The organism is Streptomyces sp. NPDC047971 (assembly GCF_040653355.1).
Classification (GTDB): Bacteria; Actinomycetota; Actinomycetes; order Streptomycetales; family Streptomycetaceae; genus Streptomyces.
In genome coordinates this window covers 56,405-114,075 of the sequence record NZ_JBEZNW010000012.1, presented here as the reverse complement: position 1 = coordinate 114,075, position 57,671 = coordinate 56,405, and the positions used below count along the sequence as shown (strand labels likewise).

The following is a 57,671-nucleotide window of genomic DNA, read 5'->3' as shown; positions in this document are numbered from 1 at the left end:
CAGGAGTCCCAGCGGGAGGTGCGGGACGTCGTCCGCGGCTACCGCGAGGCGGACCTGCGGGTCGAACTGGAGGGCGCGCGCGGAGTGCTCGGCGCCGCCGGCATCGACTGCGCGATCGACCCGGTCACGGTCGACCTGCCCGGCACCGTCCAGTCGGTGCTCGGCTGGGTCGTCCGGGAGACCACCACGAACGTCCTGCGGCACGGCGACGCCAAGCGGTGCGCCATCTCGCTGCGGGAGAAGGACGGCACGGTGCTGCTGACGGTACGGAACGACGGCGTGAGGGAGGGAGCGGCGATGGGACACGGTTCCGGCCTGGCCGGACTGCGGGAGCGGCTCGCGACGGTGGACGGGACTCTGGAGGCGGGACCCGGCGACGACGGGACCTTCCGCGTGACGGCCCACGTCCCCGTCCCGCGCACGGGGGTGGTCGCGTGAGCGCCGGAACCGTACGCGTCCTGCTCGCCGACGACGAGCACCTCATCCGGGGCGCCCTCGCCGCGCTCCTCGCCCTGGAGGAGGACCTCGTCGTCGTCGCCCAGGCCGCGACCGGACCCGAGGCGCTCGCCATGGCCCGCGCCCACCGCCCCGACGTCGCGGTCCTCGATCTGCAGATGCCGGGCCTGGACGGTGTGAGGGTCGCCACATCGCTGCGGGACGAACTCCCCGACTGCCGGACGATGATCGTGACCAGCCACGGCCGCCCCGGACATCTCAAGCGGGCGCTCGCGGCCGGCGTGCGCGGCTTCGTGCCCAAGACCGTCAGCGCCCAGCGGCTGGCCGAGCTGATCCGCACCGTGCATGCCGGAAACCGTTACGTGGACCCGGAGTTGGCGGCGGACGCCATCGCCGCCGGCGACTCCCCGCTGACCGCGCGGGAGGCCGAGGTCCTGGAGTTCGCGGCCGACGGGGCGCCCGTCGCGGAGATCGCCGAGCGGGCTTCGCTGTCGCCGGGAACGGTCCGGAACTACCTCTCCTCCGCCGCCGCGAAGCTCGGCGCCGAGAACCGTCATACGGCGGTGCGTCTCGCACGGGAGAAAGGTTGGGTATAGTTGGCTCCGCGCTACGGCGCAGGCGGACGTGGCTCAGTTGGTAGAGCATCACCTTGCCAAGGTGAGGGTCGCGAGTTCGAATCTCGTCGTCCGCTCCACGAAGAAGCCCCCGGTCCTCTCGGACCGGGGGCTTCTTCGTGTTCCGGAGCGGCTACTCCCAGGCGTTGCCGGTCAGCAGCTCGTACGCCTCGATGTACTTGGCGCGGGTCGCGTCCACGATCTCCTGCGGGAGGGCCGGCGGCGGCTGCTCGCTCTTGCGGTCCCAGCCGGACGCCGGGGAGGTCAGCCAGTCGCGGACGAACTGCTTGTCGTACGAGGGCTGCGCGCGGCCCGGCTCCCAGCTCGCGGCCGGCCAGAAGCGGGAGGAGTCCGGGGTCAGGACCTCGTCGGCGATGATCAGGGTGTCGCCGTCGAAGCCGAACTCGAACTTGGTGTCGGCGAGGATGATCCCGCGCTCGCGGGCGATGTCCCGGGCCCTGCTGTAGACCGCGAGGGTCGTCTGGCGCAGCTGTGCGGCCGTCTCGGCGCCGACCTGGCGCGCGACCTCCTCGTAGCTCACGTTCTCGTCGTGGTCGCCGACCGCCGCCTTCGTCGCGGGCGTGAAGATCGGCGCGGGCAGCTCGGAGCCGTCGGTGAGGCCCTCGGGGAGCGCCAGACCGCAGACCGTGCGGGACTCGGTGTACTCGACGAGACCGGAGCCGGTCAGATAGCCGCGGGCCACGCACTCGACCGGGACCATGTTCAGCGACGTGCAGACGAGCGTGCGCCCGGCCCAGTCGGCGGGGGCGCCGGCCGGCAGGTCGGTGGAGAGGACGTGGTTGGGGACCAGGTCGGCGAGGCGGTCGAACCACCAGAGGGAGAGCTTGGTGAGAACACGCCCCTTGTCGGGGATCTCGGTCGGCAGCACCCAGTCGTACGCGGACATGCGGTCGCTGGCCACCATCACGAGGTCGCCCGCCTCGTTCCGGTAGAGCTCGCGCACCTTGCCCGTGTGGAGGTGGGTCAGGCCCGGGACCTGAACAGGCTCGGGCTTTTCTACGAATCCGGACACGGTTCCTCCGCGTAGGTTGATCCAGGAACGGTTCGATTCTCTCGCACTCTCCGGGCCGCCCGCCGAGCGGCCCCTCGAACGAACCCGGTCGGTCCCGCGCGCGGATCGGTCCGTGGGGTCAGTCCCGCTTGCAGATGCGGTCGAGGAGGTTCGCCGTGGCACGCTGGATCCGCTGGTCGACATGGCCCGGCCGGTCCAGGGCGGGCGACCAGGCGAAGGTGCCGGAGGCGAAGACCCAGGCTCCGGACGGCGCCCGGTAGAGCGAGGTCTCCTGGTGACGCAGGACGCCTTCGCCGTCCTGGTAGGGCGAGTGGGCGAGCAGGATGCGGCCCTGGTGCTCGGGGAGCGCGGTGCGCGGGAAGTAGCGGTCGGCCTCGCCCGCGACCAGACCGGGGATCTCGTCCCCGTCGCCGGCTCCGGTCGCGTCCCAGAGCCAGTGCTCCGCGTTCCGTACGACCATGGGGTGCGGTTCCGGGACCCGCCCCGCGTACTGGATCCCCAGCAGCTGCTGCTCGGCGCGGTCGATCTCGCGCCAGAGGGCGGGGCGGCCGGGGCCCCGGCGCTTGCGGCAGGTGAGGAGCCGGTCCGGGACCCCGGACGGCGAGGGGCCGAGTTCGACCTGCCAGTACATGGTGTTGGCGGAGAGGAAGACGAGCGAGGTCCCCTGCTCGCGGGCGAGCTCGACGGTCCGCCGCATGGGGATCGACCAGTACTCGTCATGGCCGGGGAAGACCAGGCCGCGGTAGCGGGTCGGGTCGACGCGGCCGGCGTGCAGGTCGCGGGTCTCGGCGTAGGCGAGGTCGTAGCCGTACCGCTCGGCCCAGCGGATGAAGTCGTAGGCGTGGCCGACATGGAGGGGCAGTCCCGCGCCCGCGTAGGGCCGGTCGAAGGAGACCGTGCACGCCGCGTCCTTCTCGCCGAGGAGCCGGCCCTGCTCGTCCCACGCGTGGTAGAGACTCGCGCCGGTGCGGCCGTCCTCCGGGTAGAGGTTGTACGCCTGCCAGGTCACGTCCGGGAGGACGAGGAGCAGGTCGGCGGGGTGGTCGTCGCGGACCGTGAAGGGGATGTGGGAGCGGTAGCCGTCGGCGGTCGTGAGCACGGCGACGTAGGCGCCGATGGACCAGAACGACGGGATCTGCAGCCGCCAGGACTGCCACCAGTGGTGGCAGGAGACGGTCCGGTCGGCGGTGAGCGGGGCCGGCTGCACGATGCCGGAGAGCCGTGGACTGGTGGTGATCTTGGCGGCGCCGTCGCCCGCGTAGTGACCGATCCGGTAGATGTCGACCGAGAACTGCTGCGGTGGGTCCACCGTGATGTGGAAATCGATCGCCTCACCGGGAGTGACGGCTCCGTTCGACGCGAAGCCCTTGATCTGGCTGCGGACGTCGTCGGCCGTGCGGGGGCCGCCGCCACCGCCCCGGGCCAGCGTCTCGTCGGCGTACCAGGGGACGACCTGCCCGGTGTCGTCGAAGTAGTTCTCCGAACCGCGCAGCCAGGGCAGGGGTCCCTGCCCGAAGGGGTCCGAGACGGCGTGGGCGAGCGCGCCCGATTCCCACCGCCTGATCTGCTCCGCCCCCATGTCGCACCCCTCCCTCGACTCCCCCGCGCCGAATCCCGTCGTGTGCTGTCGTGTGCCGTCGTGTGTGCCCTCGCGCGGTGTCCGCGGCGCGGGCTGTCATGTGCTGCTGTCAGTGCCGGTCCCCAGCACATCACATAACGCACGCACTCCGTCACCGTTCGTCGCGAATTGACGTGAACGGAAGGCGCGCTTCCGGTGTCCTCTACACGAGCCGGACGGGCTTCTCGGGTCGGACGCCGGTCGCGGCGAGCCAACTCCGCAGGGGTTCGGGGTCGCCGTCCTCGACGAGGGCGAGGACGCGGGCGGCCAGGTCGGTGTTCCGCTCGCCGCCGACGAGGAGCGCGGGCCCGTCGAGCCAGTCGAGCCCGGGGGCGGCACCGGCGGTGTCGACGGCGGCACAGCAGACCATGGCCGTCACATGGTCGGCCAGCAGGTCCCGGCCGGTCCTGGGCGGCTGGAGCGGGAAGAGCGGCAGGGCGTCGGCGCCCGGCCCACCGGCGGCGTGGGGAGCGGGGGCGGCGGGCCTGGCCGCCTCCTCGCGGGCGACGTGCGCGGTGAGCGCGGCGGCGAGGACATCGGCGGCGGGGTTGCCGATCGCGGTGGGGTCGACGGGGTCGTGCGGGGCGCGGTCGTCGGGGGTGACGAGGTCGTCGGGGCCGGCGAGGTCGACGGGATCGGCGGGGTCGTGCGGGGCGCGGTCGTCGGGGGTGACGAGGTCGGCGGGGTCCGCATCGGAGTCGGGGCCGGCGGGGTCGGCATCGGCGGGGTCGTGCGGGGCGCGCTCGTCGGGGGTGACGAGGTCGTCGGGGTCCGCATCGGAGTCGGGGCCGGCGAGGTCGGCATCGGCGGTGGGGCCGGCGAGGTCAGCGGTTCCGGGGGTCCGATCGGGCGGGGACTCGTGCCGGTCGGTGGGCTTCTTCTCCACGGCTGCCGTGAGGTGGGACATCACCCGGGTCAGGGTCGGCCCTTCGTCGCCCGCGGCGCGGGTTCCCGGAGCCGTACCGTCGCCCCTGCCCGTACCCCTGGCGGTGTCGGCGGGGAGCACGCCCAGCTCGTCGAGGACGAGGTGCAGCCGGGCCGCGTCGGCCCGCCACTTACGGTCGACCACCTCTTCCGGGTACTGCTCCCAGTCCACCGGGGACCAGTCCGGGCCGGTCTCCGCCGGGCCGCCGTGGAAGAGGCGGGCGGCGAGCAGCGAGGCGGCCTCGTCGACGGCGCCCGGCTCTTCGAGCAGGTCACAGGCGGGGCGCTCGCCCAGTCGGGAGGTGAAGCCCTCGGCGAGGCGATCGCGCCGGGACAGCTCGGTGAGGGCGGCGACCACGCCCACGTCCAGGCGGGCGGGCCAGCGGCCCATCCGCCAGGCGGGCAGCGCGACCCGGGTGAGCAGCCGGTCCCAGCCCGCGTACGCGAGGCCGACCTGCTCCTGGGCGACGATCCGGACTCCGTAGTCCACAGCCTGTGCACGCTCGGAGCCGGCCATCGCGACACCGCGCTCCATCTCGGCGGCATGCCCGCGGGAGAGGCGCAGCAGCACCCGGGCGACCCGCCCGATGCCATGGGCGCCCAGCCTGCCCACCGGGCCGAGCCCCTCGCGGCGGGGAGCGGCGACGGCGGCGTCCAGGCCCTGCACGAAGCGGCGGGCCGCGGCTATGTCGGCGTGGGCGGCCGGTGCCGTACCGGCGACGACGGGGGCCAGGACCGCCCGCAGCTCGCCGACCCGCATCCACCACAGGAAGGGTGAGCCGATGACGAGGACGGGCGCATCCGCGGAGCGCCGGATTCCCGCCGTACGGCCCGAGCCCGAGCCGGAGCCCGATTCGGAGCCGTGTGCCGGGTGCGTGCGGTCCTCGAGCCAGCTGTCGCAGTCCGGCGTCAGGGCTATCGCGGAGGGCGCCGGGACACCGAGCCGGTCGGCCAGGTCCCGGACCATGCGGTAGAGATCGGGGGCCGAGCGCTCGGAGAGCTCGACGGTCGGCGTGACGGCCGGACGGGACCGCGCGATCACCAGAGCGACGGCCATGGCGGCGAGCAGCACGACCAGCGCGAGCACGGTGGTCACCCAGCGGGCGGCGTCCCAGCCGGCGCCCGTGAAATGGCCGGTGGCACCGCCCGCGTAGAGGATCACGGCCGCGGCGGCCGGGAGCACGGCGACGCCCAGCGCCCTGCCGCGCACCCGGAGCACGGCGAGGGCATGGGCGCGCGCGGCGCGTGCGCCCATCTCCTCGCCGACAACCGAACCGGTACCGGACACGCCGTACATCACCCCCTCCTGCCCTCGTCGGGACTGCCTGTGGCGGTGTTGCTCACTCCCCCACTGTGGCACCCGCCACTGACATCGCAATGCCGGTGGGCCAAGTGCCGGAACGCCTGCGCCGCACCCTAGTTGGGGCGTCGGCGGGCGTCATCCGGATGGCTCAGCCGTCACTCGATGGAATGGCTTTGGGCAAAGGTGATGACGGTTCGGGCAGGTTAGGGGTTCACTCCCCCGCGGCCTTGCGCGCGATGTCCGTACGGTGCTGCGAGCCGTCCAGACGGATCCGGCCGACCGCCGCGTACGCCCGCTCGCGGGCCTGCGTCAGGTCCTTCCCGGTCGCGGTGACCGACAGGACGCGCCCACCGGCGCTCACGATCGCGTCGCCGTCGCGCTTCGTGCCGGCGTGCAGGACGTACGCGTCCGGTGCATCCTGCGCCGCGACCTCGTCCAGGCCCTCGATCGGGTCGCCGGTGCGCGGGGTCCCCGGGTAATTGTGCGAGGCGACGACCACGGTCACGGCCGCGTCCTCGTGCCAGTGCAGCGGCGGCTGGTTGTCCAGGGTGCCGTTGGCGGCGTTCAGCAGGACGCCCGCCAGCGGGGTCCGCAGCCGGGCCAGCACGACCTGGGTCTCCGGGTCGCCGAAACGGGCGTTGAACTCGATGACCCGGACGCCGCGGCCGGTGATCGCCAGACCCGCGTACAGCAGCCCCTGGAACGGGGTGCCGCGGCGACGCAGCTCGTCGACCGTCGGCTGGAGGACGGTGTCCATGACCTCGTCGACCAGCTTGGGATCGGCCCAGGGCAGCGGGGAGTACGCACCCATGCCGCCGGTGTTCGGGCCCTCGTCGCCGTCGAGCGCGCGCTTGAAGTCCTGCGCGGGGGTGAGCGGGAGGACGGTGACGCCGTCGGTGATCGCGAAGAGGGAGACCTCGGGGCCGTCCAGGAACTCCTCGATGACGACCCGGCCGCAGGCGAGCGCGTGCGCCCGCGCCTCCGCCAGGTCGTCGGTGACGACGACGCCCTTGCCGGCCGCGAGGCCGTCGTCCTTCACGACGTACGGAGCACCGAAGGCGTCGAGCGCCTCGTCGATCTCCTCGGGGGTGGTGCAGACGTAGCTGCGGGCGGTCGGGACGTTGGCCCCGGCCATGACGTCCTTGGCGAACGCCTTGGAGCCCTCCAGCTGCGCCGCCTGCTCGGACGGGCCGAAGCAGGGGATGCCCGCCGCGCGGACGGCGTCGGCGACACCCGCGACGAGCGGGGCCTCCGGGCCGACGACGACCAGGTCGGCCTGGAGGTCGGCGGCCAGCCGCGCGACGGCTGCGCCGTCCAGTTGGTCGACGGGGTGCAGCTCGGCGACCTCCGCGATTCCGGCGTTGCCGGGCGCGCAGTGCAGAGCGGTGACGTCGGGATCGAGGGAGAGAGAGCGGCACAGGGCGTGTTCGCGGGCGCCGCCGCCGATGACGAGGACCTTCACGCCAGCCAGGGTAGCCCGCGCGGCGGGATGTCCCTTGTGCGGGCCACCGAGCGAGACGCCCCTACTCGTTCGTGTATTCCTCCAGCACCGTCGCGCCGAGCTCACGGACGATCAGGTCGTGGCCGGAGAGAGCGGAGTCGACGAGGTCGGGATCGTCCTCCTCGGGCACGTCGTCCTCGGGCGCGACGGGCGGCGGCGCGTGGTGGACGGGCGGCGTGGACTGGGGCCGACTCTGGGGCGCGGTGGCGGGTGCGGCCGCCTGCTGGACCGGCGGGGCGGACGGCGTCTGCGGGGGCTGCTGGGTGTACGGACCCTGCGAGGACTGCTGCGGCTGCTGTGGGGAAGACCACTGCGACTGCGGGGCCTGGGCCGGACGTCCGCCGCCGAAGCCGGTCGCGGCGGGGGGCGGGGTGGCGCCGCCCGAGGGGTCGATGATCGCCTCGATCTTCCACTGCACGTTGAACTGCTCGGCCAGCACCTGCCGCAGCACCTCCTCGCTGCCGCTGCTCGCGAAGTTGTCGCGGGCGCCGGCGTTGAGGAAGCCGAGCTGGAGGGTGGTGCCGTCGAACCCGGCGACCTGCGCGTTCTGGCTGAGCAGGATCCAGGTGAAGCGGCGCCGGTTCTTCACGGCGTCGAGGATCGGCTGCCACATGTTCCGCACCTGGGCGGCGCCTTGGGCCATGTCACCGGTGGGAACCGGGCCCGGGGCCGGTGCGGCGGGCTGCTGCACGGGCGCGGGGGCCTGCGGTACCGCGGGCGCGGAGGCTCCGGGCCAGGCACCGGGGGCCGGGGTCGCGGGGGCGCCCGGGGTCGCCGCTCCGGGCCAGGCGCCGGGCCGGGGCCCTTCGGCGGCGGGCTGCTGAGCGGGGGCGGGCGCCTGCGCCACGGGGGCGGGCTGCGGCTGCGCGGGGGCAGGCGGCTGCTGGACCGGGGCCGGCGGAGGCGGGGCCGGCGGAGGCGGGGCCACCGGGGTGTGGGCCTCGGGCCCGGGGACGTACCCCATCGCGGGCGCGGGCGAGCCGGCCGTGAAGGCGGCGGCGGGCGCCGGGGCGGCCGCGGCGCCGCGCTCCAGCCGGTCGATCCGGGCCTGCAGCGACCGCTCGTCGTCGAAGGCGGCGGGCAGCAGCACGCGCGCGCAGATCAGCTCCAGCTGCAGCCGGGGCGAGGTCGCCCCGCGCATCTCGGTCAGCCCGGTGTTGACGAGGTCGGCCGCCCGGCTGAGCTCGGCGGCGCCGAACACGGACGCCTGCGCCTGCATGCGCTCCACGACGTCCACCGGAGCGTCGATGAGCCCCTTCTCGGCGGCGTCCGGCACGGCGGCGAGGATCACCAGGTCCCGCAGCCGCTCCAGGAGGTCGGCGACGAAACGCCGGGGGTCGTTCCCGCCCTCGATGACCCGGTCCACGACCTCGAACGCGGCTGCCCCGTCCCCGGCGGCGAACGCGTCGACGACCGAGTCGAGCAGGGACCCGTCCGTATAGCCGAGAAGAGAGGTCGCCATGGCGTATGTCACACCGTCGTCGGCGGCTCCGGCCAGCAGCTGGTCCATCACGGACATCGAGTCACGCACGGAACCGGCGCCGGCGCGCACGACGAGCGGCAGCACACCGTCCTCGACGGGGATGCCCTCGCGCCCGCAGACCTCGCCCAGGTACTCCCGCAGGGTGCCGGGCGGCACCAGCCGGAACGGATAGTGGTGCGTCCGGGACCGGATCGTCCCGATGACCTTCTCCGGCTCGGTGGTGGCGAAGATGAACTTGAGATGCTCCGGCGGCTCCTCGACCACCTTCAGCAGGGCGTTGAAGCCCGCCGAGGTGACCATGTGCGCCTCGTCGATGATGTAGATCTTGTAGCGGCTGGAGGCCGGCCCGAAGAACGCCTTTTCCCGCAGGTCACGGGCGTCGTCCACACCACCGTGGGAGGCGGCGTCGATCTCGATGACGTCGATCGACCCCGGCCCGTTCCGCGCCAGGTCGCGGCAGGACTGGCACTCCCCGCAGGGAGTGGGAGTGGGACCCTGCTCACAGTTCAGACAGCGCGCCAGGATGCGCGCGCTGGTCGTCTTTCCGCATCCACGGGGCCCGCTGAACAGGTACGCGTGATTGACCCGGTTGTTCCGCAGGGCCTGCTGCAACGGGTCGGTGACATGCTCCTGCCCGATGACCTCGGCGAAGGACTCGGGGCGATAGCGGCGGTACAGCGCGAGAGACGACACGTATACGAGGTTATAGGCGGCCACCGACAACCCGGGAACGCAAGCGCCCCCCACGCACCCGCCAGAGCCGACCTACCCTTGCTGCCTTCCGGCCCTGGGGGAGTTCAGTCAGATAGCGCCACGTGAGGGGCTCCGCCAAGGGTACCTGATCCCAGGGGTCCCGCGGTCCCCCGATCCCGATCACGGAAACCTCTTCTGGATCACGTTCGCGAGCACCCCTCAGCGTCTTGTATTGTTTGCGGCGGAGGATTCGCCTAGTGGCCTAGGGCGCACGCTTGGAAAGCGTGTTGGGGGCAACCCCTCACGAGTTCGAATCTCGTATCCTCCGCCAGTGCCTCACCGGGCACGATGTCGAAGGGCCCCACCGTTCGCGGTGGGGCCCTTCGACGTGTGTGGTCTCAGTTTTGGTCTCAGTTGCGCGGGACGGACGGCCCTGAACCTCTGCGGGCAGACTCCGGTGTCGGCCCTTCTCGAGGATCGGGGCATCGAGTGAGAGCCGGGACCTCCTCTGCGCCTCGTCCTGCGCTCCCCGCGCTCGACGCTCAGCGTGGATATTGCTCCATGGGCTCCCACCGCCGCGCATGTGTGCTCCTCACCACCCACGGCCCCCACCCCTACCGCCGGCCTTCGTCGACCTGAACCAGCCAGCAGAAAGGCTGACCACGCCCCCACTGTCGGAGGGACAAAATAGGATGCCCAGCGGAAACGCCACGGCCTCCAGACCGCCACCCTCTTGACGAGCAAGGACACCCTCATCTGATGGCAGTGACCCAGCAGGAGATCGAGAACCGCTTGTGGGACGCCGCCGACGAGCTGCGCGTGGCGATGCCCGAAGCGCAGTACTCCTCGGTCGTCTTCCCGCTGATGTTCTGGAAGTACCTGTCGGACACCTGGGAGCACCAGCACCAGGAGTTCCTGGCCGACAACGAGGGCCTGGAGGGCCTCTCTCCCGAGGAAGCCCGAGAGATCGAGTACCGCGACTACCAGTCGTTCGAGATCCCGTTCATCCACCCCGGCACCGTCCAGGAGCGTCGCGCCTCCTGGTCGTCCATCCTCGCCACCGTCACCCAGCCTGGCCTGGGTCAGCGGGTCCGCGCCTCCCTGCAGGCCATCGAGACGGCCAACCCTGACAAGTTCTCCCGCCTGTTCGGCAACATGACGTGGGCCTCCGAAGAGGTGCTGTCGAGGGAGGTGCTGGCGGCGGTGATGCAGGCGATGGACCGCACCCCGAAGATGCACGAGGGCAACATGTCCCACGACGTGCTGGGCGGCGCCTACGAGTACCTGCTGAAGCGGTTCTCAGACGGATCCGGTACCCGCGCCGGCCAGTTCTTCACCCCGCGCGAGGTTGTCGAATTGATCGTCGAGGTCCTGGACCCCAGGGGCCACGAGTCGGTGTACGACCCGACCTGCGGCTCGGGCGGCATGCTCATCGCCTCCGCTAACCTCCTGAAGGCCCACGGCGGGCGTGGCTACACGCTCAAACTGCACGGGCAGGAGGCCGTATCAGACACCGCGGGTGTGGCTCGCATGAACCTCTTCATGCACAACCTCACCCAGTTCCAAGTCGAGGTCGGCGACACCCTGAAGGACCCGCGCTTCAAGAAGCCGGATGGATCCATCGCGCAGTTCGATGTGATCCTCGCCAACCCGCCCTACAGCTTGAAGTGGAAGCCCTGGACCAACGACCCGCGCGCCATCGGCGGTGTCGCACCGCAGTCGTCGGCGGACTGGGCGTTCGTGCAGCACATGATCGCCAGCATGGACCCGAAGAAGGGGCGTGCGGGCGTCGTCCTGCCTCACGGTGTCCTCTTCCGCGGCGGGCAGGAGGCAGCGATCCGCCAGCAGGTCCTGGACGATGACCTCCTGGAAGCCGTGATCGGGTTGCCAGCGAACCTCTTCTATTCGACTTCCATCCCAACCTGCATCCTTGTGTTTCGTGCCCCTGGCACCAAGGCCGAGGAGCGCCAGAACGGGGTGCTGTTCATCGACGCCTCCAAGCAGTTCACCAAAGCAAAGAACCGCAACGTCCTGACTGAGGCGGACATCGCCGATGTGTTGACTGCCTACCAGTCAAAATTCGACGCCGACGGCAACCCGGTGGGCCTCAATGGAACAGGTGGGCTCTCGGCGCGGCTCGTCCCCACCACGGAGGTCGTGGCGAACAGGTACGACCTCAACATCGGCAGGTACATCAAGCAGGCCGCAGCTGAGGCCGAAGACCTCGGCACCCTCATCGAGGCGTACAACGTCGCCCGAGCCGAGCGTCAGAAGACCGAGCAACGGATGCTCGACGTACTCGCCGGCGCCGGGATCGAGGGCTTCGATGAGTGACGGCTATCCGCTTCGTCCGCTCGGCGAGGTGATGCGCCTCGACATCCAGCGCACACCGATGAAGCCTGCAACCACCTACCGCCTGGCCGGGGTCCTGAACGCAGGACAGGGACCGGTCGCTAAAGGCGAACTCGACGGCGGAGACACAGAATACGCGGCAATGAACGTGCTGCATGTTGGCCAGGTCGTGATGCGAAAACTGACCGCGTGGGAAGGCCCGATCACCGTAGTACCTGCCGAATTCGATGGATTCGTCGTCAGCAACGAGTTCCCGACGTTCACGCTTGGCCCAGAACTGATGCCTGACTGGATGAGGCACGTCTGTCGCTCACCGCGACTGTGGGCAGAAATGAAGAACCGAGTGAGCGGGACAGTCCAACGGCGCAAGCGTCTCAACCCAGAGCAACTCTTGCAGATCCAACTGCCGATCCCACCCCGTGAGGTACAAGCGCGGATCGTCGAGGTGCTCGACGCGATCGACGACCAGATCGCAGCACTCGATCGTGAATCAAGCGCTGCCGACACAGCCGCTGGCGCAATTGCCGAGTCGATGCTGGCCAATCATGCCCATGTCCGGGTCGGGAACCACCTTGATCGCATCGAGGGCGGTCGTAGTCCGCAGGCGGTCGATACACCGCCCAAAGAAGATGAGGAAGGCGTTCTAAAGGTCAGTGCGGTCGTAGCCTTCCATTTCGTCGCGGACGAGGCCAAGACGCTCGCCCCGGGAACAGAGATGCCAAAGTCGGCCGAGGTCCGGGCAGGAGACGTATTGATCACACGGGCGAGTGGCGCCATCAACCGCGTCGGCGCCGTTTGCCGTGTTCCCTCCGACGTTAGAGGCGGTCTATACCTGAGCGACAAGACGCTTCGTATGGTTCCCGCCGGTAGCCTTGACCCGGACTTTCTGGTTGTCGCTATGGCTCTTTCGGGGGTGCGGAGGCAGATCGTTATGGCTGCTTCTGGCTCGGCTTCCATGAAGAACATCAGCCAGTCGAAGATCGCTGGGCTCGAAGTGCCAATGCCTGAACTGCCTGAGCAGCGCAAGGTTGCTTCGACGGTTCTTTCGATGCGTTCACTCGGAAGGGCGTCTCGCGCAGAGGCGGACACGCTCCGCCAGGTCCGTGTCGCTCTGCTGTCGGGCCTGTTGAACCAGAGCATCACCATCGACGTTTAATCCGACCAGGGGGGTCCGAGGCGTGGCGAAGGGTATTCGGGAACGCGAGTTCCAGAACCAGATGATCCAGTGGTCCTTGCCGATGGGTTGGGATTACGCCGCGGGGCGAGCGTTGCCGCGGGAGACCATCCAGACGGTGGTCGTCTCCCACTTGCGTGAGGCCATCATCAAGCTGAACCCCGGGGTGATCGACGGGTTTGACCTGGACGTGGTGGTCGATGAAGTCGTGGCCACCGTCACCGCAGTCGAAGGCGGACTCGTCCGGGCCAACGAGCAGGTGCTGCGTCTGTTGCGAGGGCGGAAGGAGTTCCGGGACAACGACGGCGTGTGGCACACGCTGAAGTTGATTGACTACGAGACGCTGACTGCCAACACGATGGTCGTCTCGGACGAGGTCACCATCAGCGTGCCAGGCAAGACCTCCCGCCGGTTCGACCTCGTGTACTGGGTCAACGGCCTGCCTCTGGTAGTGGTCGAGGTGAAGTCCCCGACCGCGAAGTCCGCGTGGGCGGACGCCGCCCGCGAGATCAACGACGTGTACGCCACTGAGTACCCGTGGTTCTTCACGCCCAACGTCTTTGCCGTCGCCACGGACGGCCTGAACCTGCGGTTCGGTGCCGCCGGCGCGCCCACGAACCTGTGGCAACCGTTCCGGTCCACCGACGACGACGAGAACCTGTCCGGGCACGCGGACGTCAAGCGCTCCGTCGAGTTGTTGATGGACCCCGCCACGGTTCTGGACATGCTCGCCAACTTCGTCCTCTTCGACACCGCCGGGGGAGGGACCGACAAGAAGTACCTCCCCCGCTACCCGCAGATGGAAGCTGCGCACCTGATCCACGAGCGCGTCCTGCAGGGCGGCTCGAAGGGCCTGGTCTGGCACCACCAGGGCTCCGGGAAGACCCTGCTGATGGTGTTCGCCGCCGCGCTGCTACTGGCCGACACCCGTACCGAGTCGCCCACGATCATCCTGCTCTCGGACCGGAATCACCTCGTCCGACACACCTCAGGGGTATTCACCTCCGCGATGGGGGACGCGTACTTCCACAAGCCTTCGAACAGCCAAAAGCTGCGCGCCCTGCTGGCCGACGACGTGCGTGGCGTCATCTCCACGACCGTCCACAAGTTCGCCGAGGCCGGCAAGAATCTGTCGGTCCGGAGCAACATCATCGTGCTCGTCGACGAGGCACACCGCACCCAGTCCTCCGATGAAGAGTCCCTGGCCGGGCAGATGCGCGCAGCGCTGCCCAATGCAAGGTTCTTCGGCATGACCGGCACCCCTATCAGGAACCTCGCCACCGACACCTTCGACCTCTTCGGAGAGGAGGCCGACCCGGGCAGGGTGCTGCACCGGTACTCGGTGTCCCGATCTCTGCTGGACGAGGCGACCGTCCCGGTCATACTGCATCCGCACCCGGTCTCCTTCGAGATGGACGACCAGGCGTTGCAGGCCGAGTTCGACGAGTTCGCTGACGACTTCGACCTTGACGACCCCGACCGCGAGGCCCTGTCCCGTAAGTTCGGACGCCTTACCTCGGTGTTCGCCAACCCCGACCGTATCCACACGGTCTGCCAGCACATCGTGGACCACTACCTGGCCGGCGCCTACCGCAACGGCCTCAAGGCGCAGGTCGTCGCTTACAACCGTGAGCTGGCTGTGGCGTACACGGACAAGATCAACGAGCTGCTTGCCGGCTTCGAGGCATCCCAGGTGCTCGGCGAGGTCGGAAAGCATCAGCGGATCACTGCAGAGGTGAACATCTCCGTCTCGGACTCCAAGACCGAAGACGTACACATGAAGTCGTACCAGCTCTCGGAGACCGAGGAAGAGGAGCAGAAGCGGCGGTTCCTCAGCCCGGACGACCCGCTGTGCTTCCTGGTGGTGACCGCGAAGCTGATGACTGGGTTCGACGCTCCCAACGAGGGTGTCCTCTACCTGGACAAGCCGCTGAAGGCCCACAACCTCTTCCAGACGATCACTCGTCCGAACCGCACCTGGGTGTCACCGACCGGTTTCGTGAAGACCTCCGGCGTGGTCGTGGACTACATCGGCCTGGCCGAGGAAGTGCAGCGGGCCGTGGTCGACCCCACCGCGGCTGGGCCCAGCAAGGGAGGCGGGTTCGTCACCGACCTGTCCGAACTGGTCGCCGAATTCCGACTCGCCTTCGCCCGGATCGAGGACCTCCTCGCGGACGTGGACGGCGTCGACCTGACGGTCCACGGATATCAGTCCGTCCGAGCCATCAACATCTTCCTGGACGCCAACCCGGACGCCGCCGAGGTGTTCAGCAAGGACTACCGACTCCTGGCCCGCCTGTACCCGTTCATCAACACTGACAAGCGGGTCGCCAAGTACAGCGACGGCTTCGGACTGTTCGGGTCCGTGTACACGACCCTGTTCAAGAAGTCCTCCGACGAGGAGAGGAAGGAACGGCTGGCCGAGCTGGGACCGATGGTCCTGGAGATCATCAACGCCCACGTCCACTCCTTCTCCGTGGTCGCCTCTCAGGAGGAAACCCTCGTTCTGGACGCTCAGGGCATCACCATCCTCAAGGAGCTGTTGGCGCTCGTCCGCCCCAAGACCGACAAGGATGGCGGCGAAGACGCATCTCCGCCGTCAGCGGCGGAGATCCTGGACCACATCAAGGCTGCCCTCGACAAGGGCGTCGAACCGGGGTCCGCGAAGTACACCGCCCTCGCGGAGCGAATCAAACAGCTGCGCGACCGGATCATCCAGAATGCCCAGGACGCACTGGACTTCCTGTCCGAAGCGCTTCGCGTGGCCCGGGCCATCGTCAACGCCGAGAAACACCCCGATGAAGCCGTCGTCGTGCTGGACGACGACCACATCGGCGTCCTCTCGCGGATAATCCACGACCACGCACCCGCCGGCCTCACCATCACGGAGCGGAACCTGGCCGAGGAAATCGACCAGGTAGTCACCCGCACCCTCGCTCGGGCATGGGACAACGCCGACGCCCGCAACCGAGGCGCCCGCCGCGCCACCGCTGCGGTCTTCCGCCGTTACGCACTGAAGCCGGTAGGAGAGCCGTACGACTCCACCGTCGCCTACATCGAAGCCCACTACCTCGTCGACTGACGAATGCGCGGAGGCCCGGCAACCCGTGGCGGTTGCCGGGCCTCGTCGCTCTGTGCAGACCCTGGCCCATCCCCGGATGCACACCTGACTGGTGATCCAGTGCGGTTCTCCCCTGGTAGGTAGTGCTCCAGGCACTACCACTCGTCCGTGTCGCCGTACTTCCCTGGGTTCCGGGCACGGTCCACAGCCTGTGCACAAGCCTCGACGAAGGCCGCCTCCACGGCGTCCTTGTCCGTGCCTCGCACCTGAGCCTCGACCTCCTGGCCCGTGCCGGGTCGTCGGGCCGTACGCCAGGCCGCGGTGCGGTCGGTGTAGCGGTCGGTCTCGAACTCCCAGGCCGGCACGGACCACTGCTCCGGGACCCCGGTCGCCGCGCGCTCGCCGCCGGGAAGGAACAGGGCTCGGGCGCGAAAGACCACGGCCCGATTGGGCACGCGGTCGCGGATGGCACTCGCGCCGTCGGGGCCCTGGTGTTCCCAGCGCCAGCGGTCCCATTCCTCGACCTCGGCGGTGTGGTCGGGCCAGTCCTCGCTCCACCGTGCGACGACCTCGTCGGCGTGCTCGCGGTGGAGGAAGGGCACACATCGTTCGCCGAGGCGGGCGACGTGGACCACCAGGTCGGCGGGGACGGGGCTCTGGCCGGCGTCCGGCGCGGCACTTTCCGCAGCCTGGTCCGTGCCCCACAGGAGGCCGCCGACTTTGGCGGCGGTGTCCTTGAGGACGCGGCTGGTCAGGTGCTGGTAGCGGCGGCGCATCCGGGCGGACTTGCCGGGCTCCCAGCCCATGATGGCGTCGACGACCGCGTCGGAGACGCCAAGGATGAGAAGGACCGTCGCTGCTGTGTGCCGGGCGTCGTGGAGACGGGCATCGCGGACGCCGGCGGCCTTCAGCAGCTCCTTCCACTTGTGGTAGTCCGTGTTCGGATTCAAGGGCTCGCCGGTCGGCGAGGTGAACACGTACCCCTTCTCCGTCCACAGGTCACGAGCCCGGGCTCGCTCGCGGGCCTGCTCCTCCTTGTGCTGGCGCAGGAGCTGGAGGAGTTCGTCCGGGGCGCCGATGGGTCGCTGGCCGGCGCGGGACTTGGCGTTCTTCGTCTCGCGCCGGGTGTTGATCTTCTGGGGACAGAAGCCCGGCTTGCGACCGCAGCGGTCGCCGCAGCCGTGCTTGTAGCGGGGCCGCAGCCGGCCACGGCGTACGCGGATGACTCCGAGCTCGAAGTCGACGTCGGCCCACTGCATGCCGAGCACCTCGCCCTGGCGCAGGCCGAGGGCGAGCGCGATGACCCAGCGGGCGGTGTTGCGGTGCTTGGCGGCTTCGGCGAGCAGGTGCTGGACCTCTTCGACCGTGTACGGCTCGACCTCCTCCTCTTCGACCTTGGGGGCCTTGGCGATGGAGGCCGGGTTCGCGGTGAGGTGCTTGCGGCGCACTGCCTCGTTCAGCGCCGTGCGGATCGTGCGGTGGGCCTGGTGGGCGGTGCCGGCGGCGCTGCCGTTGTCCTGCATCTTCTTGTAGAAGCGCTCCAGGTGCTCGGGGTCGAGCTTCTCCAGGCGGTGGGCGCCGAGGCCGGGGATGAGGTGGTGGTAGACCGCCACCCGATAGCCGTCGATCGTGTTCTCCGAGACGTGCGACGCGGCGATGTTCTCGACCCAGTGGGTGAGCCACGTCTTCACGGTCCACGACTGGCCGGCCTTGCGGACGGCACCGTTGTCGCGCTGCCGTTCCAGCTCGCGTACGAGCTTGGTGACCTCGGCGCGGGTCTTGCGGCCGACGTGGCGCCGGTCCGGGGTGCCGTCGTCCTTGACGCCGACGGTGACGCGGCCGTGCCAGCGGCCGTCCTTGCCGAGGTAGATGGACGAGGCGCCGTTGGGCTGGCGGGGCTTCGGTACGGAGGCTCGCGTCACGCGGCGGCCCCGAAGTCGGTCGCCGACAGACGGCGGGCCAGGAAGTCGTTCACCGCCTCCGCTGGGATGCGCCGCAAGCTGCCGATCTTGACCGAGGCGATCTCGCCGGAGGAGACGTACTCGTACAGCTTGGTGCGTCCAATGCCGATCCGGCGAGCTGCCTCGGCAACGGTGAGGGCGACCAGGGTCGTGTCGCCGGCGGATCGCCGCTCGACCATCAAGGTGCGCAGGGCGTCTTCGGGGACGTCCAGGAGGTGGGCTATCTGGGAAATGGGCAGCGCGGGCTGCGGCATGGGGTACTCCTCCCGCCGGCATCGCGGCGTCGCGGGAGCGGCAACTCCCGTCGGCCTGGCCGGTGGCGTCGTTCAGGGATGGATGGGTCGGTGGATGATCGTCGGCGACTGATGTCACCGTGCGTGGGGGTTCTCGGCGTTCGTAGCGCCGTGAAAGGGGCAGCGGCCGACTATTCGCCGGTGGGTGGCTGCCCCTGGTTTCGCAGGTGTGCCCGGGATGGGTGCAGGCTCCTCTGCAGGGCCCGTTCTTCGAGCCGGAGGAGTTCGTCGACCTGTCCTCTCTGCTCGGGTCCCTTGTCCCCGTAGGCGTTGAGTTCCATGTCGATCTCGTGCAGGTGCATCTGGTTCCGGTCGATCGCCGCTCGCAGTTGGCGGTACTCCCGCGTCATCTGCACGTACTCACGGGCAAGCTCGCGAATGCGGGGCGTGGCCAGCTCTCCTGGCGGCCCCGTCAGGTCCTGCATGGTGATGTCGAAGACCTTGCAGAAGCCGAGCGCCTCGTCGAGGTTGACCCTGCGACGGGGCTTGCCACTCTCGATGCGCCAGATCGCCGACTGGTTGATCGGATGGCCGGCGGCGGCCATCTCCTCGGCGAGCTTCACCGTGCTCCAACCGCGGACCTCGCGCTCCAGCTTGATGCGTGCGGCAACGTGCTCCTCCAGCATCGGACGACCGGGGCCGGCGCGCTCCGCACCTTCCTCACCGCTCATGCGCACCTCCCTTCACGCGACAACCGGGTCCACTGGGGCCAGCGTCCACAACTAAACATCATTGCGGAGTGAAATGCAAGGCGTTGCGCTGCCGAAAATCTCGGCTATGGTCGTAGTCCGCCGTACAGCGGTGGACGGATCCGCACACGCAAGCGGCCCCGGTGCTACGAACACCGGGGCCGAAGTAGAGGCTCCACCGCACAACCATCCATCCCTGAACGATCGAAACCGGAGGCCGGGGTTGCCGCCCCGTAATGGCCTGCCGGGTGAGGAGCTCTATGCCTCAGGGTACGACCCTGCCGCCCCAGACGCCATCCCGCTTCGACGAGGGCCCCACGCCGATGGAGCCCCCGTTCAACGTGGACGCCGAGTGCGCGGTCCTCGGTGCCTGCATGCACCAAGCCGACATCATCGACGCGGTCCGACCCATCCTGGGAGACGACGCCTTCTACCGGCCCGCGCACGAGACCATCTGGCGCGCGCTCCTCGCCCAGCACCGCGAGGACAAGCCGACCGACCCGATCGTCCTCACCGAGCTGCTCCAGCAGCAAGGGGACCTGCAACGGGTCGGCGGTCACGCCTACGTGTTCCAGCTCGCCAACGCGCCCTACGGCACCGGCAGCGCAACGCACCACGCGGAGATCGTCCGCGAGAAGGCCGACCTGCGCCGCCTGGTGACCTCCGCCGTACGCACCCTCCAGCGGGCCCAAGAGCCCGGCGCGGATCCCGAGGCGATCCGCAGCGAGGTCGAAGCGGAGGTACGCGCCGAACGCGAACGCGCACTCGCCTCAGGACAGGGGCGGCTCTCCCGCTTCGCCACCGACGGCTGGTCGTTCGTCAAAGAGAGCGGCGCGGACGCCGAGCCTCTGTGGGGCACGCGTGAGAAGACCATCTGGGCCCCCGGCGAGAGCCTGATGATCGTCGGCGCTCCGGGCGTCGGCAAGACCACCCTGGCCCACCAGGTGATCTTCGCCCGCATCGGCCTGCATCAGACCGCCCTGGAGATGCCCGTCGCCCCCAGCAGGCGGGTGCTCTACCTGGCCATGGACCGCCCCAAGCAGATCGCCAAGGCCATGGCCCGCCGCGTCTTCCCCACCGACGAGAAGATCCTGCGCGAGCGGCTCGTGGTCTGGGAGGGCCCGCTGCCCGCCACCCTCGACAAGGAACCCGACCTCCTCGCCGACCTCGCCGCCGCCCACCAGGCCGACACCATCGTGATCGACAGCCTCAAGGACGCGGTCAGCACGATGGTCGACGACAGCCTCGCGGTCGCCTTCCACAACGCCCGCATGCGCGCCCTTCGCAACGGCGTGGAGATCATGGAGCTGCACCACCAGCGCAAGGCCACCGCCGACGCGCCCCGCGGCCAGCGCCCCAGCCTGGACCAGGTCTACGGCTCCACCTGGATCACCGCCGGCGCGGGCAGCGTCCTGTTCGTCACGGGCCGGGCAGGCGACCCCGCGGTCACCCTGCACCACCTCAAGACCCCCACCGGGGAAGTCGGCCCCCTGGACGTCACGCACGACCACCAGCGCGGCACCACCACCGTCGACCCCACCAAGGACCCCGCCGTCCTGCTGCGCAACGCCCCCAACGGGCTGACCGCACGCGACCTGGCGACCGTCCTCATCGGCGGGGGCGACCCCGAACGCGCCGACGTTGAGAAGGCGCGACGCCACCTCGGCCGCCTCGTCGACAGCCGGCCTGGCCACCAAGGCCGACGGCATCGCCGGAGGGGCCGGAGGCGGCCAGCAGGCCCGCTACTACGCCTCCGCCCGCCACCTCACCGCCGTCGGCTGAGCCCCGCACCGACTCCCTGAAAGCGTTCACGCGACCGTACACGCGGCCCCCGCGCCAGCACACCGCCGTGAACCGCTCACAGCGCACACGCTCACCGAAAAACCGCAGGTAGAGCGATCACGCGACCGTCCACGCCGTACACGCACCCAAGCGATCACGCGCGGGGCCCCCTTTAGAAGGGGGCCCGCGTGTACGCCCCCCTCCGTGAACGTCCCTCACTACCACCCCACAAGCCCCACACCATGCCCCTGGAGAGAACGGCTTGCCCTCCCCTGCCCCGATATCCCTCGCCGCTGTATGCGGCACCACCGCGATCCTGCCTGACTGGGCCACCTCCCCCGCACTGACATGGGTGCTGCTCGCATTGCTCGTGCTGCTCGCCCTGTTCGCTGCCTGGCTGATGCGGCAGCAGCGTCGGCAGCCGTCCGGCGCCAACCGGTGGCGCGCGACCATCGCCGTGCGCGTCGCCGCCATGGCCGCACTCGGCTGTACCGCCTACAGCGCGGACACCAGCTGGCGGTTCGCCGCCGACTACCTGGACATGGGCAGCACCGTCGAGCGCGCCTTCATGTTCGCCACCGCCGAGCTGGCCTTGTTCGCCATGGCCTTGATGGCGCGCCAGAACCTGAAGGGCCCCAAGCAGGCGCCGGGCCCGCCTGGCGTCCTGGTGTGGGTGATCACCGGAGCCCAGATCATCCCCGCCTACGCCGAGTCCGGCCCCATCGGAGGCACGGTCCGCGCCCTGATCGGCCCGGTCATGGCAGCAGTCCTCTGGCACCTGGCCATGGGCATCGAGCTACGCAACCACACCCCCGAGGCCGCCTCCCGCAGCCTTCTCGCGATCCTCGGTCGGCAGGCACGCGAGAGGCTCCTGGCACGCCTGGGCATCCACGACCAGGACGCCGATGCCGCACGGCTCATCCGCGAGCGCGCCCTGAGCCAGGCCGTCACGTTGATCCTCCGGATCGAAGCGATGCCCGAGAACAAGCGAAACAAGGGGCGCGGCCGGCGCTCAACGCGGCGGCTGCACGAAGCACTGGAGAGGGCCGACGTCGATGGCGATCCTCACCAGGACGAGCTGCTGCTGCGCAAGCTCGGGACCCGACGGCAGGCCACCCAACTGGCCTCGCTCCCGCTGCCCGACCGGTGGAAGACGCCCGGCGACCCAGTCAGCCAGCCCCGCACTGCCACAGCGAAGCGGGCAAGGCCCGATCGCCCGAAGACCGTACCGAATCCGGGCGATGAAGACGCTCATCCGTCGGACCGCCCGGAAACCACCGCCCGCCCTCAATCCGCTACTGAGCAAGGCGCGGAGGCGAATACGGGCACGGATGCCGGTGCCGATCCGGGCAAGGAGTCGGGCCCGAGGCGCCCGGGTCGCAAGCCCGACCTGCCGCGGGATGCCCTCATCGCGTACGCGGAGAGCATCTACCGCGAGACGGGCCGCCTCTCGCGCGACGTCCTCAAGGCAGCCGTTCGCGCCGACGGCCACCAAGTCGGCACCGACCTTGCCCAGAGCGTCGTCAACGCGGTCAAGGCCGAGCACCAGGACTCCGCCCGCCCAGGCCACCCCCACTGAACTCTGCTCCCTCACCCCCAATAACTACCCGTCGCTGAAAGGCCCTTCTGCCATGCCCCGTTCGACCTCGTCCGCCTGTACCTGCAACTACGACGCCTACCCGATCTGCACCGCTCCGGAGCACGACGAGATGAGCGTGCTGCGTTGCGCCATCCTCACCCTGCTGGACCAGGGCCGATGGATGGCCAGCGACGACATCCCGCTGCCCGACATCCTCTCCGCCGGCGGCGACTACCTGAGCCGTCTCAGGGGCACCGGTGACGGGATCCCGGTGCCCGCCGTCGAGCACTGGGCCTGGCTCGAGGCCGAGCTGCGCCTGGTTGTCGCCCGCGCCGCCGGGCTGGACGCCGTCAGCACCCTCGATCCGCGCATCGACGGCGTCCTGGCCACCGCCGCCCGCCTCCCGGAGCGCCGTCAGGTGAAGCTGCTCGACCTCGCCGCCCAGCAGTTCACCAAGCCCCACACGCAACCGCGCTCCGCCTGAACCCACCGACCCTGTAACCCCGACACAAGGACATCCCGTAGTGCACGACCAGCGCCCCGAACTCCCCCCGTCCCAGGAGCAGACGATCGCCACACCTGTCACACGCGCAGCAAGTTGGAGGTTCGGACACTCCCCCGCTGGGGGTGCGTCTGAACCAGTGCCCGCCCCGGGGGTGGCGGGCAGCCTCCCGCGCCAGGGGACACGGGAGGCAGGGGCTGCGACCGGGGGCGGATCGCAGTCTGGCAGGCGCAGGGGCAAAGCCCGTATCCGCGCGCCCAAGCAGCGTCCCGCGCACAGCGTCCGCCTGAGTGAACCCGAGTTCGACGTCATCGCCGCCGGCGCCGAAGCGGTCGGCATGAGCATCGCCGGCTTCCTCGCCCACAGCGCCCTTGCCGCCGCCCGCGATCTCGACCGCACCGCAGCCATCATCGCCACCCGTCAGGACACCCTGACCGCCCTCTTCGCGCTCCGGCGCCAGCTCGGGTACGCGAACAACAACCTCAACCAGGCCGCCCACGCGCTCAACAGCGGCGCCTACCCCGACGGCCTGGAGGACACCATCGCCGCCGTCAAACGTGCCGTCGACGACGTCCGCCACATCACCGCCCGCCTCACCGACCCGAACACCGAAGGCACCGCCGCTTGATCCCCTCCATCCACAAGCAGGGCCGCGACACCGCCCGCCTCCTCGCCTACCTCTACGGCCCCGGCCGCCGCGAGGAACACACCGACCCCCACCTCGTCGCCTCGTTCGACGGCCTCGCCCCCGACCCCGGCCGCGACCCGAACGCCACCCTCGCCGACCTCGCCCGGCTCCTGGACGAACCCCTGCACCTCCTCGACGACGACACACGCCCCGCTACACACGTGTGGCACGCCTCCGTCCGCGCCGCCCCCGGCGACCGCACCCTCACCGACGCCGCGTGGGCCGACATCGCCCGCCGCGTCATCGCCGCCACCGGCATCGACCCCGGCGACGGCGCAGGCTGCCGCTGGGCAGCCGTCCGCCACGCCGACGACCACATCCACCTCATCGCCACCCTTGTCCGCGAAGACGGCCGCCGCCCCGACCACCACCGCTCCGCCAAACGCGCCCAGGCCGAATGCCGCCGCATCGAAGCCGACTACGACCTGCACCGTGTGAAGGCCGGCGACGGCACGGCCGCCAAGCGGCCCACCAGCGCCGAACGCCACAAAGCCGACCGCCGTGGCCGGCAGCGCACCTCGCGCGAGGAACTGCGCGAGACCGTTCGCCGCTCGGTGGCCGGCGCGGCGAGCGAGGAGGAGTTCTTCGACCGCCTCGCCGCGGCCGGCCTACTCATCCGGCGCCGCATCGCACCATCGGGCGACACCCTCGGCTACACGGTCGCCCTGCCCGACGACCGCAACGCCAAGGGCGAGCCCGTCCTCTACTCCGGCTCCAAACTCGCCCCAGACCTCTCCCTGCCCCGCATCCGCGAACGCTGGACCCAGACATCGGACGACGCCACGCAGCAGTCGGCCCAGCCGTCGGTGACCGGGCCCGCGTCCGCACGCCGACGCGCCGGCACCGCCGCCTGGCAGGCACTGCTCGTCATCGACCACGGCGACGACAACGTCATCGCCGCGCAGATCGCCGCCACCGGCGAAGTCCTCGACGCCCTCGCCCAGACCTCCGCCTCCCACACCCGCCACGAACTACAGGCAGCAGCCACCGCGTTCGAACGTGCTTCCCGCTCCCACATCCGCGCCGCACGCGGCCACGACCGTGCCCTGCGCCAAGCCGCCCGCGACCTCGTCCACAGCGGCCCGGCCCTCGGCCGAGGCGAGGACGGCGCCACCACGGCCATGGCGCTCGACATGCTGATCTTCCTCGCCGTCGCAGCCGCGCACTGGCACGCCAAGAAGCAGCACGCTCAGCAGGCCGAGGCCGCAGAGCGAGCAGCCGAGCACCTGCGCGTGGCCTACCAGGCCGCCGCCAAGCACCCCATGGCCATGCTCCACCAGCGAGGCGCCCGCCTGGCCCCATCCTGGCAACGCCACCACTCCGCCGTCGTACGCCAAGCCCTGCCCGAACTGGCCGACCAGATCCTCGCCGAACCCAGCTGGCCCGCCCTCGCAGCCACCCTCGACGAAGCCCGAACCGCCGGTCACGACCCCTCCACCCTGCTCGCCCGGGCAGCCGCCCGGCGGGAGCTGGACACGGCGGAACACATGAGCGACGTGCTCGTATGGCGGCTGCGGCGAATGGCCGACCTTCCCGCCGATCCCCAGAACTCCCAGAGCCGGCGAGCCAGCGGCGCCCTCGCCGTCTCCACGCCAGGACACCCCGCCCACATCGGAACCAGGCCCGCGAAGAACTCCCCGCGCCGACGCTGAGCCGCAAAACCCGAGCCGGTGAACATATCCGACGATCGCCGGTTAGCCCAACCGGCGGTTCTCCGGACCATAGACGCATCGGTATTCGTCTCGTCCCTCTTGAGGAGAACCTCTATGCCCGACTCCACCCCTCGTCCCCACGTCATGGCGCTGCTTTTCGACATGGACTTCAAGGGTCCGGCGGATTCCCTGGTCTTCCGCCATCTCGATGGGCGCCTGTTCACTGAGGAGGAGCAGGCCATCGCCCGTGGCGCAACCATCGAAGAACTCCAGGCCGCTGGCGCCCACGTTCACAACCCCGAGTCCGAGGCCGAAGCAGATGCAGCCGTACTGAAGCTGACCGAGCTGCTGTTCAAGTACGTCATCCCGCACCGCAAGGTCCTGATCCCCTTCATGACCCACGAGGACATGCTCGAGTACGGCCGGTTGGAGACCATTGTCGCTGCGGGCGCACACTAGTTCCGCCCTCACAAGGACTGAGCACACAGGCACGGCACCAGCTCAAGAACCGGCGGCCGGTGGTCGGGAGTGCTCCCCACCACCGGCCGCACCCCGTCGTCCGACCGGACGGCCCCGCTCAAGTCAGACCGCGAGACCACTGTCCCAGCCGCCGCCATCGCCGACGACCGTGAGCTGGTCGCAGAGCTGTTCGCCGCCCGCCGACGCCTCGGGCAGGTCGGCTACAACTTCAGAACGCTGACCCGGCTTCCGGGAGGCGGCGCGACCGGTCGTGGACGCATGCAACAAGCCCGGCCCTCCTTTATTCGAGGTGGGCCGGGCTTGTTGCATCGGCAAGAGAACAGCCCGCCGTCAGCCGGCTGGAGCCCGCAGAAGCCGTTCCTGAGTGCTCTCGGGCAGCACCCGGCGCAGGACCGGGGCCGTAGAACTCAAGGAATCGGCGAACGCAGCGACGAGGTCGTGCGGCACGCTGGCGCCGAACGAAGCGGCCCACAGATAGCCTGCGCCAGGCACCGGCTCGGCCCATGCCTGCCACCCAGCCAGGACCGCCTCGTCAGGCTCGGCCACCAGGGCGAGCGGGTCGGCGTCCTGAATGAGGGGCGGCACCTCGCCGAGGTGGACGTGGGAGGCGAAGGTCGGGTCCACCGCGCCCGCGCCGGACGCGTCGATGTCCCGGAGCCAACCGTGCGCCGTAACGGCGTCGAGGATCAGCTCGGGGCCGCCGAGTGAAACGGCGGGCTTATCGCGGGCGTCGAGTGCGACGAGGAAGTCGGCGAGGACCTCCCCGGGGACATCGGGGGTGAAGTAGGCAGACCACTGGGCGAGCGGGCTGCTCACGTCCGTACGAGCGGAGACCTGCCAGGCGATCGGCAGACCCCCCAGGTGAAACGGCTCATCCGGCAGGACCCATTGGGCCCAGCGGAGAGTGTCGGGGCTAATGTGCAGGACGGTGCTGCGCAGGACCTGACGGTCCTCCGGCGCCTCGTCCGGCACCCGTCGCCCGCGGACGATCGCCAGGCTCGTCCAGCCCAGCTCGGTGAGTGTGTCGGCGACGGTGTCGTACAGGCGTACGTCGTCACCGGCCAGGTGCCGGGGACCTACCCAGTACGCGGACTGGACGCCAGCCGGAGTGGGGCCAAACGGGAAGTCGGGATACAGGGGCGCCTCCAAGGGCTCGTGGGTTCTACTTGCCGCCGGCGATGCGGCGGTGTGCGCGGCGGCGTCATGGACGGAAGACCTGCCAGGCAACCTTGCGGCGACCTTGGATGGCAGATGGCCGGCCTGAGTGTCCGTGGCCCGAACGTCGACACAGGCGACGGGCCGACCGGGGATTTCAGACTCGAGCGTCTGGCGTCACGCCCGCCGGGCGGTATCCAGCACGCGTGCTACGGCGACGGCGACAATATCGGCCGGCGTTTCGGCGCCGAATGAAATCTGGTAGCCGCGTACTTTGGCTGTGCCAGTTACGGCGATCTTCCATCCCTCCCCCTCGGTGCCAGGGTGGCCAAGCGGGAACCATCCGAGATAGAAGCGGCCGTCCTTCGAGTTGACGTGCACGTCCGCGCGGTCGTCCACGACCAGGTTGAAATCGTGGGCGGAGAACTGATCCATCACAAGCGCTGGCTGGCCCGGGCCGAGCTGCCACTCACGCAAGCGCAGGGCTCCGACGCTGGTCGAGAATCCGGGACTCGGGGGCGTCGCAGTCACAGGCAATCACCTCCATGACCTGGGCGTTTACAGAAGGTCGTCTACGTTGACATTCCTTGCTCGCGTTGGCCACTCATTCGTGGATCTTCGCTGTCTGCCTCCGGCGAACTACGGTGCAGCCACTCCTGTGGGATCTCAAGTTCGACTGCACAATCTCACCGCCCGCTTCGTATCGACTGCACTCTCGACTCGCCGACGAACCGCCGCTGTCCTGTCGCATTGAAGCTGTCGGATTCTCACTCATTCTCATTCGCGGTGTCGTATTCTCGCTGCGGCATTGCTGAACGGCGGAATCCGCACGCGTCGTGTCTACGCTTGGCCTCGTGGACAACAGCGTACCGATCTGGGTCTGGCACTACTTCTCCTTGGACCATGCCCGCGCCGCGAGCTCTTTCTCCCGCAAGTGCGGCGAACTGGAAGCCCTGGCACCGAGCTCCGGTGCGGAAGACACCGCGCCCATCGGCACCAGGTCGGACCACCGCTCCTACGCGACATCTTCCGTGCTCGCGTCCGGAGCCTTCATCGAGGCATGCATCAACGAGTTCATCCTCACGGCCTCAAGAGACGATCTCGCGCACGTCGAAGGCGCCGAAGCCCGGACAGGACTGGAGCTGTACGAACGGCAGCAGATCACGGCCGCTAGCAGGGACCTCTGGAAGGAGTCCAAAACGCTTGAGCGATACCAGAAGGTGCTGCAGTTGCTCGGGCGGGAGCAATTCGACCGTGGCGCCCGTCCCTTCAGCGAAGCAGCCCTGCTCATGAGGCTGCGCAACGAGCTGGTTCACTACAAACCTCAGTGGCGCCCCGAGCACAGCGATGAGCGGCGGAGTACTGACCAGCACAACTTGGTGGTTGGGCTCATGGAGCGGAAGTTCACGCCGAACCCCTTCTACGCCGACTCCATGAACCCCTACTTCCCGGAAAAGTCCCTCGGCCACGGCTGCGCCAGCTGGGCATGGAACAGCGCCCTGAAGTTCGCCGACTGCTTCTTCAGCCGCGCAGGAACCACCTGGATGTACGAGAACGCCCGAGACGCTCTGCAGCCCTGAGTGCCTGATTCTGCCTCTATCGCGAACGAGACTTCCGCAAAAGCCAGGTCGACTGAGAACACCGACCCCCAGCAATTGCAAACTACCTGGCACCCCAGCAGGTCAAGGGCTCGCCATCTGACAGACGCAACGTGCCAGGACAGCCGCAGCACCTCCCACCTTGTCTAGGGTCACGCCTCCCTATCCGCCTCACGCTCCGCGCGGGGACCATGCGTGAGCTAACCTGCCCGCATGCGCGGACAGTTCACCGGCTGGCCGGAGCAGGCCATGGACGTGTTGTGGCAGCTCCAGGGCGAACCGACCCACGCGATCCGCGAGCGCTATCGCACGGATCGCGAACGCCTGATCCGGCAGCCGATGATCGCCTTGCTCAACGAGGTCGCGGACACCGACCCCCGATACGAGGACTTCTCCGTCTGGCACTACCGCACCGACTCCTGGTGGTGGCAGCACCAGAGCGCGGTGATCCGGCTCGGCCGCAAGATCGAGATCGGTCTCCGGTTCTCTCTGGACGGCCTGCGGATCCAGGGCGCCTGGTGGTACCCCGATCCCGGCCAGGTGGACATGTTCCGCAAAGCCGTGGCCTCCGAGGGGAGCGGCCGCGAACTGTCCGCCATCGTCGAGGACGTGCGGAAGAAGGGCTACGACATCTCCGGGGACGTGATGAAACGCCCCCCGCGCGGCTATCCCACGGACCACTCCCGTACGAACCTGCTGCGCCACCGTTCACTGATCGCCGCCCGTCCCCTCGGCTGCGAGGAGTGGCTGCACACCCCCGAGACAGTCGACCGGGTCCTCTCGGCCGCCGCCGACCTGGACGCCCTGCTGATGTGGCTGGTCCGCCACGTGAAGCGCGCCGCCTGACGTCACGAGGGTGCCGCGCGGCACTGGAGGATCCACACCCGTGTCGCCAAACCTGGCGGGGATGCACCGCGAGCCGAGACAACCGCAGATGAAGCAGCGTGAGGCACCACGAGAAGTCGCAGGTCACAGCCTCGGTGTATGCAGCGAAGCGCGAGCCCCTACAGCTCCCCAAGCTGGAGGCTCACGAGGGTGGTACGACACGAAGCACGATTCAGACCCCACGGGCCGAGAGGCTCACGGACTGCCGGACTGCGTGACGCTCCGTGCGAGTTGGCCCACGATGTTCAGGACGCCCTGCCCGAAGCTGGTCGGAGCGATCAGCACGCCGAACACCAGCACCACGATCACGGTCAGCTTCTCGTCCAACCGGCTTCGGGCCTGTGTGCGTCGGCGTAGTCGCAGGACGATGACGACAGCCAGAAGGACCGCCACGTTGATGGTCAGAATCACCCTGCCAGCCCTCCTGTCAGGCAAGACAACGGACATCCCAGCCTTCCTGCATAGTCCGAACTGGGCGGTGAAATGGTTCGGTCACCAGCGGTTGGCAACAAAGCGCTGGTCTTGGGCTGGATTTGCCAGGCACCTGTCACGTCAGGACAGGGCAGTCGGCCGGCGTGGCGGCGGGATGCGGTCGAGCAGGTCCCACAAGGGGCGGGATCCTGCGGCCCACTCGCCGAGCACACGGCGGTCGACGAGGTGGATTCGGTGCTGCTTACCCCAAGGGATCGCTTTGGAGGAGAAGCGGCCGTTAGTGAGGACGACCGCGACGTCCGCCCCGTGGATCTGCCGTGCGGTGCCGTTGACCTGCTGCAGCACCCCAACGCCGACGGCGGAACCGCGGTCCCCATCCCGGCGGTGCTTGCACTGGATCGCCCAGACGCGACCGGCGGGGTCGACGGCGCGTACATCGCAAGCGTCGTCGCCAGCACCTCCGAGCTGCTCGGCCTTGCAGCCGTCGCGGCGCATCAGGTCCCGTACAGCGAACTCGAATGCACGGTGATCCAGTGCATCGAGCTCGGCAATCCGCAGCCGCAAGGCTTGGGCGCGTACGCGAGCCCAAACTGCCCGCTGCTGCGCCTTCTGGTACCAGAGGCCACCCGCAGCCGAGGCGGCCACGGCGACGATGACGAGGACCCACCAGTGCGTGAGCAGCCACTGCACGACGGCGGCGAGTAGGCCGACCGCCACGACCACACCCACGACCAGGGCGACCTGCTCGTCCTGCTTCTTGGATCGGCGAACCGGTCGGCGTCGGGCAGAGCGCCGTATCGGGCGGCGGCTCATCGAGTCCCACCCAGCTGCGCCGGGGCGGAGGAAGTGGACAGGTGCGCCGTGCACGGGGCACCGCCTACCGCAGCTGATCCCACATGCCACCGTGTCTGCGCCCACACCGGGACGTCACCCCAAAAAACGTAGTCCGCAAGCTGAACCGCCATGAAGGAATTCCCCCTCTGTCCAAGACCGTTGGTGCATCCCCGCGCCGGTCGTATGACAGCACGCACCACCGACAGCATGTAAGAAGTCGATCACCAGGAGTGATGGGTTTTCGGTCAGAAGAACCCCGCACGCCATCCGTCGCTCTTCGTTCGACCTGCTCGTTTACGGGCTCGACCTACCAGCTTCAGCCGTTTCGAGGCTTGGGGCGAGAACGAGCAATGCACACAACTGCTATGCCGCCAGGGCCGAGCGCGTCGCCTTCCCCTCTTCCTCGATGACGCGAGCGATCTCCGGCCACGGAGCGCGCAAGGCACCGAAGAGCGACCAGTAGTCGTAGGCGGCTCGAACCATGGCGCTGACGCCGAGGCGGGTGGCTTCGGGATCGATGGCGCCTATGACGCGCCGTGTGATTCCGCCGGCACCCTGGGCTGCGGGGGCGATCCCGTGGCCGAGCAGGAGTGTGGCGGTACGGATGGCATCCAGCGTCGGTGGTGTCGCCATCTGCGCGAAGCGCCCGAAGATCAGGGGGTGCCAGCTCGCCCTGGTACGCGCCCAGGCCAGGCGTTCCAGCCCAGTGCCGAGGTCAACGGCCATCCGGTCCGGGTGATCCGTGTTCCACAGGAGGACGATGTCGCCGAGGGTGAGGTCCAGGTGGCGGAAGCGCAGTGTGATGCCTTCGACCTGCCGTCGGCGCCACGGGGCGAGCGTTCCGTAGATGCTCAGGTGCCGTGCGTGGAAGCCGAGTTGGGAAAGGACGGTCAGCCAACCGTCGAGGATGGCGCCATATTCGTCCAGGCCGCCTATGGGTTGGACTCGGGAGACATTGACGAAGGAGGTCAGGAAGCCGTCGAACAACTGGCCTTCCGCGTCCCGTTGGCCGGTGAAGCGGACGACCGGCTGCGGGATGAATCCGCTTCGATACGTGCGGGGTTGGCCGTCCTTGAGGACCGGGTCCAGGGCCTGGATAGCGGAGATCGTCAGTTCGGTCTCCCTGCCCCACCGGAGTGGGAGGCAGGCGTCACGTGGGGCGCCGTCCCGCGCGAAGCCGGCTTCCAAGGAGTCGAGGATCTCCCTCCACGTGGGTGATCTGCGTGGCGGCTGGTAGGGGCTGCCCCGGTGCGGGTGAAGGATCTCGATGTGCGGGCCGTCGGCCGTGAACTCCCAGTGGGGGCCTAACGCGGCGCTCAGTACGCCGGGTATCCGCTGGGCCAGGTCGTCTCCGACGGTGCCGGCGGCGCGGGTCAGCACGATCGGGCCGACATCGCCTGGAAGTGGCGCGCCGGGTCGAAGCGCTGCATTCCGATCGCCTGGACGCTCTGGTGGTCGAGGCTTTCCGCCTGTTCGATCGCGTCGGCGAGCCTTCGTGCCGCGGTCTCGTCCTCCTCCCTGGGGTCGACGACCGCGACCGCGCCCGTCTCGTCGCACAGGGCGGCGTGGGCGCAGGTTCCTTCGCGCCAGGTCAGGGCGGCCATGGGGGTGCCGGCGCGGAGGGATTCTCCGAACACCGCGGCACCGGCCTCCACGTACGGCCGGGCGTACGTGTAAACGAAGACCGAGGCGTCGGCGATCGCTGCGGTCTTGGCGGGACCGCCGAGTTCGCCGATCCACTTCACGTGGTCGGCGCTGAAGAGCCGTTCGTGGCGTCGCACGTACGCCTCGTCGAAGACGGGGCCGACGATCCGAATGCAGCGCCCAAGGATCTGGGCCGCCCGCACGGCGATGTGCGGCGCCTTCTCCACGTCGATCCGGCCGAGCCAGACGAGATCGGTGCCCGCAGTGGCCGGCGGCTCCTCCTCGTCGAGGCCGAGATGGACGGCGAGCTCAGGGATCGGCTGGTGGTCCGCGTACCGTTCGATCATCTCGGGCGAGTAGCAGTACAGCCGGGAGCGCTGGCCGTCAAAGGCGGTGGCGGTGTGCTGGAAGACGGGCGAGTGCTGGAAGGTGGCGACGTCGCAGTCTAGTTCATTCCAGGTGCGCGTCCACGCGGGAAGCGACGGGTACTCGTGGCCGACGACCAGGAGGTCGTACCCCGTGTCGCGCAGCTCGCGCTCGGCGAGCGATCCGGTGGAGATGTCCTCCAGGCGGACCGGCTTGCGGACCCAGTCGTGTTCCAGGTCCGTGAGCCAGCCCGGCCCGAGGAGGTGTACGTCGGCGCCTGCGGCACGGGCGCCTACGGCGACCGCCCACAGCCATCGTTCGATCCCGCCGTAACCGGCGGGCGGAAAGGCGTAGCTACCAGGGAAGTCGCAGACGCCGACGAGCACGTTATGCCTCCGGTGTTCCGTCCGCCGAGATACGGCGGAAGCCGAGATACGGGAAGAGTGATTCGGGCAGGACGATCGAGCCGTCCTGCTGCTGGCACTGCTCAAGGAGCGCGGCCAGGGTGCGGCCGACGGGCAGACCGGAGCCGTTGAGGGTGGCGACGAGCTTGGGCTTGCCGTCCTCGCCGCGGGTCCGGATGTTCGCCCGGCGGGCCTGGAAGGTTCCGAAATTGGAGACCGAGGAGATCTCGCGGTACGTGTTCTGGCTCGGGATCCAGACCTCGAGGTCGTACGTGAGCTGGGCGGAGAAGCCAGTGTCGCCGGCGGGCAGCTTGATGACCCGGTAGGCGAGGCCAAGCTCCTTGAGGCACGCCTCGGCGTGGCCAACCATCTCCTCCAGCTCGGCGTCCGCCGTCTCCGGGTCGACGATCTTGACCATCTCGACCTTGGCGAACTGGTGCTGGCGGATGAGACCGCGGGTGTCGCGGCCGTACGAGCCGGCCTCGGACCGGAAGCACGGAGTGTGCGCCGTGAACGCGAGCGGCAGCTCGGCGGGCGGGATGATCTCGTCCGCGTAGAGGTTGGTCAGCGGAACCTCGGCCGTCGGGATGAGGAAGAGCTCACGGTCGGCGACGCCGGTCTTGAACAGGTCCTCCTCGAACTTCGGGAGCTGGCCGGTGCCGGTCATCGTCTTGCGGGTGACCAGGTACGGGACCGCGTACTCGACGTACCCGTGGCGGCGGGTGTGGATGTCGAGGAAGAGCGTGGCCAGGGCTCGCTCCAGAGCAGCGCCGGCGCCGCGGGAGACCGCGAAGCGCGGGCCGGACAGCTTGGTCGCGCGGCCGAAGTCGAGGATGCCGGTGGCCTCTCCGAGATCGACGTGGTCCTTCGGCTCGAACGGAAACGCGGGAGGCGTGCCGATGCGCCGGATCTCGATGGCGAACTCCTCGGAGTCGCCATCAGGCGCCGAGTCGTCCGGCAGGTTCGGGATGCTCAGGAGCAGATCACGGAGCTGGGCCTCGATCTCTTCCTGCCCCGCTTCGATGTCGCGGACCTGCTCCTTGATCTCGCGGGCGCGCTCCTTCAGCTTGCTGATGTCGCCGCCCTGCTTGGCCGTCTGCTGAACCTCACTCGCCACCCGCTTGGACTCGGCCCGCAACTCGTCAGCCGAGCGGATGTTCTGGTTCCGACGAGACTGGAGCGACTCCAGCTCGGACAGGTCCAGGGAGTAACCGCGACGAGCGAGCCGACGAACCGCTTCGGCACCCATTTCAATCAGGGCGCGGGCATCATGCATGAGGAAGATCCTTCTGATCCGGCGAGTGGTGGGATACGGGATCGACGGTAGCAACCGCGGCCCCTTCGCCGATCCGCATTACCTCCCTGCCACCAGAGCCGACCGCGTGATCGAGAACGCCAGTTTCAAGATCGTTCATCAGGACCCCGACGAATTCCGGCAACTCGTCATCGGGGATGGCGACGGGCTCGATGTACGGGGCTTCCGGGAAGAAGAGGGGCATGGCCCCGCCAGGAGTCCGTTCGCGGTGCCACAGAAGCACGGAGACCAGCAGGCCGTGGGCCACCAGGACGCGGGGGCCAGGGTGCTCCAGAGCCGCGAGCACCCCGGTGAGCATCCTGCGGATGCCCTCACGCTGCGACTCGCTGCCGCCGGGCGGCCGCTCGTGGGCGCCGTGCCCGTCGAGCCAGACGGCGTATTCCAGGAACGGGCTTCCCTCGAATTCCCCGTAGTCGAGTTCGTTCAGCCGCGGATCAGTGATCAGTTCCGGTCCAGGAACTCCCATCAGCAGGTTGGCGGTCTGCTGGGCACGGGGAAAATCGCTGGCCACCCACGTCTTCACGCTGTGGAGGGGAACGCTGCTCCAGCCCTTGCTCAGCGACCGACGGCCGTCCTCACTCAAGCGGATGGGCTTCGTCGGGTCGCCGTTGACCAGGTAGCGCCGGCTGTAATTCGTCTGTCCGTGACGGAGGACGTAGGTCGTCATGATCGGTTCCTTGGGATCGGCGCCGACAGCCACGCAAGGACTTCGGCCATCGTCGCTCCGCGTGGATCACCGGTTTCGAGGTAGAAGAGAAGGCCGTCCAGGGCCAGGGCTCGACACCACGGCGCCAGGACAGGCACGGGGATGCGGGAGATCCGGGCGGCAGCGGCCAGGCGGGCGTCCGTGCCGTGTCCAAGCTCGTAGTACACGGTCCAGAAGGCCCAATCGAAGGCCGCATCGCCCACCATCGGGAGGGGGTCGATCAGGCGAGGGTGGCCCAACCAGTCGAAGAGCACGTTCTCGCGGTAGAGATCCGCGTGTAGGACCGTCGCCCGACCGCCGTCCTCCTCCAGGGCCACGAGGGCCGGGAGAGCCGCGTCGACATGCTCCTGCCACTGGCCGACATCGACCGATTCCAGACGGCGGCGCACCCTCGGACGTACCTCCTGATGCAGGTACGAGGTCAGGGAAGGAAGCTCACGCGGTCGGCGCTGGCGCCGGCCGATGGTGTGGAGGCCCTGGAGGGCGGCGGCCACCGTCTGCAGCTCCCGAGGCGGCCGCTCGCCGCCACCAGGACGGCCCCCGATCATCTCCAGGGCCGCCACGGCCAGGTCATCCGCCGCCTCGACGACGCCTGCAGTCGGCCCGCCCGCCCACAGGCGTAAGGCGGTGACCTCGTTGCGGAACCGCGTGGGATCGGCCCACGCCTTGAGGAGCAGCGGACGACCTTCGAGGGTTCTGGCCATGACGACCACGGAGGCATGCCCGGCGTCGTGGTAGCCATCGAGGGTGAGCTTCCAGCGATCCGCAGCCTCCTCCAGCAGGGTGGGCACGGCATCGAGCCACACGGAGACTTCGGGGCCGTAGTGGGTGATCAGCCGGCGCCGGGACTCCGGGGAGACCTCTCCGACCGTCCGCTTCTTCATCAGCTCATCACGATCCCGTCGGAGACCAGCTCGTCGGTGAGCGCCGGGAACTCGCCCAGCGCCTCCGCCACCAGCGCCTGCACCTTGTCCACTTCGGCGTCCGGGGACGACAGACGGACGAGGACGCGCCACGGCTGGTCAAGTCGCTGCCCGGTGGTGCTCACCAGGTGGACCTCGGCGTGCCCTCCCGTCGCCTCGTGAAGCCGCTGGGCGAGCCTTCGTGCGGCGATGTTGTAGAGCTTGCCCACGTGGTAGACGGGGTTCTTGCCGTTGGCGCCCTCCAGGTTCATCGGCCGCAGGGGCGTGATGAGGCCGTTGACGCGGTTGCCGCGGCCGACGACGCCCTCGTCGCCGGACTCGATCGAGCTCCCGGTGTAGGTGAGGTACAGCTCGTCCTTCTCCGGCACATCGCGCGCGTTGAGCCGGAAGCTCGCCTCGGCGCCGGGCAGGTGGAGGCCGGCGAGCCGGTAGCACTCGGCCAGGACGCTCTCGGTGTTCTGGACGTACTCCGCTCGGCTCGCGACAAGCCGCGACTTCTGCGGCACACAGAGCACGACATCCGCCCGCTCCCCGTCCCAGTAGCCCATGAGCTTCACGTCCGATCCACACCAGGCGTGGGAGAGGGTGAAGTCGCTCTCCCCGGAGAAGTGGTCGACCAGATCCCGTGCGAAGGACTCGAAGACGTTCTCCGGCGCCCAGCCGGTGCCCAGCGACGTGTCGTTGGAGAGCCGCACCCGCCGCTCCCGCAGGTCGTCGATCGACCGCGGGTTGAACCATCGCGTCCGGTCGGGCACCTCGTCGCCTGTGAGGACGGCACCGGGGCTGGAGTTGCTGGTGATGTTGAAGGTGATGTCGAGGTGGTCGGAGACCTCGGGGAGCCGGCGGGCGAAGAACGCCCGCACCTCGGCCTCCACGATCTCCTCGACGGGGATCCGCTCACCACCGCACATGGGCGCGGCACGGCCGTTGACGAGCACCCGGACCGGGGCGGTCATGCGGCCGGCGCCGTACCGGACCTCGCTCGCTCCGCCCAAGAGGGCGAGCTTGTCGAAGTTGTGGTGCAGGACCGCGCCGAAGTGCTGCACGGTGTAGGCGCTGTACGCGCGGGACAGTCGCTCGGCCAGCTGATCGGCGAGGGTGTCCGGATGGCCGAGGCCCTTGCGCTCCACGATGGTCGTGGCGTCCGGGGTCGGCCCGTCCGTCTCGATGACGAGGTGGCTGTTGTCGATGGTCGTGCTCGTGCGAAGCATCACGAACTCCCGTTCAGGGTGGACAGAAGGGGATGAGCGCAGGCGCAGAACGCCTGGACGAGCGGTAAGTGCTGTGTGTGGTGACGAGGCCGATGCCCTCGGTCCGTGGATGCCATCTTCCTGGCCCTCCAGGTCCTATTCGAGGGCTCTGACAGGTCATCAAGAGGACTTTCATAGGGCTTTGTTGGGCTCTCGTGGATGATTTTGCGCCGCGACGGGGACATCGCATGTCACTCTCTGACGAGAACTCGTCCCCGGAGGAGATCCATGCCCCGTCCCGCAGGCAACACCCGACTCAAGTCCGCCCGCCTGGCGGCCGGATACAACTCACAACAAGCTCTGGCCGACGCCATCACCAAGACGGCACCCAAGCTGGGCATCAGGGGGCTCGCCGTTGGCGTGCGCCAGATTCGACGCTGGGAGTCCGCCACACCGCCCTGGCCTCAGCCTGACGTCCACCGAGTCCTGACCCACCTCCTGGGCCAGAGCATGGAGGACTTGGGATTCACCCCACCCTGGGGAAATGAGAGCCGCCACGCGGGCTCGACGGTCCGCAACACCCCGCATGCGCCTCTGAAGGGAGGTCGGCTAGCTAACGTCCCCGCCCAGGCCGGCCCCGCAACGCAGCCAGTCACAGTGGGCAAGGACTTCGAGGCCGTCACTCGTTCTCACCGGCACCTCTACTGGTCCGTAGCGCCCGCCGTACTGCACCCCGCAGTGCTAGAGCACGCCCGTCTGGGATGCGCTCTCCTGCCGGAGACGGCGAACCCTGCTCGCCAGACCCTGGCCGGCGCCCTTGCCGAGTCCTATCTACTGGCCGGGCGCATCGAGTTCTTCGACCTGCGCCAGCCCGACCAAGCCTCGGAGACCCTCTTGCGTGCCCTGCAAGCGGCGGGCGAAGCCGACGACCCCGTCCTGGGATCGGCCATCCTCGCGCACATGGCGTTTATCCCCGGCTGGACCGATGACCGGGAAGCGGCGATCGAGCGCATGATGGCCGCCCGCACCTACGCTCGACGCGGAGACGCCTCCGCGGAGCTCTGGGCATGGCTGGATGCAGTCGAGGCAGAATGCGAGACCCGCTGCGGCGACCCTCGCGCCGCGCTCCGCCTGATCGGACATGCCGAGGACGCCCTTTCCTCGGGCTCCGAGCACCCCGCCCCTGAGTGGCTGGACTGGTTCAGCCCCGTGCGCCTGTCCGCGTTCAAAGGAAACACCCAGCTGAAGGCGGGCCACCTGCCACAAGCCCGCCAGACTCTTCAGGAGGTTCTCGACGACCTGCCGCCCGAGTCGGACAAGCAGCGCACGGTCGTCCTCGGTGATCTCGCCGCAGTCGAAGCCGCGGACGGCCACCCGGAGGCGGCATGCCAGTACGCCGTGCAAGCCCTCGACCAGCTCGCCATCACCTGGTACGCCACGGGCATGGAGCGTATCCGCGAGGTCCGACGCACGCTCGCCCCATGGCAGAACGAGCAGTGCGTCCGAGACCTCGACGATCGTCTCTACGACTGGGGAACGACTGTCAGCGCTCTCCAGCGTTGAACTTGGCGATCTTCTCAGGCAGCTCCGCGAGCGAGTCGATACGCATCGTGGTGATCGAGTCCGCATCCGGGTCACGCTGCTGAATCGTGCCCCACGGCCCACGTCGAATCAGAGCTGTCAGAAGCCCGGCCTGCACGGCCGGACGGATGTCGTTGTCGAGCCGGTCCCCGACGTACAGGATCTCGCCCGGCTCGGCAGGCGTCGCCTCGATGACGCGCTCGAAGAACTTCACGTCCGGCTTCGACGCCCCCCAGTCATCACTGGTGGCGATCAGGTCGGACGGAAGGTCCAGCCCGCGGAGCAGGCCGCCCGCACGCACGGTCTGGTTCCCGGCGATGCCCACCCACAGGCCGGCCTCTCGCAGCGCGGCCAGCGAGGGGCGCACATCGGAGTAGAGGTCGTCCTCGCCGAACCATTCCGGCTTCCCGGCCGCCGCGCGCTTCTCGCGCTCCTCGGTCAGATCGAACCCCGGCCGGAACTCCTGGAACGTCTCACGGTAGTCGCGCCCCTGCGCGATGACCGCCCCGAACATCGCCGCGAAGGTATGCCGCGGCACCCCCAGCCAGTCCGCCCAGGTCCCGTACTCCCGGGTCTCGTCGACAAGACACTCACCCACGTCGAACACCACCGCACGAATCATGCTCCGCAGGTTAGACGGTGCGGCGCGGGGAGAAGGCAACCCTGTCGGATTGCGGCTGAATCCCTGCCCCGCCAGAGCCCAGGTCGACACCAACGCGTGCCGGGAGTCGGGGTGGATCACTGGGGCGCCGCAAGTGTGGCGGCCGGGCGGCACGGTCGACCGAAGCGGGCGCATCTCTGCTCGAACCCTGGGGGGAGCCATCCACCGCTCAGCAGACGAGGATGCACGGGAAACGCGGTGATGGCGGCGACAGCGAAGGCGAGGGACGCCCATGTTGTGTGCACCAACGTCGTCACTTGCTGGCCGTCGCCGTGTCGTCGTTCGCCTGCGGTGCCGACGGTTTCGCTGCGATGCGGCCCAGTGCCCACGCACGACCTTCGTTGAGCAGGTCGCCAGTCTGGCCTTCCGGTACGGTCGCCGAAAAATCGACTCGTAGGAAGGTGCTCCATGCTCGGTGCGTTAGGGGCCTTCGTGCTCTGGCTGATTCAGATCGTGGGCACGTGGGCGCTCGTGGGGCTCACCATCGTGACTCTGCTCCTCCGGACATCCTTCTCCCTGTTCGCACTCGCGCGCACGATTGTCACCGCCGTCGTCGTGCTGACTCTGACGTATCGCTACGGGCTCGCCACTGGCGGGTTCTTCGATTGGGTGGACGCCGTCATCGTCAAGTACGGGCTGCTGGCGATCGTCGCAAGCGTCGTCCTCGTCGTCCTGGCAGCCGTGTACGTTCTCGTCGGCCCGCCCGGCACGCGCCGACCCCGGCTCGTCCGCCTGTTCCTCATTGACGGCGGGGAGTTCACGGTCCCCGGTCCGCTTTCCGTCCTTGCTCTGGCGGGCGCGACAACCGGTGTGGTGGCCTGGTCGATGAACGCGATCGAGGAATACGGCAACGCATTCGTGAGCCTCGTAACCGCGATCCTGATCCTGCTTCCCGTAGGGATCTTCCTCTTGCTCGCTCCTTTCAGCGTCGCGGGCACGATCTTCAACGCGGCCAACGCCCATCCCGCCCTCCCCTCCCTCGCGGCGCCGTTTGTGGCGGTGGGCGCGATCGTCGTAGACCGGTTCTCCGGAAGCATCGTTGCCACTCCCGACAACCTCAAGGACCCGTTCGCGCTCACTGGGCTCCTAATCACCGTGACCCTGAGCGCCGTCGAGTTCGCCCGGCTCAGAGGACGCGGCCAGGGCCTCACGCGGGACGCAGAGCCGGGCGGGGAACCGGGCCCAACCCCCGTCGACGGGACGGAGTCCGGAGCACCGGCCCCGCGATAGTCTCTCGACGTGGGCATGTCCGACGGAGGGGGACCGTGTCAGTGAGCATCAGCAGCGACGAAGCGGACGTCAGTACCACCACCGCCACCACTGGCACTCCACTGAGCGCCGACCGGATCAAGCACCTGGAGTTCATCCAGGCCGTCGTCACCAGGCTGGGCAACAACTCGTTCCTGCTCAAGGGCTGGGCGATGACGCTCACCGCCGCCATTCTGGCACTCTCAGCAGGGCGGCTCAGCTGGCAGATTGCGCTGAGCGGAATCGTCCCTCTGCTGGGCTTCTGGTTCCTCGACTCGTACTTCCTGCGCCAAGAACGACTCTTCCGGGCCCTGTACGAAGACGCCCGGACGCCCGACAGCACCGTGGAGGTGCTGTCGATGAACGTCGGACCGTACCTGGCGAGGGTGACGTTGGCAAAGGCCGCCTTCTCCCAGACACTGGTGCTGTTCTACGGTGCCCTGCTGATCGCCCATTTCGTGGTCGTCCTCGTGGCCCGCTGAGTCACGCCCTCGGGGGCGCGGGCGGGCGCAGCAAGGCAGCCATCTCATCGGTCAGTACGTCGAGCACGGCCGCGTCTCGGACCCCCGCCCCGTCTCCCGGCCACAGGGGGCCCATGGCATCACCCCGCCACCGGGGAACGAGATGGACATGGGCGTGGAACACCGTCTGGGAGGCCGCGGAGCCGGCGGAATGGATGACATTCATGCCCTCGGGGGCGAGGTGGTCACGCAAGGTGGCTCCGACGCGGAGCGCGGTCGCAAGCAGTCGTTCTGCCTCCGTCGGCGCCATGGCCCAGAGGTCCGGCGCATGGATCCGGGGCACCACAAGCGTGTGGCCGAGCGTCGCCGGGACCAGCGGGAAGAACACCACAGTGTGGTCGTCCTCGAAGATCATCCGCGCCGGGCCGTGGCCGACGGCGATGGCGCAGAACGGACACGGGTGCATGGACGTCCTCGCCTTCGAGGTTCGGAGATCTGCGAAGCGGTCCCCGGCCACCACCCTGACAGAAGGAACAGACTAGGAGGGGCGACACCGCCATGGGAGGCGTCTTCATCAACTACCGCAGGAGTCCGCGTGCCACGGATGCGGTGCACCGGCTGCGTGAACGACTCAGCCGTCACTTCGGCGACGCGCAGGTCTTCCTCGACACGTCGTCGATGCTGCCGGGTAACCGCTACCCAGACGACCTCAGACGCCGAGTACATGACTGCGAGGTTCTGCTCGTCACCATTCCAGAGGGCTGGCTGGAAGCGCGGGACCCGTCGGGCGAGAGATGCCTCGACCGAGCGGGCGACTGGGTGCGGCACGAGATCGAGCTGGCGCTCGCCGCTGGGAAGACCGTAATCCCCCTGCTCCTTGACGCCGCGGAGCCGCCGTCGCCCGAGCTGCTTCCCGCGTCGATCCGTGACCTCTCCCTGCGGCAGGCGCATCGCGTTACCGCAGATGGCTGGGACGCGGCCGTCGAGGAGCTGATCGCCACGCTGGAGACCCTGGTGGCACCGGAGTGGGTGCCGATCCCCTCCGAAGAGCGGCCACCACGACAGCCCGGCCAGCTGCTCGGCTGGGCCACCGGCCTCCTCGCCACCGCGCTCTGCGTCCTCGTGCCGTGGGCTGCGACGACCGGAGGGCCGCCCCCAGAACCGGGCGGCGCCCCGGTCGCCCTGCTGCTGGCCCTGGCGTCCCTTGGACTGATGGGCTTCGTCCTGGTCGCCGTGCTGCTGTCCTGCGGCCTGATGCGCCGCCCCATCCAGGCGTGGGAACGCGACCTGCAGGACGCGACGCAGCAGAACTACCTGCGGGCGACCTACCCCGTGCCAGTCTTCCTCCTGCTGTTCGCGACGGTCCTCGTGATCCAGGTGTGGGGGCGGAGCCCCGGCTTCGCCGTCGTGCTGATGCTGGGCATGTGTCTCGCCGTCGGCCCGATGGCAGCCCGCTTCGTGCGCTCCCTCAAGAAAGACCGCGAACGGTGGGTGCAGTGGCCGGAGGCGGTACCCGCGACAGCTCTGATGGTGGTGGTACGGCGAGAGATCGCTCGGCTCGACGTGCGTACGCAAGAGTGGAGCGGACCGATCCGGCGAGAGCAGCGGGACCGGGCACGCTTCGCGCTCGGAGAGCTGGCGGGGGCGGTGGCGGCTCACGGGCGGGCGGCGGAACGCGGGCGGTTGCTATGGCTGCGTGAGGCGCAGCCCTGGGCTTTCAGCGGGTACGTCCTGTGGTTGGCGCTCACCGTCGCCCTCACGCTCGCCTGGACTTTGCCCCTCGGCCTCCAAGACGGGGGTGGGACGCGGCTGCACGCGGCGCCCGTGGCCGCTGGGGTTGTGGGGTTCTGGCTGGCCTGGACGACCATGGAGTGCGCTTACCGCTACCAGCGGTGGCAGCGCCGGATGTTTCACACAGAGGCGGTGCGCCGGCTCACTCTGATAGAGGTGCGGGTCGACACGCTAAGTTTGCCGTCCCGTACGCGGCTGGCGACCACGTGAACGTCCAGGCCAGGGCGCTCGCCGTGCAGGCGGCTCACCAGTGCGGCGGTCAGCGAGCCGACCCCAGCGCCGGGGTCCAGGACGCGCACGGTATTGCTCAGCGCGTCTAGGCGAGGCGATCAGGTCGGCGGCTGGTGCAGGAGTAAAGAACTGCCCCAGGCGAGCTGGGTCCGAGGGGCGAGCACACTGAGCCCCTCCACCCGTCGTGCCTCGGTGTTCTCGATCTTCCTCGGCCGCTAACGTCGTCCTGACCAGGACGGATGACCTCGGCGACCTTCCTGCCCTTAGTTCGCCGCGAGCTGATCGTCCTCAACGGCCACCAGCTCTGCGATCTTGATGGCAACTACTGCCATCGAATCCTCAGCCGTGTCCAACCCGTTCCGGGATGCAAGTAGAGGGCTGATGTCCCGGAGTTCGCCGTAGGTCGTCTCGTGTATGACAGGGAGCAGCAGGTCACGTGCAAGGAGCTCCGAGAGCTCCTTGTCAGAGACGCCACCGCGCTTGAGGCGTGTCAGTAGCGCAGGGGTGACCAGAACGAGACCTGTACGCGACCTCGCCAACCCCCTGTCGATTTCCCGCATGAACGGTAGGCCGAGCGCGATGTCCCTCTCGCTGAACCAGACCGACACGCCCTCTGCTTCCAGCAGGTCGCACAACTCCGTGGCAGCACCGCGCCGGTCATCCCACGCGTGGCAGAGGAAGACATCGCGAAGGTCGGGCTGTTGACGCGCGCGCAACACGGCGGCGTCGCGAACAGGAGCCAGGCCCTTCACCTCGCCAGGCGTGTAGATCACGGAGGAGGTGCTCGGCGACCAAGGCGCCCGCATTTTGCCGCTACTCGAGCTGCCGCTACTGGTCGCACCGCCCCCGCCACTGCTCCGCGGCGTGTAGACCGGCGGCGGGTAGTAGGGCCGGGACGATGAGTACCCGTAGCCTCCACTGCTGCACGCGGGGCACGCCGCACGTCCGCTAGCGGTCCGATGACCCTGAACTGGGGCTGTACAACGACTCATAGCTAAATGGTATTCGTGTAACTACTGCTACGTTGCGTTATCGCAAGGAAAAGACGGCCGAGTACAGTTCAGCCCGTTGGCGTCGCCAACGTTACTGATCCCTACCGCTAACGCTGGAGGCTTCTCGGGCCTTCAGCCGGGCCGCCCGTGGGCCCGTCCGAGAACGGCCAACGCCGACAAACGACAGCAGTTATTAGCAGCTCGCTCCCTGTTCAGAGCCCGTGCATCAGGTTTCACCGAAGGCCAATCCAAGACTCCGGTGGGTTTGCTTGCAACAGCGTGACCCCGAACTACTGAACGCTGCGATAGGGGTCGCGAAAATTGCCAACGGCCAGGGCCGGGCATACAGCCGGGCCTGGCAGGTCCAGGAAGCCCTGACCAAACGAGGTCAGCACCGCAGCGCAGGGGCAGTCGACCTGGTGGTAGCAGCCACCGCCGAGCTCCAGGGCCTCACACTCCTGCACCGCGACCGCGACTTCGAGTGCATCGCCGCAGTCACCGGGCAAGCCCTCCAGTGGTACGGGCCTGACGTCGCCAAGTGACCTTCACGGTCTCAGTCCTGGTCTCATTCACCCCTGTCCGGGCCCGCCCGGACGGGTCCACCCCGAATCCTCCGCCGCAGGTCAGGACGGGTGCGGCCCCCACCGGACCCCCGTACGAACATTTGGAAAGCGTGTTGGGGGCAACCCCTCACGAGTTCGAATCTCGTATCCTCCGCCAGTGCCTCACCGGGCACGATGTCGAAGGGCCCCACCGTTCGCGGTGGGGCCCTTCGACGTTTCTCGGGCCTCGTTGTCCTGGTCTTTGTCCACAGCGGTCGTATCCGGCGTTCCCCCGTTCGCTTCGGCGATCTTCCGGGCCACGTCCTTCACCATGGCGTCCGGCACGTGGAGGTACAGCGCCCGCATCCGGGAGGACGTGTCTGGCTCCCACCCCACGACCCGAGCGCGATCCGCTGAATGGTGAGCGCGATCCGGTGAATCGTGCGGTCGGGCGGCGCCTGGTGAATGTGCTGGTGGACCACCCGCGGGCGGCGGTCGGCTGGTGGATGGCGGGCAGTTGGTCGGCGTAGGGGTGCGCCCGTACGGGAGCTGTACGACCCGGATCGAGTCGGGGAGGTTCGCCATGGGTTCCCAGGCCAGGAGGGCCGCTAGAGTCGCGGCCATGGGGGCGATCGAGATCGAGTGGGACCCGCTGCCGTGCCGCTGGTGCCAGAAACTGGTCGAGCAGCCGAGGTGGTGGCGCACGAAGCGTTACTGCGGCCGCCGGCACCGCGTGAAGTCCCGAGTCGCGCAGTTCTTCGGGGCCCTGCTGGAACTCGTGTAGGCACTGGTCAGGCAGTGAGGCAGGGTGCGTCCGCGCACGGCACGCACCTGCCGAGCGAGACCGGGATGCGTGATCCGGCGTCACATCGAAAGCAGTGTGCGGTGGGCAGCGAAGACCGCCGGTAGGGACCTGGCGGCTGCTTCATCCGTGACGTGTCGACTCCATGGAGGCGACCTTGCCGACGAAGCCCCAGGTCAGCGACCTGGGGCTTCGTCGTTGTCCGCATCGTGGAGTTCGCGGCGATGCGGACGAAGGGGAGGGGCCGCGCCCGTGCGGGCGGAGGGAGGCCGGGTGTTGCGGCGGCCTTCCCTCCGCGTGTGCGGCGGGGTCAGAACACGAGGTCCGACGAGTTCGCGATGACCTGCCCCAGGTGCATGACCTCGCCGGTCCGGAACGGGGCCCTCCAATCGCCCGTGCTCTCGTACAGCATCGGCGTCTGGTAGGTCACGCCGAGGCCCATGAGGTCGGGGCGGCCGTCGCCGTTCGCGTCGCCGGCGGCGATCAGTGGACGGAACGTGTTCCATCCGCCGCCGATCTTTACGCGGGTCGCGAAGGTGCCGTCGCCCTTGCCCAGGTGGAGCCAGAGGACGCCGTCCTTGTCACGGCCGACGAGATCGCCGGCGGTGCCGCCCGCGATGTTGCCGACGGCCGTGATGTCGTTGTAGACCCCCCAGCCGGTGCCGATCTTCTTGCCGGGGAGGAACGGCTGCGTGGCGCTGCCGGTGCCGGGGTGGAGCCAGTGCCCGCCGGACGGGTCGGTGGCGACCACGTCCACGTGGCCGTCGTTGGTCAGGTCGCTGCCGGACGTGATCTTGTCGTAGACCTGCCAGCCACCGCCGATCTTGACCGGGGTGGCGAAGTCGCCGGTGCCGTTGCCCTGGTACAGCCAGAGCACGCCGGACTTGTCGCGGGCCAAGACGTCGCCGACCGGCGTACCACCCAGGTCGCCGGCGGCCTCGATCCGGTCGTAGACGCCCCAGCCCGAACCGAGGTAGGTCCTGGCCCCCGCCTCGTTGATTCCGCGCCGCTCATCGATCGGACGGTCGAAGAGGTCCGTGCGCCACAGGCGGCCGGCGGAGTCCCGGCTCAGCAGGTCGGGGCTGCCGTTGTCGTTGAAGTCGTGCGGCTGGGCCTTGCGGACGACCTTGAACGTGCCCTTGGCGGTGACGTCCGGGCCGATGCCGTTGACCGGCGCGCCGATCAGCTCCCAGGTGTAGTCGCCGTTGGGGACGTCCTCGTCCCAGTTGTTGTCGACCCAGCCGAACGTCGGCGCACTGGTGGTGGGCTGCCAGCTCAGGGTGTGGGTCTTCCCCGTCCGTACATGGCGGACGGTGAGCTTCGGGTTCCGTACCTCACGGGACAGCGTCCACCTGAAGATGAACCCGTTGACCTGGTCGAGGTCGAGCACGGCCGGGGGCACGGTGGACTCCGTGGCGACGACCTCGGTGGGCTCGCCGGTCGTCGCGACCAGCTCGGCCTGCAGGGTCTCGCCGCCCGTGGCCGCGATCCGGTACATGCCCTCGCCCCGGCCGACGAGGCCGCCGCGCGCGTACAGGCTGCCGTCGGGGCCGGACGTGAACTCGTAGGCGTGGTCGAGCACCTTCACCGTCGCCTTCGTGGTGACGTTGTAGGCGGTGATGGCGTGGTGGACGCTGGGCTGGACGAAGCCCATGCCGCCCTTCTGCCCGTACAGCACCCAGTCGCCGACCAGTCCGACCTGGAGGTTGCCGAGCGACGGCACCGGCGGCACCGGGGCCTCCTGCACGGCGCCGGTGGCGCGGTCCGCGACGAAGACGCGGGGGCCCAGGTCCGTCGCCGAGGCGTCGGTCCAGGCGGTGTGGGTCGCGGAGACCGCCCGCGCGCCGATCCCGGGGGCGCCGAGGGTGAGGACGCCGGTGGCGAGGTCGAGGAGGCCCCACGCGCCCAGCGAGTTCTGCCTGAAGGTGACCTTGGCGTGGGCGGACGTAGCGGGTGTGACCATGACGGAGGCCGCGTCGGCGGGAAGGCCGGTGACGGTCGCCGCGGGGACCCCGTCGACGTGCTTGCGGAGCACCGTGCCGGCCTCGGTCACGACGGTCGTGAAGACGGCGTCGCCCGCCGCGCCCGCCCACTTCGCGTCACCCGGCAGGGAACCGACGGGGACGTCGAGGGAACCGCTCGTCGACAGGTTCCGCTGCGTGATCTTGGACCCGTCCGTGAAGACCAGGAAGTCGGTCGTCGGCGTCGACCGCAGGTGTACGGCGCCGTCGTACACCTGGCCGGCGCCGTCCGAGTAGCGCCGGAAGGTCGTGATGCCGGTGTTGGAGGTCGTCAGGAAGCCGGTCACACCGGCCCCGACGAGCGTGCTGCCCTCGGGGTAGGCGATCGGGTCCGCGGCCGTCTCCACGTCCGCCGCGAGCACCCCGCCGACGACCGGTGCGGCGCCCGCGGGGGCGGTCAGGGCGGTCGCCCCGAGCGTGACGGCGAGAACGGTGGTGACGGCGCCGGCGAGCCGCCTTCGCGTCGAACGGGCCAGGGGCACGAGCATTCCTCCCGAAGACATCAAGCGCACCATGCGCCTCGCCAGTTGAGACTCCTAAGCGTCCGAAAAGTTGTACGTCACCAGAGCGTGTGTACGGAGATCCGGACCGCGCTCACGCCCCCGCCGTACTGGCCTCAGCGGCATGGACGCGGCCCGTTGCGCCGACGGCGCTGAACAGGCAGGACCCGCGTCTCCGCGCCCGCCTCAGACCCACCGGACCGGCTGACCGACGCTCGGCGTGGGGAAACCGCCCGGGGGCCTTCTGAGTTCCCTGGCCTCCTCCCGCCCGGGGTGAGGGTGCCTGGGGTGAGGGTGCCTGGGGTGACGGTGCATGGGGTGACGGTGCATGGGGTGACGGTGCATGGCGGGGCGCGATGCACCGCACGCCCCGTCGACGCCGGGGCGGCCGACGCCGGGTCGGCCGATACCGGTCAGCCCGACACCGGTCAGCCGATACCGGTCAGCCCGACACCGGGTCAGCCCGACACCGGGTCGGCCGACTCTGGGGCGGCCGACGCCCACGCCCCCGTCACCCGAACTGATACGGCTCCCACGCGCTCGCTCCCAACGGGTATTGGTACGTCGGCCTGTTCGCCGTCGCGCTGGTGGCGAACGGCTTGCCCCGGTCGTCCACGCGGAGCACTCCGCTGCGTCCGCCGCTGCTCCACTCCAGTTCCAGGTACCACCGCACGCTCCGGCCCTGCGTGTGCGCGGTGATCGTCAGTACCTGCGGGTCGCTCGCGGACACCGTGTACGGGAAGTCCGATGCCGGGAGGTACTTGTCGCCCTTCCACCCCGCCACGGGGACGAGCCGGGGCTGAGCCGCGTCCAGGTTGATGTCCAGGCTCTGCACGCGCGCGTCTCCGCCGCAGCCGACTCCCATCGCGTACACGTTGCCCTTCAGCGGCTCGGACACCTCGACCGTCCGTACGTGCATGGCGTTGAGGACGACCGCGTCGTCACCGAGCCCCTGAAGCGACACATTGATCACGACCTCGCCCCCCGGCACCCCGCCGAGGGCGGTGACCCAGCCCCGCGCGTTCTGCTCGGAGGGGGGCGGCGGCATGACCTTCGGGCCCTGGTCCACCACGTAGAGCTGGCTGCACGGGTCCTTCCAGACGTACGGGTTCACGCTCGCCGCGAGCGGCACCTCGGGGGACTCGTCCCCCGCCCCGCCCGTCGTTCCCGGGGCGTCCGTACGCGGACGGGTCGACGGCCCGGCCGTGGTCGGCGCGCTCGACCCCGTACCGCTGGGCTTCGCATCGCCCGTGGCCGTGCCGCCAGGGGTACGAGCCGCCGAGGACGAGGCCGCGGGGCCCTCGGCGGGCCGGTCGCCCGCGGCCTCGGTGCCGTGGGTGCCGTTCCAGACTGCCGCGGCACCGAGGGCCGCGATGACGACCATCGCCGCGGCGGCGGCCAAGGGCCACAGCAGCCGGCGCCGCCGGGGCTCCCGGGCGGTCGTCGCGGCGGGTGTCAGGGACGTTGACGTCGTGTCGTCCCGTACCGGTCCGGGGGCGGGGGCGGCGGCGTCCGCAGCAGTGGGGGTGGGGGCGGGCTCCGCCTCCACGGGCGATGTCGGCGTCGGCTCCGGATTCGGCACCACCGGCGGCGTCCGCTCCGGGTTCGTCCCTTCCGGCGGCGTCCGCTCCGGATCCACCGACGGCTCTGATTTCGGCTCCGGGTCCACCGACGGCTCTGGTTCCGGCTCCTGCTTCGGCGGGGTTCCCGTCGGCTCCGCCGTCGTCGCCGTTCTGGCCCGGCGGCGGGTCTCGTCCGCCACGATCCACAGGCGGTGCAGCCGCAGCAGTTCCTCGCTCTGCGCCCCGCACAGACGGGCGATCCTCTCCACGGGCGCGAACTCCGTCGGCACGGCGTCGCTGTTGCAGTAGCGGTGCACCGTCGACGGACTCATGTGCAGGCGCTTGGCGAGAGTGCCGTAGCTGAGCCCTGACCGTTCCTTCAATTCCCGTAGGAGGCCCGCCAGATCCTCACTCTGCATCCCCACCCCGAGCAGTCCTTCCGTTCACGTCGCCGTTCGCCGTAGCCGTTCGCCGTTCGCCGGCGCGTTCGCCATCGCCGTTCGACGTCCCAGGCAGGCGTTCCAGGGGGAGCGTGTTTCCCCAGGTCAACCCCACTGTGCGCATTCGCGCTTACGACATTGTCCCCGGCTGCTGGTGCGAATGCGAAGGCGGCACGCAAGGTGAGTCCAGCGCCGCCACTCGGGCCGAGCGCTTCCTACCGGTCCGCCAGGCACCGCCGCTGACCGGTCGTCACCACCACTCACACCACGGGGAACCACCTGATGCGTACCTTCACCGTCCGCCGCACCGTCCTCGCCGCCACCGTCATGGCCGCCGCCCTCGTCACCACCGCCTGCGGTGGTACGGAGAACAACGCATCGTCCGCCGGAGCGTCCGGCAAGGGGCCGTCCGCCACGTCGACCGTGTCGCCCACGCCCTCGGCCGGCAAGTCCGGTCAGGCGGGGACGGATTCCGCGGGCGCCGGCGGCAAGCAGAGCGCCGGCGGCACGAACAGCGGGACGAGCGCGGGCGGCAGCGCCGACTCGGGCACCGCCGGCAAGCAGCCCACCGGTGGCACCAAGCCGGGCGGCGGCGCTCAGACCAAGGTCGTGACCTGCACCGGCGACAACACCAGGGTCGTCGTCACCCGGCCCGCCCGCCCCATCAACCACCTCCTGCTCACCGCCACCAACAAGGGTTCCGCGTCCTGCGACCTGTACCGGGCGCCGCTCCTCCGCTTCGACGACGAGCAGTCCGCCACCGCCATCGACGACAGCACCCAGCAGCAGAGCGTCATCCGGCTCGCTCCGGGCCAGTCCGCCTACGCCTCCGTCATCCTGATCGGCGAGCGCACCGGCGAGGAGGCCAACGGCCGCACCACGTCCCGGCTCGGCGTGCACTTCGACTCCCGCGACGCGTCCGGATCCGTCGGCCGGCCGGCGACCCTGACGCTCCCCGCCGACACCTACAAGACCGATGACGCCAAGGTCACGCACTGGGTGAACAGCCTCGACGAGGCGCTCGGCTACTGACCGAAGAGCTCGGCATGACAGAGGGCTCGGCATGACAGAGGGCGCGACCGGTGCTGGTCGCGCCCTCCGTCATGGTTTCCGGTGCCGCTCCTCCGGGCCGCGCCCGGGCGCCGGTGGGCGTCAGCGCGGGAGGCGCAGGCGACGCCGTTCAGGACGCGTCAGCGCGGGAGGCGCAGGGCAAGGCCGTCCGGGACGCGTCAGTGCGGGAGGCGCAGGGCGAGGCCGTCCAGGACGACGTCCAGGCCGTAGGTGAACTTCGCGTCGCGGATCTCGGCCGGATCGACGTTGAGGGAGGACTCGTACGCCGCGACCAGGTAGTCGTGTCCGGCCGCCGCCTGCTGGGCGGCAGGGGTGAAGCGGGCGACGAACTCGACCTCCGACTCGCCGGAGCGGGCGACCGTCGTCAGCCAGGCCGCCTCCGTCGTACTCATCCCGATGACGTACGTCAGGAGGGTCTCGATCGCCCGGCTCGGCTCGGGGAAGCCGACGTTCGTGAAGAGGGTGGCCATCCGTTCCGAGTACGCCATGAGGTTGGGCCCCAGGTAGGCGAGGCCCGCCTGGCCGAGGACCGAGGCCAGCCAGGGGTGGCGCAGCGCCGTCGCGCGGAACGAGCCGGCGGCCTCCGTCGCCGCGGCGCGCCAGTCGGGGCTGTCGACGGGAGGTACGACGACCTCGCCGAAGACCTCGTCGACCGCGAGCTCCATCAGCTCGTCCTTGGTCGCGACGTGCCGGTAGAGGGATGTGGCTCCGGCGTTCAGGCGGGCGCCTAGCTTGCGCATGCTCAGCGCCTCGGTGCCGTCGGCGTCCAGCATGACGATCGCCTCGCGGACGATCGCGGCGCGGCTGAGCGAGGGCTGATCGGGCGCGGTCTGCTGCCGGGCCCAGACGGACGGGATCGGGTTCGGCTTGGCGGCCATGATCCTCCTTCGGTGCGCATGGGCGGTACGGGCGCATCTGCCCGCGTATCCGTGCATACACGGGTGCGTACAGCGTGCGCATTTAGCGTACAGGAGTCCATCTCTGCGCACGGCGTGCGCTTCTGCGTACATCATGAGGGGTTGCGAACACTGTGCGCGTCTGCGTACAGTGTTCGCAACGAAGGAACACCGTGCGCTTCGCCTGAGAGGAACTCCCATGGAAACCGTCCGCAATCCACGCCGCTGGTGGATCCTCGTCGTGCTCTGCCTCAGCACGCTGGTCCTGGTCGTCGACAGCATGGCACTGACGGTCGCGGTGCCCGCGATGACCGAGGACATCGGCGCGAGCGCCCAGGACATCCAGTGGATCCTCGACTCGTACATCCTGGTCTTCGCCGGACTCCTGCTCACCTCCGGAAGCCTCGGCGACCGGTTCGGCCGCCGGAAGGTCATGATCATCGGCCTGGTGCTCTTCGGCCTGGCATCACTGGCGGCGACCTTCGCGAACGACCCCGGCGAGGTCATCGCCGTACGCATCGCGATGGGAGTCGGCGGCGCGCTGATCATGCCGTCGACGCTGTCGATCCTCATCACCGTCTTCGAGGAGGACGAGCGCAGCAAGGCGATGGCGGCCTGGGGTTCGGTGTCGATGCTCGGCCTCGTCGGCAGCCCGGTGCTCGGCGGTGTGCTCATCGACCACTTCTCCTGGCAGTCGATCTTCCTCATCAACGTCCCGGTCGTCGTGCTCGCCGTGATCGCCGCTCTCACCCTCATGCCGGAGTCGAAGGGCCCCTGGCAGAAGCCGGACCCGCTGGGCGCGGTGCTGTCCGTGGTCGGTATGACCGCCCTGATCTGGTGGATCATCGAGATCCCGCAGCACGGCGCCTTCGAGGGCCGAGGCGCGGTCACACTGGCCGTCGCGGTCGCCGCCATCGCCGGGTTCGTGATCTGGGAGAACATCACCCCGTCGCCGATGGTTCCGCTGGTCCTCTTCAAGAACCGGAACTTCAGCGGCGGTTCGCTCTCGCTGACCCTTGTCCAGATCGGTAACGGCGGTCTGCTGCTGGTCCTCACCCAGTACCTGCAGTTCGTCCTCGGCTACTCGCCGGTGAAGGCGGGCCTCGCGTTCATGCCGCTGGCCGTCGCCGCGCTGATCGGCAACGCCGCCGGCGCCGGACTGGCCGCGAAGCTCGGCTACCGCTCCCTGGTCCTGGCCGGACTGCTCACGATGGCCGGTTCGTTCGCCCTGCTGACCACGGTCGACGCCTCGTCCGGCTTCACCGTCCCGGCCGTCGCCCTCGGCCTGCTCGGCCTCGGCGCCGGCCTCGCGATGCCGGCCGCGGTCGGCGCCCTGATGGGCACGATCCCGGCGGAGAAGGCGGGCGTCGGCTCGGCCCTGAACGACACGATCCAGCAGGCCGGCACCGCGCTCGGCATCGCGATCCTGGGCTCGCTCCTCTCGAGCCGCTTCGCCGCGGAGATGCCGGCGGGCGCCTCGGAACAGGCGAAGGGCTCGATCGGCGGCGCCCTGGCGGCGGCGCAGGGCGACGCGGGCCTGATGAACGCGGCCCGGGAGGCGTTCACGACGTCGATGTCGGCGACCTTCACGATCAGCGCGATCGGCGTCCTCGCCGCGGCGGGCCTGGCGGCACTGGTCATGCGGAACACGAAGCCGGGCGGGGAGACTTCGGGGGCGGAGGCTTCGGGGCCGGAAGCTTCGGGGGCAGAGGCGGGCGCGGAGGCGCAGGCCGCCGGGGCGGAGGCTCGGGGCGCGAGCCCGGCGGACGCGGAGACGGGCCAGGGCACGGGCCTGGAGGGCTCGGGCTCGGAGGGCTCGGGCTCGGAGGGCTCGGACGCGGCGGGCGTCGCCGGCAAGCCGGAACTCGTCGGCTGACCCCGGCCGCCCCACCGAAAAGCGCACGGAAGACCCCGCCCGGGAGACCGGTCGGGGTCTTCGGCGTTTCCGGGGCGGATCGGTGGTGCGACTCGTGTGGTGATGTCACCGGTTCGGGGGGTCCGGGGCGGCAGAGACGTTACAGCGGGTGATGCTCTCCGTAATCACTGGAACACTTTCCGCAACGCCCGTTTGGGGTGCTCTCTCACATTGGAGGAAGCGTGCGGAAGTTGGCGACGACGGCGATTGCGGCGGGGCTGTTCCTGGGTGGGGCGGGGGTTGCCGTTGCGGATGGATGGCATGACCTGCCTCATATGGAGACCCACGGTCTGATCGCAAAGGGCACATACAAGTGGGAGCCCAAGGGGCAGAACCACGGCGGATTCCACTTCAGGCTGTCACTCAAGGATGCCGATCCAGCGGACGGTCACAACGTCTATGTGGAGAGCAAGGTCGAGGGGTACAGCTGGAGCCGTCTCTATGGAAAGCAGAAGAAGACCGTCCAACTGGACAAGGTGATCTACGACGGCGCCGCCCAGTACACGAACGAAGCGTGGATCCGGGCCTGCCGCGACCGCGGATCCCTCCGCCCGGACAACTGCGCGGACACCGCGTCCTTCAAGCGCCCGAAGGTCAACAAGTAGTCATAGCACTAGCCAAGTGGTCCGAAGAGTTCCGGAGGGCGCGGGTGCGCGTCCTCCGGGCGCAAGGGAGTTCGCACCAGGATGGACGTCATTCTCCGCGCCAAGGGCGTGGATCTCTTCTACGGAACGCAGAAGGCCGTCGACGCCGCGGACTTCTCGCTCAGGCGGGGGGAGGTGACGGCCATCATGGGCAGCAGCGGTTCCGGAAAGTCGTCGCTCCTGTACTGCCTGGCAGGGGTGCTGGCACCAACAAACGGCACCGTCTCCTTCGACAATATGGCGTTCTCATCGCTCACCGATGAGGAGCTGAGCGCACTGCGCCGGGAACGGTTCGGGTTCGTCTTTCAGTACGGGGAATTGCTGCCCGAGCTGACAGTCGAGGAGAACGCCGCTCTACCTCTGCGGCTCGCCGGTCAGCGCAAGGCGCCCGCACACGCGGCTGCCGGGGAGGTCCTCGGGCGGCTCGGGATGACCGAGTTGTTGCAACGCAGGACCTCCCAGCTGTCCGGCGGGCAAAGTCAGCGAGTCGCTGTAGCCCGGGCACTGGTGCACAGGCCGGATGTCGTGTTCGCCGACGAGCCGACCGGCGCGCTCGACAGCGTCAACGCCTCAGCCGTACTACAGGAGTTCCTGCGTCTTGCACGCGACCAGGGCACCGCCGTGGTCATCGTCACGCATGATGCTGCGGTGGCCGAGCACGCCGACAGCCGGTACACGATGAGCGACGGGATTCTGAAGTGAACCCCTTCCTGCTCGGAATGCGGCTGCTGTGGCGAGGCGGACGCAGAGGTCGAGCCCGCTTTCTGCTGATGACCTTCGGCTGCTCGCTCGGGGTGGCCTGCCTCGCTGCCGTACTGACCATTCCGTCGATTCTCGCCGCCCACGACGCGCGGTCCGCTGCTCGTGAGCCGCGAACCAACTACGAGCTGAAGAAGGAACAGTCGAACCTCGGCACGGTCGCGCGTGGCCACAAGGACGCCTACGGATCTCAGCCGCTCCGCCGCCTCTTCATCGCCCGATCGATCTCCGGCCCGGCGCCGGTCCCTCCGGGCCTCGACAGACTTCCCGCCGCCGGAGAAGTGTTCGTCTCCCCTCGATTGCGCGAGATCCTGGCCGAAACACCCGGCGTCGCTGGACTCCTGCCCGGCAAGGTGATCGGCACCATCGGTCCCGAAGGGCTTGCCGGACCCGACGAGCTCTACGCCTACATCGGCAGCTCTCACGATCAGCTCCCGGACGACGAGCACCTTCGCCGTGTGGACTACTTCGGCGCTCCATACGCCGTCACTGAGGTCGTCGAAGAGTCCACACTCGACATCCTGCGGTTCACTCTCGCTTGCGTGGTGCTGCTCCCCCTCGCTGTGTTCCTGTCGGTGTGTGCCCGGCTCTCAGCCGAGTCCCGTGCCCGCAGACTTGCGGCGCTGCGGCTCGTAGGGATGAGCGTCAAAGACACCTTGCGGGTCAATGCCGGCGAGACTGTATCGGCGGCATTCCTCGGGGCAATGCTCGGCGTCGGCGGCTATCTCGTCGTCAACGAAATCATGGCGAGGGTCGGCCTGCCCGGCCTTCACTGGTACCCCGCGGACGGCCGCCCCGAGGCCACCACGCTCGCCGCCTGCCTGATCCTCTGCCCGGCGCTCGCCTGGTTCGTGGGACGGCACAGCGCCCGCGCGGCGGCGCTCACTCCACTCAACATCCGGCGAACCGCAGAGCCCAGGCGTCCCCGGATGTACGGGACGCTATTGCTGCTCCCCGGGCTCGGCGTCATCGTTGGCTACTGCATGCTCAGCGTGCTGGGTAAGGATCCCTCCGGCGGCTCCGCCAACACTCTTCTGGTTCCCGCCGCCGTACTGGCGACCGGAGCCGGGCTGGTGTTCGGGCTGCCGCCGATCACCACGTGGCTCGCTCGCCGTCTCGCCCGGACCACGCGATCGCTCCCACTGGCGCTCGCGATGCGCCGTGCCGAGGTCCAGCCCGGTGCCTCACTGCGGGTGGTTACGGGGCTCGTGCTGCTCGTCTACGCCACCTCGCTCACGCAGGGTGTCCTCGTTGAACTCAGCCAGGTGAGCCGCAACAGCGCGCCCATTCAGGAGTACGACATCAGCCTCACCGAACTGACCTCGGCCCAGCGCGAGGGATTGACCCGGGTGGAAGGAGTGCAAGCTCACGGCATCAGCGCCCCGTCCTGGAGCCCGACCGACGGCACCATCCACCCCGGCATCGAGGTGGCCGTCGCCACCTGCGCCCAGCTGGCCGCCTTCAGTAAGTCGTCTCAGGGATGTTCCGACGGAAAGTTACTCCACCTGGTCCACCCCGCGCATGCGGCGAATGAGGCGGCCGAGCCCGGCAAGTCGTATCCGATCCTTCTGAATAACGGCCAGAAGGCCACGGTAGTCGTGCCCCGCGAACGGCTCACCGTTCACACATACGACACCTACGGCTTCGGGACGGCGGACGTACTCGTGCCACCGTCGTTCCTTCCTCATGGCGCCCTACCCACAGAGGGCAAGATCGTTCTCGTGTCGTCCTCGGACACCCAGACCGTCCGCACCGCTCTCGACGGCATCGGCGGCATCGCCCCGCGTGCCGAAGTCACACCCGTCGGCATCGTCATCGACTCTCTCGCCCAACTCACCGTCATCCGAAGCCTCCTAGCCGTCGGTATGGTTCTCGGTCTCGTCATCAGCGTCGCCGCCTTCGTCGTGTCCGTCGCCGATCGGGCCATGGAGCGGCGGGGGCAGGTCGCCGCGCTCGCGTTGCTCGGGGCCAAGGCGGCCACCTTGCGGGTCGTGCAGTGTGCGCAGGTGGTGTTGCCGCTCGCCTTCGGGTTGGGGGCCGCCGTCGTCACCGGGTGGCTGGCCGAGTCGAGCTATCTGATCACCGGAGGCGGGGCCGTGCACTGGGACTGGAGTGGGTTGCCGCTGTTGCTCGTCTGCTGTCTCGGCGTGCTGATCGCCGCCGCGGTCGCCTCGCTCCCCCTCGTACGGCGCCACGTCGATCCGGAGCACATCCGGCGCGACTGAGCGGGCGGGCGTCGGCACCGTCATCCAGGTCCGGTCGCT

At 69.3% G+C, this 57,671-nt stretch carries 48 protein-coding genes, 2 tRNA genes, 1 other RNA gene and 2 pseudogenes (1 of these 53 cut by a window edge); 26 read left to right on the top strand and 27 right to left on the bottom strand.

Annotated features, from left to right (window positions below; genetic code table 11):
• The 3 genes from AB0D99_RS14525 to AB0D99_RS14515 form a co-directional block, all read left to right on the top strand.
• Positions 1-438, top strand: the 3' end of a protein-coding gene (locus AB0D99_RS14525; protein WP_362360442.1) for a histidine kinase. Its footprint begins 789 nt before the window's first position; the window shows 438 of its 1,227 coding nt (coding positions 790-1,227); the start codon falls outside the window, past its left edge; its stop codon occupies positions 436-438.
• Entirely contained in the window at positions 435-1,052 is a 618-nt protein-coding gene (locus tag AB0D99_RS14520) for a response regulator transcription factor (RefSeq protein WP_362360439.1), read from the top strand. The genes AB0D99_RS14525 and AB0D99_RS14520 overlap by 4 nt, the downstream gene beginning before the upstream one ends.
• 22 nt (positions 1,053-1,074) lie before the next feature.
• Positions 1,075-1,150, top strand: a tRNA-Gly gene (locus AB0D99_RS14515).
• Between the two features lie 53 nt (positions 1,151-1,203).
• On the opposite strand, the gene AB0D99_RS14510 is transcribed toward AB0D99_RS14515, so the two are convergent.
• The 6 genes from AB0D99_RS14510 to ffs all read right to left on the bottom strand — a co-directional run bounded on the left by AB0D99_RS14510 (position 1,204) and on the right by ffs (position 9,760).
• Positions 1,204-2,103, bottom strand: coding sequence for a phosphoribosylaminoimidazolesuccinocarboxamide synthase (locus tag AB0D99_RS14510; RefSeq protein ID WP_362360436.1), 900 nt, complete (start codon positions 2,101-2,103; stop codon positions 1,204-1,206).
• A gap of 118 nt (positions 2,104-2,221) precedes the next feature.
• The gene (locus AB0D99_RS14505; protein ID WP_362360433.1) at positions 2,222-3,682 is read right to left on the bottom strand and encodes a N,N-dimethylformamidase beta subunit family domain-containing protein; all 1,461 of its coding nucleotides are present in this window, start codon (positions 3,680-3,682) and stop codon (positions 2,222-2,224) included.
• A 202-nt stretch (positions 3,683-3,884) separates the two neighbouring features.
• On the bottom strand, positions 3,885-5,942 hold the full coding sequence (locus tag AB0D99_RS14500; RefSeq protein ID WP_362360430.1) for a hypothetical protein: 2,058 nt from the start codon (positions 5,940-5,942) through the stop codon (positions 3,885-3,887).
• A 217-nt stretch (positions 5,943-6,159) separates the two neighbouring features.
• Positions 6,160-7,410 carry a phosphoribosylamine--glycine ligase gene (purD, locus tag AB0D99_RS14495; protein WP_362360427.1) on the bottom strand — a complete coding sequence of 417 codons (1,251 nt, stop codon included), beginning with the start codon at positions 7,408-7,410 and terminating at the stop codon, positions 6,160-6,162.
• Between the two features lie 61 nt (positions 7,411-7,471).
• On the bottom strand, positions 7,472-9,625 hold the full coding sequence (locus tag AB0D99_RS14490; protein ID WP_362360424.1) for a DNA polymerase III subunit gamma and tau: 2,154 nt from the start codon (positions 9,623-9,625) through the stop codon (positions 7,472-7,474).
• A 36-nt stretch (positions 9,626-9,661) separates the two neighbouring features.
• An RNA gene (ffs, locus tag AB0D99_RS14485) (signal recognition particle sRNA small type) lies at positions 9,662-9,760 on the bottom strand.
• A 108-nt stretch (positions 9,761-9,868) separates the two neighbouring features.
• On the opposite strand from ffs, the gene AB0D99_RS14480 reads away from it, so the two are divergent.
• From AB0D99_RS14480 to AB0D99_RS14465, 4 genes are all read left to right on the top strand, one after another.
• Positions 9,869-9,956 (top strand) — tRNA-Ser (locus AB0D99_RS14480).
• A gap of 428 nt (positions 9,957-10,384) precedes the next feature.
• Positions 10,385-11,959 carry a class I SAM-dependent DNA methyltransferase gene (locus AB0D99_RS14475; protein WP_362360421.1) on the top strand — a complete coding sequence of 525 codons (1,575 nt, stop codon included), beginning with the start codon at positions 10,385-10,387 and terminating at the stop codon, positions 11,957-11,959.
• A complete protein-coding gene (locus AB0D99_RS14470) occupies positions 11,952-13,133 on the top strand; it encodes a restriction endonuclease subunit S (protein ID WP_362360418.1) in 1,182 nt (393 codons plus the stop codon). The genes AB0D99_RS14475 and AB0D99_RS14470 overlap by 8 nt, the downstream gene beginning before the upstream one ends.
• Before the next feature lie 22 nt (positions 13,134-13,155).
• Positions 13,156-16,233, top strand: a complete 3,078-nt coding sequence (locus tag AB0D99_RS14465; protein WP_362360415.1) for an HsdR family type I site-specific deoxyribonuclease — start codon at positions 13,156-13,158, stop codon at positions 16,231-16,233.
• A gap of 134 nt (positions 16,234-16,367) precedes the next feature.
• Here AB0D99_RS14465 and AB0D99_RS14460 read toward each other — a convergent pair whose 3' ends face one another.
• From AB0D99_RS14460 to AB0D99_RS14450, 3 genes are all read right to left on the bottom strand, one after another.
• Complete coding sequence (locus AB0D99_RS14460) at positions 16,368-18,134, bottom strand: tyrosine-type recombinase/integrase (protein WP_362360412.1); 1,767 nt, start codon at positions 18,132-18,134, stop codon at positions 16,368-16,370.
• The gene (locus AB0D99_RS14455; RefSeq protein WP_362360409.1) at positions 18,131-18,427 is read right to left on the bottom strand and encodes a helix-turn-helix domain-containing protein; all 297 of its coding nucleotides are present in this window, start codon (positions 18,425-18,427) and stop codon (positions 18,131-18,133) included. Before AB0D99_RS14455 ends, AB0D99_RS14460 begins: the two co-directional genes overlap by 4 nt.
• A gap of 170 nt (positions 18,428-18,597) precedes the next feature.
• A complete protein-coding gene (locus AB0D99_RS14450; protein WP_362360406.1) occupies positions 18,598-19,137 on the bottom strand; it encodes a helix-turn-helix transcriptional regulator in 540 nt (179 codons plus the stop codon).
• Between the two features lie 278 nt (positions 19,138-19,415).
• Between AB0D99_RS14450 and AB0D99_RS14445 the strand changes: the two are divergent.
• From AB0D99_RS14445 to AB0D99_RS14420, 6 genes and pseudogenes are all read left to right on the top strand, one after another.
• A pseudogene (locus AB0D99_RS14445) lies at positions 19,416-20,937 on the top strand (DnaB-like helicase N-terminal domain-containing protein).
• A 352-nt stretch (positions 20,938-21,289) separates the two neighbouring features.
• Complete coding sequence (locus AB0D99_RS14440; RefSeq protein WP_362360403.1) at positions 21,290-22,516, top strand: hypothetical protein; 1,227 nt, start codon at positions 21,290-21,292, stop codon at positions 22,514-22,516.
• A 52-nt stretch (positions 22,517-22,568) separates the two neighbouring features.
• Positions 22,569-23,000, top strand: coding sequence for a hypothetical protein (locus AB0D99_RS14435; protein ID WP_362360400.1), 432 nt, complete (start codon positions 22,569-22,571; stop codon positions 22,998-23,000).
• 355 nt (positions 23,001-23,355) lie between these two features.
• The gene (locus tag AB0D99_RS14430) at positions 23,356-23,646 is read left to right on the top strand and encodes a mobilization protein (RefSeq protein ID WP_362360397.1); all 291 of its coding nucleotides are present in this window, start codon (positions 23,356-23,358) and stop codon (positions 23,644-23,646) included.
• On the top strand, positions 23,643-25,358 hold the full coding sequence (locus AB0D99_RS14425; RefSeq protein ID WP_362360394.1) for a relaxase/mobilization nuclease domain-containing protein: 1,716 nt from the start codon (positions 23,643-23,645) through the stop codon (positions 25,356-25,358). Before AB0D99_RS14430 ends, AB0D99_RS14425 begins: the two co-directional genes overlap by 4 nt.
• Before the next feature lie 114 nt (positions 25,359-25,472).
• Positions 25,473-25,817 carry a hypothetical protein gene (locus tag AB0D99_RS14420; protein ID WP_362360391.1) on the top strand — a complete coding sequence of 115 codons (345 nt, stop codon included), beginning with the start codon at positions 25,473-25,475 and terminating at the stop codon, positions 25,815-25,817.
• A gap of 123 nt (positions 25,818-25,940) precedes the next feature.
• Here AB0D99_RS14420 and AB0D99_RS14415 read toward each other — a convergent pair whose 3' ends face one another.
• The 3 genes from AB0D99_RS14415 to AB0D99_RS14405 form a co-directional block, all read right to left on the bottom strand.
• Entirely contained in the window at positions 25,941-26,105 is a 165-nt protein-coding gene (locus tag AB0D99_RS14415; protein ID WP_362360388.1) for a hypothetical protein, read from the bottom strand.
• A gap of 63 nt (positions 26,106-26,168) precedes the next feature.
• On the bottom strand, positions 26,169-26,987 hold the full coding sequence (locus AB0D99_RS14410; protein ID WP_362360385.1) for a DUF317 domain-containing protein: 819 nt from the start codon (positions 26,985-26,987) through the stop codon (positions 26,169-26,171).
• A 183-nt stretch (positions 26,988-27,170) separates the two neighbouring features.
• Positions 27,171-27,524 carry a DUF317 domain-containing protein gene (locus tag AB0D99_RS14405; protein ID WP_362360382.1) on the bottom strand — a complete coding sequence of 118 codons (354 nt, stop codon included), beginning with the start codon at positions 27,522-27,524 and terminating at the stop codon, positions 27,171-27,173.
• A 323-nt stretch (positions 27,525-27,847) separates the two neighbouring features.
• Between AB0D99_RS14405 and AB0D99_RS14400 the strand changes: the two genes are divergently transcribed.
• Positions 27,848-28,573 carry a hypothetical protein gene (locus tag AB0D99_RS14400; RefSeq protein WP_362360379.1) on the top strand — a complete coding sequence of 242 codons (726 nt, stop codon included), beginning with the start codon at positions 27,848-27,850 and terminating at the stop codon, positions 28,571-28,573.
• A gap of 231 nt (positions 28,574-28,804) precedes the next feature.
• Positions 28,805-29,437 carry a DUF2461 family protein gene (locus AB0D99_RS14395; RefSeq protein WP_362360376.1) on the top strand — a complete coding sequence of 211 codons (633 nt, stop codon included), beginning with the start codon at positions 28,805-28,807 and terminating at the stop codon, positions 29,435-29,437.
• Positions 29,438-29,671: 234 nt separating this feature from the next.
• Here the strand turns inward: AB0D99_RS14395 and AB0D99_RS14390 are convergent, their stop codons facing one another.
• From AB0D99_RS14390 to AB0D99_RS14355, 8 genes are all read right to left on the bottom strand, one after another.
• On the bottom strand, positions 29,672-29,884 hold the full coding sequence (locus AB0D99_RS14390) for a hypothetical protein (RefSeq protein ID WP_362360592.1): 213 nt from the start codon (positions 29,882-29,884) through the stop codon (positions 29,672-29,674).
• Positions 29,885-30,028: 144 nt separating this feature from the next.
• Positions 30,029-30,721 carry a restriction endonuclease gene (locus AB0D99_RS14385; protein ID WP_362360373.1) on the bottom strand — a complete coding sequence of 231 codons (693 nt, stop codon included), beginning with the start codon at positions 30,719-30,721 and terminating at the stop codon, positions 30,029-30,031.
• Between the two features lie 384 nt (positions 30,722-31,105).
• Positions 31,106-32,122: a hypothetical protein gene (locus tag AB0D99_RS14380; protein WP_362360370.1), complete on the bottom strand. Its 1,017-nt coding sequence runs from the start codon at positions 32,120-32,122 to the stop codon at positions 31,106-31,108.
• Positions 32,116-33,138 (bottom strand): glycosyltransferase, encoded by a 1,023-nt coding sequence (locus AB0D99_RS14375; protein WP_362360367.1) that lies wholly within the window; start codon positions 33,136-33,138, stop codon positions 32,116-32,118. Before AB0D99_RS14375 ends, AB0D99_RS14380 begins: the two co-directional genes overlap by 7 nt.
• 1 nt (position 33,139) lies before the next feature.
• Entirely contained in the window at positions 33,140-34,432 is a 1,293-nt protein-coding gene (serS, locus tag AB0D99_RS14370) for a serine--tRNA ligase (RefSeq protein WP_362360364.1), read from the bottom strand.
• Entirely contained in the window at positions 34,425-35,138 is a 714-nt protein-coding gene (locus AB0D99_RS14365; RefSeq protein WP_362360361.1) for a histidine phosphatase family protein, read from the bottom strand. The genes serS and AB0D99_RS14365 overlap by 8 nt, the downstream gene beginning before the upstream one ends.
• On the bottom strand, positions 35,135-35,968 hold the full coding sequence (locus tag AB0D99_RS14360; RefSeq protein WP_362360358.1) for an aminoglycoside phosphotransferase family protein: 834 nt from the start codon (positions 35,966-35,968) through the stop codon (positions 35,135-35,137). The genes AB0D99_RS14365 and AB0D99_RS14360 overlap by 4 nt, the downstream gene beginning before the upstream one ends.
• A 92-nt stretch (positions 35,969-36,060) precedes the next feature.
• The gene (locus AB0D99_RS14355) at positions 36,061-37,311 is read right to left on the bottom strand and encodes a methionine adenosyltransferase (RefSeq protein WP_362360355.1); all 1,251 of its coding nucleotides are present in this window, start codon (positions 37,309-37,311) and stop codon (positions 36,061-36,063) included.
• 267 nt (positions 37,312-37,578) lie between these two features.
• Between AB0D99_RS14355 and AB0D99_RS14350 the strand changes: the two genes are divergently transcribed.
• The gene (locus AB0D99_RS14350) at positions 37,579-38,853 is read left to right on the top strand and encodes a transcriptional regulator (RefSeq protein WP_362360352.1); all 1,275 of its coding nucleotides are present in this window, start codon (positions 37,579-37,581) and stop codon (positions 38,851-38,853) included.
• Here AB0D99_RS14350 and AB0D99_RS14345 read toward each other — a convergent pair.
• On the bottom strand, positions 38,834-39,493 hold the full coding sequence (locus tag AB0D99_RS14345) for an HAD family hydrolase (protein WP_362360349.1): 660 nt from the start codon (positions 39,491-39,493) through the stop codon (positions 38,834-38,836). The genes AB0D99_RS14350 and AB0D99_RS14345 overlap by 20 nt on opposite strands.
• Positions 39,494-39,964: 471 nt before the next feature.
• Between AB0D99_RS14345 and AB0D99_RS14340 the strand changes: the two genes are divergently transcribed.
• Together AB0D99_RS14340 and AB0D99_RS14335 are read left to right on the top strand one after the other, a co-directional pair.
• The gene (locus tag AB0D99_RS14340; protein ID WP_362360346.1) at positions 39,965-40,762 is read left to right on the top strand and encodes a hypothetical protein; all 798 of its coding nucleotides are present in this window, start codon (positions 39,965-39,967) and stop codon (positions 40,760-40,762) included.
• Positions 40,763-40,803: 41 nt separating this feature from the next.
• Positions 40,804-41,262, top strand: coding sequence for a hypothetical protein (locus AB0D99_RS14335; protein WP_362360343.1), 459 nt, complete (start codon positions 40,804-40,806; stop codon positions 41,260-41,262).
• A 1-nt stretch (position 41,263) separates the two neighbouring features.
• Here AB0D99_RS14335 and AB0D99_RS14330 read toward each other — a convergent pair whose 3' ends face one another.
• Complete coding sequence (locus AB0D99_RS14330) at positions 41,264-41,707, bottom strand: HIT family protein (RefSeq protein ID WP_362360340.1); 444 nt, start codon at positions 41,705-41,707, stop codon at positions 41,264-41,266.
• A 92-nt stretch (positions 41,708-41,799) separates the two neighbouring features.
• Between AB0D99_RS14330 and AB0D99_RS14325 the strand changes: the two genes are divergently transcribed.
• Positions 41,800-43,242, top strand: coding sequence for a toll/interleukin-1 receptor domain-containing protein (locus AB0D99_RS14325; protein WP_362360337.1), 1,443 nt, complete (start codon positions 41,800-41,802; stop codon positions 43,240-43,242).
• Between the two features lie 284 nt (positions 43,243-43,526).
• On the opposite strand, the gene AB0D99_RS14320 is transcribed toward AB0D99_RS14325, so the two are convergent.
• On the bottom strand, positions 43,527-44,036 hold the full coding sequence (locus tag AB0D99_RS14320) for a toll/interleukin-1 receptor domain-containing protein (RefSeq protein ID WP_362360334.1): 510 nt from the start codon (positions 44,034-44,036) through the stop codon (positions 43,527-43,529).
• Between the two features lie 557 nt (positions 44,037-44,593).
• Between AB0D99_RS14320 and AB0D99_RS14315 the strand changes: the two are divergent.
• Positions 44,594-44,797, top strand: a pseudogene (locus AB0D99_RS14315) (PIN domain-containing protein); the annotation flags it as partial.
• A 326-nt stretch (positions 44,798-45,123) separates the two neighbouring features.
• On the opposite strand, the gene AB0D99_RS14310 reads toward AB0D99_RS14315, so the two are convergent.
• Positions 45,124-45,279 carry a DUF6251 family protein gene (locus AB0D99_RS14310; protein WP_362360331.1) on the bottom strand — a complete coding sequence of 52 codons (156 nt, stop codon included), beginning with the start codon at positions 45,277-45,279 and terminating at the stop codon, positions 45,124-45,126.
• 140 nt (positions 45,280-45,419) lie between these two features.
• Here AB0D99_RS14310 and AB0D99_RS14305 point away from each other — a divergent pair, with 140 nt between their 5' ends.
• Positions 45,420-45,581, top strand: coding sequence for a hypothetical protein (locus AB0D99_RS14305; RefSeq protein WP_362360328.1), 162 nt, complete (start codon positions 45,420-45,422; stop codon positions 45,579-45,581).
• Between the two features lie 328 nt (positions 45,582-45,909).
• Here AB0D99_RS14305 and AB0D99_RS14300 read toward each other — a convergent pair whose 3' ends face one another.
• On the bottom strand, positions 45,910-48,123 hold the full coding sequence (locus AB0D99_RS14300; protein WP_362360325.1) for a VCBS repeat-containing protein: 2,214 nt from the start codon (positions 48,121-48,123) through the stop codon (positions 45,910-45,912).
• 508 nt (positions 48,124-48,631) lie between these two features.
• Positions 48,632-50,101 (bottom strand): helix-turn-helix domain-containing protein, encoded by a 1,470-nt coding sequence (locus tag AB0D99_RS14295; protein WP_362360589.1) that lies wholly within the window; start codon positions 50,099-50,101, stop codon positions 48,632-48,634.
• A 303-nt stretch (positions 50,102-50,404) separates the two neighbouring features.
• Here AB0D99_RS14295 and AB0D99_RS14290 point away from each other — a divergent pair, with 303 nt between their 5' ends.
• Positions 50,405-51,154, top strand: coding sequence for a DUF4232 domain-containing protein (locus AB0D99_RS14290; protein ID WP_362360322.1), 750 nt, complete (start codon positions 50,405-50,407; stop codon positions 51,152-51,154).
• 197 nt (positions 51,155-51,351) lie between these two features.
• Here the strand turns inward: AB0D99_RS14290 and AB0D99_RS14285 are convergent, their stop codons facing one another.
• Complete coding sequence (locus tag AB0D99_RS14285) at positions 51,352-52,071, bottom strand: TetR/AcrR family transcriptional regulator C-terminal domain-containing protein (RefSeq protein WP_362360319.1); 720 nt, start codon at positions 52,069-52,071, stop codon at positions 51,352-51,354.
• A 217-nt stretch (positions 52,072-52,288) separates the two neighbouring features.
• Here AB0D99_RS14285 and AB0D99_RS14280 point away from each other — a divergent pair, with 217 nt between their 5' ends.
• From AB0D99_RS14280 to AB0D99_RS14265, 4 genes are all read left to right on the top strand, one after another.
• Positions 52,289-53,965 (top strand): MFS transporter, encoded by a 1,677-nt coding sequence (locus tag AB0D99_RS14280; RefSeq protein WP_362360316.1) that lies wholly within the window; start codon positions 52,289-52,291, stop codon positions 53,963-53,965.
• A 314-nt stretch (positions 53,966-54,279) separates the two neighbouring features.
• Positions 54,280-54,609 carry a hypothetical protein gene (locus AB0D99_RS14275; RefSeq protein ID WP_362360313.1) on the top strand — a complete coding sequence of 110 codons (330 nt, stop codon included), beginning with the start codon at positions 54,280-54,282 and terminating at the stop codon, positions 54,607-54,609.
• Between the two features lie 81 nt (positions 54,610-54,690).
• Positions 54,691-55,350 carry an ABC transporter ATP-binding protein gene (locus AB0D99_RS14270; RefSeq protein WP_362360310.1) on the top strand — a complete coding sequence of 220 codons (660 nt, stop codon included), beginning with the start codon at positions 54,691-54,693 and terminating at the stop codon, positions 55,348-55,350.
• Positions 55,347-57,632 (top strand): ABC transporter permease, encoded by a 2,286-nt coding sequence (locus AB0D99_RS14265; RefSeq protein WP_362360307.1) that lies wholly within the window; start codon positions 55,347-55,349, stop codon positions 57,630-57,632. Before AB0D99_RS14270 ends, AB0D99_RS14265 begins: the two co-directional genes overlap by 4 nt.
• The last annotated feature ends 39 nt before the right edge of the window (positions 57,633-57,671 follow it).

What these genes read in the sequence shown, in the direction of transcription:
- AB0D99_RS14505 (WP_362360433.1), bottom strand. Translation starts at nt 3,682, where the DNA reads ATGGGGGCGGAGCAGATCAGGCGGTGGGAATCGGGCGCGCTCGCCCAC.
- AB0D99_RS14500 (WP_362360430.1), bottom strand. Translation starts at nt 5,942, where the DNA reads ATGTACGGCGTGTCCGGTACCGGTTCGGTTGTCGGCGAGGAGATGGGC.
- AB0D99_RS14475 (WP_362360421.1), top strand. Translation starts at nt 10,385, where the DNA reads ATGGCAGTGACCCAGCAGGAGATCGAGAACCGCTTGTGGGACGCCGCC.
- AB0D99_RS14470 (WP_362360418.1), top strand. Translation starts at nt 11,952, where the DNA reads ATGAGTGACGGCTATCCGCTTCGTCCGCTCGGCGAGGTGATGCGCCTC.
- AB0D99_RS14455 (WP_362360409.1), bottom strand. Translation starts at nt 18,427, where the DNA reads ATGCCGCAGCCCGCGCTGCCCATTTCCCAGATAGCCCACCTCCTGGAC.
- AB0D99_RS14450 (WP_362360406.1), bottom strand. Translation starts at nt 19,137, where the DNA reads ATGAGCGGTGAGGAAGGTGCGGAGCGCGCCGGCCCCGGTCGTCCGATG.
- AB0D99_RS14435 (WP_362360400.1), top strand. Translation starts at nt 22,569, where the DNA reads ATGCCCCGTTCGACCTCGTCCGCCTGTACCTGCAACTACGACGCCTAC.
- AB0D99_RS14430 (WP_362360397.1), top strand. Translation starts at nt 23,356, where the DNA reads ATGAGCATCGCCGGCTTCCTCGCCCACAGCGCCCTTGCCGCCGCCCGC.
- AB0D99_RS14420 (WP_362360391.1), top strand. Translation starts at nt 25,473, where the DNA reads ATGCCCGACTCCACCCCTCGTCCCCACGTCATGGCGCTGCTTTTCGAC.
- AB0D99_RS14395 (WP_362360376.1), top strand. Translation starts at nt 28,805, where the DNA reads ATGCGCGGACAGTTCACCGGCTGGCCGGAGCAGGCCATGGACGTGTTG.
- AB0D99_RS14385 (WP_362360373.1), bottom strand. Translation starts at nt 30,721, where the DNA reads ATGAGCCGCCGCCCGATACGGCGCTCTGCCCGACGCCGACCGGTTCGC.
- serS (WP_362360364.1), bottom strand. Translation starts at nt 34,432, where the DNA reads ATGCATGATGCCCGCGCCCTGATTGAAATGGGTGCCGAAGCGGTTCGT.
- AB0D99_RS14365 (WP_362360361.1), bottom strand. Translation starts at nt 35,138, where the DNA reads ATGACGACCTACGTCCTCCGTCACGGACAGACGAATTACAGCCGGCGC.
- AB0D99_RS14355 (WP_362360355.1), bottom strand. Translation starts at nt 37,311, where the DNA reads ATGCTTCGCACGAGCACGACCATCGACAACAGCCACCTCGTCATCGAG.
- AB0D99_RS14350 (WP_362360352.1), top strand. Translation starts at nt 37,579, where the DNA reads ATGCCCCGTCCCGCAGGCAACACCCGACTCAAGTCCGCCCGCCTGGCG.
- AB0D99_RS14345 (WP_362360349.1), bottom strand. Translation starts at nt 39,493, where the DNA reads ATGATTCGTGCGGTGGTGTTCGACGTGGGTGAGTGTCTTGTCGACGAG.
- AB0D99_RS14330 (WP_362360340.1), bottom strand. Translation starts at nt 41,707, where the DNA reads ATGCACCCGTGTCCGTTCTGCGCCATCGCCGTCGGCCACGGCCCGGCG.
- AB0D99_RS14325 (WP_362360337.1), top strand. Translation starts at nt 41,800, where the DNA reads ATGGGAGGCGTCTTCATCAACTACCGCAGGAGTCCGCGTGCCACGGAT.
- AB0D99_RS14305 (WP_362360328.1), top strand. Translation starts at nt 45,420, where the DNA reads ATGGGGGCGATCGAGATCGAGTGGGACCCGCTGCCGTGCCGCTGGTGC.
- AB0D99_RS14300 (WP_362360325.1), bottom strand. Translation starts at nt 48,123, where the DNA reads ATGTCTTCGGGAGGAATGCTCGTGCCCCTGGCCCGTTCGACGCGAAGG.
- AB0D99_RS14295 (WP_362360589.1), bottom strand. Translation starts at nt 50,101, where the DNA reads ATGCAGAGTGAGGATCTGGCGGGCCTCCTACGGGAATTGAAGGAACGG.
- AB0D99_RS14290 (WP_362360322.1), top strand. Translation starts at nt 50,405, where the DNA reads ATGCGTACCTTCACCGTCCGCCGCACCGTCCTCGCCGCCACCGTCATG.
- AB0D99_RS14285 (WP_362360319.1), bottom strand. Translation starts at nt 52,071, where the DNA reads ATGGCCGCCAAGCCGAACCCGATCCCGTCCGTCTGGGCCCGGCAGCAG.
- AB0D99_RS14280 (WP_362360316.1), top strand. Translation starts at nt 52,289, where the DNA reads ATGGAAACCGTCCGCAATCCACGCCGCTGGTGGATCCTCGTCGTGCTC.
- AB0D99_RS14275 (WP_362360313.1), top strand. Translation starts at nt 54,280, where the DNA reads ATGGAGACCCACGGTCTGATCGCAAAGGGCACATACAAGTGGGAGCCC.
- AB0D99_RS14270 (WP_362360310.1), top strand. Translation starts at nt 54,691, where the DNA reads ATGGACGTCATTCTCCGCGCCAAGGGCGTGGATCTCTTCTACGGAACG.